At 72.3% G+C, this 57,671-nt stretch carries 51 protein-coding genes (2 of these 51 only partly in view); 37 read left to right on the forward strand and 14 right to left on the reverse strand.

Annotated elements, in window-relative coordinates; all coding sequences use genetic code 11:
- Together AB0N17_RS01335 and AB0N17_RS01340 are read right to left on the reverse strand one after the other, a co-directional pair.
- Window positions 1-1,004: the 5' portion of a hypothetical protein gene (locus tag AB0N17_RS01335; RefSeq protein WP_366008978.1), read on the reverse strand. The gene continues 40 nt to the left of window position 1, outside the view; the window shows 1,004 of its 1,044 coding nt (coding positions 1-1,004); its start codon is at window positions 1,002-1,004; the stop codon falls past the left edge of the window.
- A gap of 72 nt (window positions 1,005-1,076) precedes the next feature.
- Window positions 1,077-2,093, reverse strand: coding sequence for an alcohol dehydrogenase catalytic domain-containing protein (locus AB0N17_RS01340; protein ID WP_366008979.1), 1,017 nt, complete (start codon window positions 2,091-2,093; stop codon window positions 1,077-1,079).
- A gap of 162 nt (window positions 2,094-2,255) precedes the next feature.
- Here AB0N17_RS01340 and AB0N17_RS01345 point away from each other — a divergent pair, with 162 nt between their 5' ends.
- A complete protein-coding gene (locus AB0N17_RS01345; RefSeq protein WP_366008980.1) occupies window positions 2,256-2,828 on the forward strand; it encodes a TetR family transcriptional regulator C-terminal domain-containing protein in 573 nt (190 codons plus the stop codon).
- 62 nt (window positions 2,829-2,890) lie between these two features.
- Here AB0N17_RS01345 and AB0N17_RS01350 read toward each other — a convergent pair whose 3' ends face one another.
- The 4 genes from AB0N17_RS01350 to AB0N17_RS01365 all read right to left on the reverse strand — a co-directional run bounded on the left by AB0N17_RS01350 (window position 2,891) and on the right by AB0N17_RS01365 (window position 8,860).
- Window positions 2,891-5,242 (reverse strand): SpoIIE family protein phosphatase, encoded by a 2,352-nt coding sequence (locus AB0N17_RS01350; protein WP_366008981.1) that lies wholly within the window; start codon window positions 5,240-5,242, stop codon window positions 2,891-2,893.
- A 534-nt stretch (window positions 5,243-5,776) separates the two neighbouring features.
- A complete protein-coding gene (locus AB0N17_RS01355; protein WP_366008982.1) occupies window positions 5,777-6,766 on the reverse strand; it encodes a cytochrome d ubiquinol oxidase subunit II in 990 nt (329 codons plus the stop codon).
- Complete coding sequence (locus tag AB0N17_RS01360) at window positions 6,763-8,178, reverse strand: cytochrome ubiquinol oxidase subunit I (protein WP_366008983.1); 1,416 nt, start codon at window positions 8,176-8,178, stop codon at window positions 6,763-6,765. The genes AB0N17_RS01355 and AB0N17_RS01360 overlap by 4 nt, the downstream gene beginning before the upstream one ends.
- Before the next feature lie 178 nt (window positions 8,179-8,356).
- On the reverse strand, window positions 8,357-8,860 hold the full coding sequence (locus AB0N17_RS01365) for a hypothetical protein (protein ID WP_366008984.1): 504 nt from the start codon (window positions 8,858-8,860) through the stop codon (window positions 8,357-8,359).
- A gap of 268 nt (window positions 8,861-9,128) precedes the next feature.
- On the opposite strand from AB0N17_RS01365, the gene AB0N17_RS01370 reads away from it, so the two are divergent.
- The 8 genes from AB0N17_RS01370 (at window position 9,129) to AB0N17_RS01405 (ending at window position 14,942) form a co-directional block, all read left to right on the forward strand.
- The gene (locus AB0N17_RS01370; protein ID WP_366008985.1) at window positions 9,129-9,650 is read left to right on the forward strand and encodes a sigma-70 family RNA polymerase sigma factor; all 522 of its coding nucleotides are present in this window, start codon (window positions 9,129-9,131) and stop codon (window positions 9,648-9,650) included.
- Between the two features lie 10 nt (window positions 9,651-9,660).
- Window positions 9,661-10,452, forward strand: a complete 792-nt coding sequence (locus AB0N17_RS01375) for a hypothetical protein (protein WP_366008986.1) — start codon at window positions 9,661-9,663, stop codon at window positions 10,450-10,452.
- 184 nt (window positions 10,453-10,636) lie between these two features.
- Window positions 10,637-10,969, forward strand: a complete 333-nt coding sequence (locus tag AB0N17_RS01380; RefSeq protein WP_366009150.1) for a GntR family transcriptional regulator — start codon at window positions 10,637-10,639, stop codon at window positions 10,967-10,969.
- Between the two features lie 34 nt (window positions 10,970-11,003).
- Entirely contained in the window at window positions 11,004-11,927 is a 924-nt protein-coding gene (locus AB0N17_RS01385) for an ABC transporter ATP-binding protein (protein ID WP_366009151.1), read from the forward strand.
- Window positions 11,924-12,964 (forward strand): ABC transporter permease subunit, encoded by a 1,041-nt coding sequence (locus AB0N17_RS01390; protein ID WP_366008987.1) that lies wholly within the window; start codon window positions 11,924-11,926, stop codon window positions 12,962-12,964. The genes AB0N17_RS01385 and AB0N17_RS01390 overlap by 4 nt, the downstream gene beginning before the upstream one ends.
- 123 nt (window positions 12,965-13,087) lie before the next feature.
- Window positions 13,088-13,231: a hypothetical protein gene (locus AB0N17_RS01395; RefSeq protein WP_366008988.1), complete on the forward strand. Its 144-nt coding sequence runs from the start codon at window positions 13,088-13,090 to the stop codon at window positions 13,229-13,231.
- Window positions 13,232-14,118: 887 nt separating this feature from the next.
- On the forward strand, window positions 14,119-14,541 hold the full coding sequence (gene panD, locus AB0N17_RS01400) for an aspartate 1-decarboxylase (protein ID WP_366008989.1): 423 nt from the start codon (window positions 14,119-14,121) through the stop codon (window positions 14,539-14,541).
- A 56-nt stretch (window positions 14,542-14,597) separates the two neighbouring features.
- On the forward strand, window positions 14,598-14,942 hold the full coding sequence (locus AB0N17_RS01405; protein ID WP_366008991.1) for a GNAT family N-acetyltransferase: 345 nt from the start codon (window positions 14,598-14,600) through the stop codon (window positions 14,940-14,942).
- Between the two features lie 541 nt (window positions 14,943-15,483).
- Here the strand turns inward: AB0N17_RS01405 and gndA are convergent.
- On the reverse strand, window positions 15,484-16,923 hold the full coding sequence (gene gndA / locus AB0N17_RS01410) for an NADP-dependent phosphogluconate dehydrogenase (RefSeq protein WP_366008992.1): 1,440 nt from the start codon (window positions 16,921-16,923) through the stop codon (window positions 15,484-15,486).
- A 272-nt stretch (window positions 16,924-17,195) separates the two neighbouring features.
- On the opposite strand from gndA, the gene AB0N17_RS01415 reads away from it, so the two are divergent.
- Window positions 17,196-18,356: a transglycosylase family protein gene (locus AB0N17_RS01415; RefSeq protein ID WP_366008993.1), complete on the forward strand. Its 1,161-nt coding sequence runs from the start codon at window positions 17,196-17,198 to the stop codon at window positions 18,354-18,356.
- On the opposite strand, the gene AB0N17_RS01420 is transcribed toward AB0N17_RS01415, so the two are convergent.
- A complete protein-coding gene (locus AB0N17_RS01420) occupies window positions 18,326-19,741 on the reverse strand; it encodes a DMT family transporter (protein ID WP_366008994.1) in 1,416 nt (471 codons plus the stop codon). The two genes, AB0N17_RS01415 and AB0N17_RS01420, sit on opposite strands and share 31 nt — an antisense overlap.
- 345 nt (window positions 19,742-20,086) lie before the next feature.
- Between AB0N17_RS01420 and AB0N17_RS01425 the strand changes: the two genes are divergently transcribed.
- The 7 genes from AB0N17_RS01425 (at window position 20,087) to AB0N17_RS01455 (ending at window position 30,290) form a co-directional block, all read left to right on the forward strand.
- On the forward strand, window positions 20,087-20,827 hold the full coding sequence (locus tag AB0N17_RS01425; protein ID WP_366009152.1) for a (2Fe-2S)-binding protein: 741 nt from the start codon (window positions 20,087-20,089) through the stop codon (window positions 20,825-20,827).
- 41 nt (window positions 20,828-20,868) lie between these two features.
- On the forward strand, window positions 20,869-22,020 hold the full coding sequence (glgA, locus tag AB0N17_RS01430; protein WP_366008995.1) for a glycogen synthase: 1,152 nt from the start codon (window positions 20,869-20,871) through the stop codon (window positions 22,018-22,020).
- Between the two features lie 51 nt (window positions 22,021-22,071).
- Complete coding sequence (gene glgC, locus AB0N17_RS01435; protein ID WP_366008996.1) at window positions 22,072-23,292, forward strand: glucose-1-phosphate adenylyltransferase; 1,221 nt, start codon at window positions 22,072-22,074, stop codon at window positions 23,290-23,292.
- Window positions 23,293-23,307: 15 nt separating this feature from the next.
- Window positions 23,308-23,622, forward strand: coding sequence for a hypothetical protein (locus AB0N17_RS01440; RefSeq protein WP_366008997.1), 315 nt, complete (start codon window positions 23,308-23,310; stop codon window positions 23,620-23,622).
- A gap of 305 nt (window positions 23,623-23,927) precedes the next feature.
- Window positions 23,928-26,249, forward strand: a complete 2,322-nt coding sequence (locus AB0N17_RS01445; RefSeq protein WP_366008998.1) for a GH92 family glycosyl hydrolase — start codon at window positions 23,928-23,930, stop codon at window positions 26,247-26,249.
- A gap of 147 nt (window positions 26,250-26,396) precedes the next feature.
- Window positions 26,397-27,728, forward strand: coding sequence for a wax ester/triacylglycerol synthase family O-acyltransferase (locus AB0N17_RS01450; protein ID WP_366009153.1), 1,332 nt, complete (start codon window positions 26,397-26,399; stop codon window positions 27,726-27,728).
- 1,050 nt (window positions 27,729-28,778) lie between these two features.
- Window positions 28,779-30,290, forward strand: a complete 1,512-nt coding sequence (locus tag AB0N17_RS01455; protein ID WP_366008999.1) for an SDR family NAD(P)-dependent oxidoreductase — start codon at window positions 28,779-28,781, stop codon at window positions 30,288-30,290.
- A gap of 124 nt (window positions 30,291-30,414) precedes the next feature.
- On the opposite strand, the gene AB0N17_RS01460 is transcribed toward AB0N17_RS01455, so the two are convergent.
- On the reverse strand, window positions 30,415-31,281 hold the full coding sequence (locus AB0N17_RS01460) for an SDR family oxidoreductase (protein ID WP_366009000.1): 867 nt from the start codon (window positions 31,279-31,281) through the stop codon (window positions 30,415-30,417).
- A 60-nt stretch (window positions 31,282-31,341) separates the two neighbouring features.
- The gene (locus AB0N17_RS01465; RefSeq protein WP_366009001.1) at window positions 31,342-31,758 is read right to left on the reverse strand and encodes a hypothetical protein; all 417 of its coding nucleotides are present in this window, start codon (window positions 31,756-31,758) and stop codon (window positions 31,342-31,344) included.
- 497 nt (window positions 31,759-32,255) lie between these two features.
- On the opposite strand from AB0N17_RS01465, the gene AB0N17_RS01470 reads away from it, so the two are divergent.
- Together AB0N17_RS01470 and AB0N17_RS01475 are read left to right on the forward strand one after the other, a co-directional pair.
- The gene (locus AB0N17_RS01470; protein WP_366009002.1) at window positions 32,256-32,429 is read left to right on the forward strand and encodes a hypothetical protein; all 174 of its coding nucleotides are present in this window, start codon (window positions 32,256-32,258) and stop codon (window positions 32,427-32,429) included.
- 63 nt (window positions 32,430-32,492) lie between these two features.
- Entirely contained in the window at window positions 32,493-32,978 is a 486-nt protein-coding gene (locus AB0N17_RS01475; protein ID WP_366009003.1) for a GNAT family N-acetyltransferase, read from the forward strand.
- On the opposite strand, the gene AB0N17_RS01480 is transcribed toward AB0N17_RS01475, so the two are convergent.
- The gene (locus AB0N17_RS01480) at window positions 32,975-34,327 is read right to left on the reverse strand and encodes an amidase family protein (protein WP_366009004.1); all 1,353 of its coding nucleotides are present in this window, start codon (window positions 34,325-34,327) and stop codon (window positions 32,975-32,977) included. The two genes, AB0N17_RS01475 and AB0N17_RS01480, sit on opposite strands and share 4 nt — an antisense overlap.
- A 222-nt stretch (window positions 34,328-34,549) precedes the next feature.
- Here AB0N17_RS01480 and AB0N17_RS01485 point away from each other — a divergent pair, with 222 nt between their 5' ends.
- The 3 genes from AB0N17_RS01485 (at window position 34,550) to tsaA (ending at window position 36,417) form a co-directional block, all read left to right on the forward strand.
- Entirely contained in the window at window positions 34,550-34,984 is a 435-nt protein-coding gene (locus AB0N17_RS01485; protein WP_366009005.1) for an ester cyclase, read from the forward strand.
- 1 nt (window position 34,985) lies between these two features.
- A complete protein-coding gene (locus AB0N17_RS01490) occupies window positions 34,986-35,951 on the forward strand; it encodes a menaquinone biosynthesis protein (protein ID WP_366009006.1) in 966 nt (321 codons plus the stop codon).
- A 61-nt stretch (window positions 35,952-36,012) separates the two neighbouring features.
- Complete coding sequence (gene tsaA, locus AB0N17_RS01495) at window positions 36,013-36,417, forward strand: tRNA (N6-threonylcarbamoyladenosine(37)-N6)-methyltransferase TrmO (protein WP_366009007.1); 405 nt, start codon at window positions 36,013-36,015, stop codon at window positions 36,415-36,417.
- Window positions 36,418-36,466: 49 nt separating this feature from the next.
- Here tsaA and AB0N17_RS01500 read toward each other — a convergent pair whose 3' ends face one another.
- Complete coding sequence (locus AB0N17_RS01500; RefSeq protein ID WP_366009008.1) at window positions 36,467-37,513, reverse strand: LacI family DNA-binding transcriptional regulator; 1,047 nt, start codon at window positions 37,511-37,513, stop codon at window positions 36,467-36,469.
- 219 nt (window positions 37,514-37,732) lie between these two features.
- On the opposite strand from AB0N17_RS01500, the gene AB0N17_RS01505 reads away from it, so the two are divergent.
- Genes AB0N17_RS01505 through AB0N17_RS01530 form a run of 6 tightly spaced genes read left to right on the forward strand, consistent with a single transcriptional unit; the run spans window position 37,733 to window position 47,177 of the window.
- A complete protein-coding gene (locus tag AB0N17_RS01505) occupies window positions 37,733-39,022 on the forward strand; it encodes an extracellular solute-binding protein (RefSeq protein ID WP_366009009.1) in 1,290 nt (429 codons plus the stop codon).
- Between the two features lie 6 nt (window positions 39,023-39,028).
- Window positions 39,029-39,916, forward strand: coding sequence for a sugar ABC transporter permease (locus tag AB0N17_RS01510; protein WP_366009010.1), 888 nt, complete (start codon window positions 39,029-39,031; stop codon window positions 39,914-39,916).
- Window positions 39,913-40,818 carry a carbohydrate ABC transporter permease gene (locus AB0N17_RS01515; RefSeq protein WP_366009011.1) on the forward strand — a complete coding sequence of 302 codons (906 nt, stop codon included), beginning with the start codon at window positions 39,913-39,915 and terminating at the stop codon, window positions 40,816-40,818. The genes AB0N17_RS01510 and AB0N17_RS01515 overlap by 4 nt, the downstream gene beginning before the upstream one ends.
- Window positions 40,819-40,854: 36 nt before the next feature.
- Window positions 40,855-42,111, forward strand: a complete 1,257-nt coding sequence (locus AB0N17_RS01520; protein WP_366009012.1) for a glycosyl hydrolase — start codon at window positions 40,855-40,857, stop codon at window positions 42,109-42,111.
- Entirely contained in the window at window positions 42,108-44,117 is a 2,010-nt protein-coding gene (locus tag AB0N17_RS01525; RefSeq protein WP_366009013.1) for an endo-beta-N-acetylglucosaminidase, read from the forward strand. Before AB0N17_RS01520 ends, AB0N17_RS01525 begins: the two co-directional genes overlap by 4 nt.
- Before the next feature lie 39 nt (window positions 44,118-44,156).
- On the forward strand, window positions 44,157-47,177 hold the full coding sequence (locus AB0N17_RS01530; protein ID WP_366009014.1) for a glycoside hydrolase family 38 C-terminal domain-containing protein: 3,021 nt from the start codon (window positions 44,157-44,159) through the stop codon (window positions 47,175-47,177).
- 117 nt (window positions 47,178-47,294) lie between these two features.
- On the opposite strand, the gene AB0N17_RS01535 is transcribed toward AB0N17_RS01530, so the two are convergent.
- Entirely contained in the window at window positions 47,295-47,999 is a 705-nt protein-coding gene (locus AB0N17_RS01535; protein WP_366009015.1) for a FadR/GntR family transcriptional regulator, read from the reverse strand.
- A 162-nt stretch (window positions 48,000-48,161) separates the two neighbouring features.
- Between AB0N17_RS01535 and AB0N17_RS01540 the strand changes: the two genes are divergently transcribed.
- The 8 genes from AB0N17_RS01540 to AB0N17_RS01575 are packed head-to-tail and all read left to right on the forward strand — an operon-like array spanning window position 48,162 to window position 55,975.
- Window positions 48,162-49,226: a sugar ABC transporter substrate-binding protein gene (locus AB0N17_RS01540; protein ID WP_366009016.1), complete on the forward strand. Its 1,065-nt coding sequence runs from the start codon at window positions 48,162-48,164 to the stop codon at window positions 49,224-49,226.
- Window positions 49,223-50,713, forward strand: coding sequence for a sugar ABC transporter ATP-binding protein (locus tag AB0N17_RS01545; RefSeq protein ID WP_366009017.1), 1,491 nt, complete (start codon window positions 49,223-49,225; stop codon window positions 50,711-50,713). Before AB0N17_RS01540 ends, AB0N17_RS01545 begins: the two co-directional genes overlap by 4 nt.
- Window positions 50,706-51,734: an ABC transporter permease gene (locus AB0N17_RS01550; RefSeq protein ID WP_366009018.1), complete on the forward strand. Its 1,029-nt coding sequence runs from the start codon at window positions 50,706-50,708 to the stop codon at window positions 51,732-51,734. Before AB0N17_RS01545 ends, AB0N17_RS01550 begins: the two co-directional genes overlap by 8 nt.
- Window positions 51,735-51,770: 36 nt before the next feature.
- Window positions 51,771-53,129, forward strand: a complete 1,359-nt coding sequence (locus AB0N17_RS01555; protein WP_366009019.1) for an enolase C-terminal domain-like protein — start codon at window positions 51,771-51,773, stop codon at window positions 53,127-53,129.
- Window positions 53,108-53,863, forward strand: coding sequence for an SDR family oxidoreductase (locus tag AB0N17_RS01560; RefSeq protein WP_366009020.1), 756 nt, complete (start codon window positions 53,108-53,110; stop codon window positions 53,861-53,863). The genes AB0N17_RS01555 and AB0N17_RS01560 overlap by 22 nt, the downstream gene beginning before the upstream one ends.
- The gene (locus AB0N17_RS01565) at window positions 53,860-54,828 is read left to right on the forward strand and encodes an aldo/keto reductase (protein WP_366009021.1); all 969 of its coding nucleotides are present in this window, start codon (window positions 53,860-53,862) and stop codon (window positions 54,826-54,828) included. Before AB0N17_RS01560 ends, AB0N17_RS01565 begins: the two co-directional genes overlap by 4 nt.
- Window positions 54,825-55,139 (forward strand): L-rhamnose mutarotase, encoded by a 315-nt coding sequence (locus tag AB0N17_RS01570; RefSeq protein ID WP_366009022.1) that lies wholly within the window; start codon window positions 54,825-54,827, stop codon window positions 55,137-55,139. The genes AB0N17_RS01565 and AB0N17_RS01570 overlap by 4 nt, the downstream gene beginning before the upstream one ends.
- The gene (locus AB0N17_RS01575) at window positions 55,136-55,975 is read left to right on the forward strand and encodes an amidohydrolase family protein (RefSeq protein ID WP_366009023.1); all 840 of its coding nucleotides are present in this window, start codon (window positions 55,136-55,138) and stop codon (window positions 55,973-55,975) included. Before AB0N17_RS01570 ends, AB0N17_RS01575 begins: the two co-directional genes overlap by 4 nt.
- Here AB0N17_RS01575 and AB0N17_RS01580 read toward each other — a convergent pair.
- Window positions 55,963-57,384 (reverse strand): lipase maturation factor family protein, encoded by a 1,422-nt coding sequence (locus tag AB0N17_RS01580; protein ID WP_366009024.1) that lies wholly within the window; start codon window positions 57,382-57,384, stop codon window positions 55,963-55,965. The two genes, AB0N17_RS01575 and AB0N17_RS01580, sit on opposite strands and share 13 nt — an antisense overlap.
- A 143-nt stretch (window positions 57,385-57,527) precedes the next feature.
- Here AB0N17_RS01580 and AB0N17_RS01585 point away from each other — a divergent pair, with 143 nt between their 5' ends.
- Window positions 57,528-57,671 carry the start of a SpoIIE family protein phosphatase gene (locus tag AB0N17_RS01585; protein WP_366009025.1) on the forward strand. 1,950 nt of this gene lie beyond the right edge of the window, so only the first 144 of its 2,094 coding nucleotides appear in the window; it begins with the start codon at window positions 57,528-57,530; its stop codon lies beyond the right edge, outside the window.

Genomic DNA, 57,671 nt, shown 5'->3' on the forward strand with positions numbered 1-57,671 from the left:
GCCGCGCCCAGCAGGCCCAGCGCGAGGGTCGCACCGGCGAGGAGGATTCCGGTGAGGGCCGGCCCTCCGGGGAGTGCGGACGCGTGTACCCAGCGGATGGCGAAATTGGTGCTTGCCGCTATGGGGAAGCTGAAGATCCACAGGCCCGGATGGAACACGGGCTGGCGTAGCTCGGGGAGGAGGAAAACGACCAGGAGGACGGTGAAGAGCAGGGTGCCGGCGAAGCCGTAGCCGACGGCGTCGAAGACACCCTTGTGGGCGGCGGTCCAGGCGATTCCGCCGGTCGCGGGGGGAATGGTCAGCACGGTGAGGGCCGGGCGGGCCGGTCCGGGCAGGGGGCCACCGGTGACGAGGCTGCCGAGGATGACGGTGCCGAAGGCGAGCCAGTACAGCAGCCCCACGGCGAAGGCCGCGTCGGCGACGCCGGGCAGCCTGAGCGTGGAGGCCATGGCGCTGGCGACGAAGGGTGCGGAGGAGACGGGCAGCAGGTAGCCCGGGTGCAGAGTGGCACTGCTCAGGGCGCCCGTGAGCCAGTGGGCGAGCAGGCGTGCGGCGATCAGGGCGGCCACGGTGAGGAACACCGCGTAGGCCCAGCGTGCCCCGGTGAGCCCGAACCGGGAGAAGTGGCCGGCGATCAGCATGCCGATGATGGGGACGTACCCAAGGGCGAAGCCCTGGCCGGGATGGCGCAGGTCGTGGCGCAGGTTGCGCCATCGGGTCCCGCCATGGCTCAGGTACTGGGCCAGCAGCACCAGCCAGATGAGACCGCTGACGGTGAACAGCGCGTCGCTGACCTGCAGAGCGGGGGGAAAGGTGGTCGCCGCCGCCTGCCAGGCTCCGCCGAGGCCGGCTGTGCCGAGAGAGACGGAGAGCAGACCGATCCTTGCGGCGCGGGTCGCGTGGCGACCGCTGGCGTCGGAGACGGTGTCGGTGGCCGTCCGCGCCCGCCCGCTGTCACGCGGGGCCGTGCCGGTGTGCTCTGTCGTGTCGACCATGTCGGTCATGGGGAACCTCTAGGGGAATGCCGAGGGCGTGGGCCGGGACTCGTCCGCCCTGTGGCGCAAGTCGCGGCGTGGTCAGGCGGCCATGTCCAGGACGACCCGGAAACGGGCCTTGCCCGAGAGCATCCGCTCGTAGGCGTCCATCGCGTGAGTGAAAGGCATGGTCTCGGTGGAGGGGCGGATGCCGTGGGCGAGGCTGAAGGCGAGGTTGTCCTCGTTCTGGATCGACGATCCGGTCAGGCTGCCGACGATGCGACGGGTGCCGAAGATCAGGTCGGCTGTGGCGACCGTCAGAGGGTCGGGGGCTGCGCCGACCACGACCAGGCTGCCGCCCGGGGCCAGTCCGCGGGCCAGGGGGTTCATGGACGTACCGCTGGACGCGGTGGCGACGATGAGCGATGCGCCGCCCAGGTCGGCCAGTGCCGTGCCGGGGTCGGTGCCGGTGCTGTCGATGTACTCGTGGGCGCCGAGCTCCCTGGCGAGTTTCTCCTTCTCCTGGCCGCGGGCGATGGCGGCCACGCGGTATCCGAGGCTTCGTGCGTACTGCAGGGCCAGGTGACCCAGTCCGCCGATCCCCTGCACGGCGACCAGCGCGCCCGCGCGGGCAGGGGCCTGCTGGAGTGCAGTGAGGGTGGTCAGCCCGGCACACAGCAGCGGAGCCGCCTCGACGGCCGGCATGCCGTCGGGGATGCGCACCAGTCCGCTCGCGCGGGCGTACGTCACCTCCGCGTATCCGCCGTCGATGGTGGTGCCGGTCTGTTCCTGGTTCAGGCAGTTGACGAAGTCGCCGCGGCGGCAGGGCTCGCACTCCCAGCAATGTCCGTTCAGGAAGCCGACGCCGACGCGGTCGCCGGGCCTCCAGGCGGTGACACCCGCGCCCACGGCATCGATCACGCCGACGATCTCGTGGCCGGGAACCACTGGATGGGACGGGTCGGGGCGCAGTCCCTCCACGGCCAGCACATCGGAGTGGCAGACACCGCACGCCTCCACCCGGAGGCGGACGTGTCCGGGCCCCGGCTCGACCAGCTCGCGCTCGACGAGCCGGAGCTGGTGGACGCCGGTGGCCTCGAATGCTCGGTACGCGGACATGACGCATCTCCTCGTTGCTGCCTCTGCCGGCACGGGGAGGGCCGAGGACTTGGGACGGGGCTTACTTCAATATGACCGGTCACTTTAAAATTCGTCAAGCGGTGCCTGGGTTTGACCCGAGGCAAGGTGACCGGACATATTGACCTTCGAGGTGGTGGTGAGATGGCACGCGCGTCCAAGCGCGAGGAGATCGCGCAGGCAGCCCTGGAGCAGTTCCGTACACGGGGCTTCAACGCCACGGGCATCAGCGACATCACCGCGGCGGCGGGGGCTCCGAAGGGCTCGTTCTACAACCACTTCGCCAGCAAGGAGGAGAGCGCCCTCGAGGCGCTGAGCCGCTACGCCGCAGGGTTGCGGTTCGACCTGCTCGACACGCCAGGACGCCCAGCGCTGGAGCGGCTTCGGGCGCACTTCGAGTTCCTGGGTGCGGACACCGTCGACAGCGGCTTCGCCGGCGGATGCCTGGTCGGCAACCTCGGCGCCGAGGTGGCGGACCACTCCGAGGAGATCCGCTCCGCCGTCCAGGGCGGCTTCCAGCGGTGGGCCACGCACATCCGGCAGGTGCTCACCGAAGCCAAGGAAGCAGGAGAGCTGAATGCCGCTCTCGATGTCGAAGAGGCCGCGCTGTTCATCCTCAGCGCCTGGGAGGGCACGCTGATCGCTGCCCGTGCGGACAAGTCCTCCGCTCCCTTGGACGCCTTTTTCCGCATGGTCTTCGACGTCCTTCTGCGCTGATCCCCGCTGGGGTCCGCTGAGGACTCGCAGGCGGCGCACCACGATTCCTGGTCGGAGGGGCGCTACGGGTGCTGTGACGGGAGGGCCTGCTCGGTCCAGACCGTCTTCCCGTCGTTGGTGTAGCGGATACCCCAGTTCTGCGCGAGCTGCGCGCAGATGAACAGGCCGCGGCCGCCTTCGTCGACCGTGCGTGCGTGGCGCAGCCGCGGGGCGGAGGTGCCGGCGTCGTGGACCTCGCAGGTGAGCTTCCGGTCGTTGATGAGGCGCAGGTGCACGGGCGGTGCGCCGTACCGCAGGGCGTTGGTGACCAGCTCGCTGACGATTTCCTGCGTGTCGTAGACAGCGTCCTCGTCCACGCCCCAGCCGACAAGTTGGCGCCGGGCGTGGCGCCGCGCGAGGGCGGGGGCGGTGGGTTCTTCGTCCAGCGGCCAGGTGGCGACGCGGTCGGCGGGGAAGGGGTGGGTGCGGGCGAGGAGAAGGATGGCGTCGCCGGGAAGAGCATCGAGCCGGAGCCGGTAGAGGATGTCGTCGCACAGGTCCTGCAGGGGCCGGTCGGTGTCGGCGAGCAAGCGCTGGAGTGGCTGCGTGCCGCTTGTGCCGCCCTCGGGCCGTGCTGCAGACAGGAGCGAGGTCGTGTAGAGGGCGAGGACCTCTCGGTCGGCCAGAGTGACGACGGTGGTGGCGTACGGGGGTCCTCCTCCGCCGCCGAGGGCACCACCGGCGGCCAGCTCGACCACTCGGGTGCTGGAACCGGGGCCGGCGACGACGGGCGGCGGGTGTCCGGCGGAGGCGATGGTGCACGTATGAGTGAACGGGTCGTAGAGCACGCACAGGCACGTCGCGCTGAGGGGCTGGCTGCGCAGGGGGTCGCCGAGTGGCAGCGCTCTCCGCTCGCACGCGAGACGTGTCATGGTGTCGTCCAGCCGGGCGAGGAACTCGTCGGGTTCCAGGTCCAGTGAGGCGAGCGACTGCATGGCGGTCCGCAGCTGACCCATGGTGACGGCGGTGTGGATGCCGTGGCCGGCGACTTCCCCGACGACCAGGGCCGTACGGGCGCCGGGCAGGGCGCAGGCGTTGGACCAGCCACCCGCGCCCCGGTCGTCGGCCACGTACAGGTCGGCGGTCTCGATCGCCGTCTGCGACGGAGGAGCCGGGGGCAGCAGATGGCGCTGCAGTGCCGCTGCGATGGTGTGCTCGCGGGTGTAGCGGCGGGCGTTGTCGATGCTCAGGGCGGTGTGCGTGGCCAGTTCCAGGGTGAGGGCGAGTTCCTTCTCGTCGAACCCGCCGGATCGCCGGGTGCGATAGAGACTCAGCAGCCCGAGCACCTTTCCGCGCAGCGTCAGCGGTGTGACGAGCAGGGCGCGTGCGCCGGATGCGCGAATCGCTTCGGCCCGCGCCGGATCGGCCGCCAGCCAGGGAGTTTCGGGGCCGAGGGCAATCGTGCGCGGCTTGAGGTCGCTCAGCGCCTGCGCGTACGGGGTCGGGAACGGCAGCGCGCGGACGTCTCCCACCGGATGCGCCCGGGCCTGCTGATCTCCGCCACCGTTCGCGAAGGCGGCCCGGCGCAGCGGCACGTCCCGTCCCAGAGGGCTCAGCGGTGGTTCTTCTCCGCGCACCAAGGGCTCGACCACTTCCACCACGGCGATGTCGGCGAACCCGGGGACCAGTGCGTGGACCAACTCCTGGCAGGTGGCCACCACATCCAGGGTTTGTCCCACCCGCTCCCGGACGGCATACAGGGCCTGGACTCCGCGGCGCGCCTTCTCCTGATCTGTCACGTCGTGCGCGATGACCACCGCCCCCGGTGCGTCGCGCAGGGGCAGCACCGAAACGGTGTGCGTGTGCTGGGGATCATTCTTCGGGGCCGTCCGCATGACGTGGTCCGTCGCCGACATACCGTCCGCCATGGCCTGGCGCAGGATGTGCTCCAGTTCGTCGGGGGATGCAAGGGGCCACGCATCGGTGAGGGGGTGTCCTAGCATCTGCCGCGCGCTCGCGCCGGACAGGGCTTGGGCCGCCGCATTGGCCGACACGACGTGCAACTCCTCGTCCACCACGAACAGAGCCCCTGCCATGTGAGCGCACAGCGCCTCGAGCACCGCGCTCTCGATGCCGGGCACCATCCCGTCCGCAGATGGGAGGAAGATCCCCCACGCCACCGAACCGTCGTCCCGCAGCACCGGTCGCACACACAGGCCACCGTCGGTGGCGCCCACTGCAACATCACGCAGACCGTCATGCCTGCAGCGCTCCACGTCACCACCGCCCGGCGCGGGGACAGGGCTGACCAGGTCGGTTGCCGGCCGCCCGACCACCTCGCCCGCCGGACGCCCCCACAACTCCTCCGCCTGGTGGCTCCACTGCACGACCACGCCCCCGCCGTCCACGACCATCAGCGGCGTATCACCGGCCATGGGAACCACCTCCGCCTTCCAGCTTGCCCGGCTGCCAGACGCTGCGCCGCTGCGGATCGGCACCCAGCCGCGGCTCTGCACGAAGCGCGGTACAAGCAAACCCCTACGCCCTCCACCGGCGGACCGCAACGAACCCGCGCACCAGCGCCGACCACGCGGGGTGTACCGGCGGATACTCACTGTCTACGCCGGTTCCGACTGCGCCTGCAGCGTCCCCGGGCCGGCCGGCCAATCGATGGCCCTTCGGCCACCGCCGCCTGGCATGACTGAGCAGGAGACCGACATGAACACGTTGCTCGCACAGGTCCTCGATGCCCATGGTGGCCTCGACCGCTGGAACGGACTCACCACGGTCCGCGCCACCATCGTCAGCGGTGGCGACATGTTCGTCATCAAGGGGATGCCGCAGGACCTCACCCCCCGGGAGATGACCGTCTGGCTGCACGAACAGCACGCCTCCGTGATGCCGTTCGGCGCTCCCGACCAGAAGACCTGGTCAAGCTCCAGACGGGAGCCTGCCGGGCAGGGGCCCTCTCAGCCGAGTTTCCGGCGCAGTTGCAGGACGTACAGCACCAGGAGTGAGGGGGTGATCAGTGCGGCCGCGACGCAGGAGATCACAGTCAGCACCCACAAGGTGGCCGACGGAGCCCCCGCCTGTTGGATGACCAGATGGGTGCCCAGGAGGTAGGGGTACTGCGCCACGCCCCACCCCGCGACGACAGTGGTGATCGCGATCACGGCCATGCCGCGTACGAGGACGGTGCGGGCCCTGCGCAGCAGCAGGAGTGCGGTGAGACCGCAGAGGACGGAGACGGCCAGGAGCGGTGCGCCCACCGTGGCCAGTCGGTGGAACAGGCGCGGCGAGTCCGAGTGCAGTACGAACACTCCCGCCAAGGCCACCAGTCCGGCTGCGACGGCCGCTGCGAAGGCCCGCTCGCGGAACGCCTTCTCCAACGGCTCGTCCCCACGGCGCTGTGCCTGTCCCGTGAGGAAGACGGCCGCGAGATACGCGCAGACCACGACGGCGAGGACACCGCCGAGGACGGATGTCGGGTTGACCCAGCTCGACAGGGGGTCACCGTGGCCGTCCGTGGGTACGCGGCCGGAGGCGATGCCGCCGGCCACGGTGCCGAAGAAGAACGGCGTGAGCACCGAGGAACAGGCAAAAGCGGTACCGGTCAGCTGTTCCGCCCGGCCCTCGGGCAGTGCGTGGCGGAAGGCGAACCCCGCTCCTCTCGTGACGATGCCCAATGCCGCCAGCCCCAACGGAATGTAGAGCGTCGTGGTGATCGCGGCGAAGGCTTGGGGGAAACCCGTCCAGAGCGTGACGAGACAGAAGATGAGCCACGTGTGGTTGGCCTCCCACACCGGGCTCAGCGAGAGATTGATCAGCTCGCGTGTGCGGCGCCCGCGTTCGGGGCCGCCGGCCGTCAGGTCCCAGAAGCCGGCGCCGTAGTCCGCCCCGCCGAAGAGGGCGTAGGCGATGACGCCGATGAACAGGATGGCGGCGATCAGGGTGCTCACCGGCGGTCAGCTCCGTCCGCGTGGTCCGTCGACGCCGGTGCCGGATAGGGGCCGTACGGCACCGTGACGGTCTCGGGGTCGTGCTCGGACCACTTTCTGCGCATGGTGCGCAGGACGAGGAGTGCGCCGATGCCGACGCAGAGGTAGATGGCCAGGACGCTTGCGAACAACGGCCACAGGTTGCCCTGGGTCGCCACCGCGTCCCGGGTCAGCAGGACACCCACGACGGTCCAGGGCTGGCGGCCGACCTCGGTCACCACCCATCCGCTCTCCAAGGAGGCCAGGGAGACCAGCCCGGCCACGCCGGCACCGCGCAGGAACCAGCGGTTCGTGGGCACCTCGTGCCGCCGCCACCAGCACCACGCGAACCACAGGGACAGCAGGAGCAGCAGCGAGGCGGTTCCCACCATGACGTCGAAGGCCAGATGCACGACATTGACCACCGCGTCGTCGGGACGGACCGGCGCGGGGATGGCGTCGAGGCCACGGATCGTGGTGGACGGTCTGAAGCCGGCCAGCAGTGATGCCACGTCGGGAATGGGGAGGCCGTAGCGTACCGCTCCGTTGACGATGACGCCGCCGAGCGTCTCGGGGACGTGGTCGGCGGTGGACGGCACGAGTTCGAGGGCGGCGAACTTGGCCGGTTCCCGGTCGAACACCTGGCGGGCGATCGTGTCACCCACCAGGAACTGGAGCGGCATGGCGATCGACGCCACGGTGAAGGGCACCAGGAAGCCCAGTCGGTGGTAACGGTCCTGACGCCCCTTGAGCAGTCCCCAGGCGTACACCCCGGCGACCATGAAGCCCGCGACGATGTATGCCGCGAGCAGCATGTGCACCATCTCCCACCAGAAGGCGCCGTTGAAGAAGACCTTGGACGGGACCACCTCGGTGACGCGTCCGTTCCTGACGGTGAAGCCTCCTGGCTGGTTCATCCAGCTGTTCGCCGCGATGACGGCCGCCGTCCCGCCGACGCCGGACAGCGTGACCACCACGCCAGTGAGGAAATGCGGCCACGGCGGCAGCCTTGTCCAGCCGTAGATGTAGATGGCCGTGAAGATGGCCTCGAGGAAGAAGAACAGTCCCTCGACGGCGAAGGGAAACCCGAACGCCGCGCCGTACGTGCCCATGAGCCCGGGCCAGAGCAGGCCCAGTTCGAACGTCAGAACAGTGCCCGAGACGGCCCCGACCGCGAACAGTACGGCAGCCACCCGCGACCAGCGTTGCGCCAGGAGCAATGCCTGCTGATCGCCGTACCGCAATGCGCGGAAGTGGCAGATCAGCATCATGAAGGTGAACGCGACTCCGAAGGGCACGATGATGATGTGGAAGCCCAGGGTGAAGGCCATCTGCTCACGCGCGGGAAGGAGCTGCGGCGGGTCGGCGGCCCCGAGCAGAGAGGGCATCAGCATGGGTTCTCTTTTCAGCCCGGACGGTAAGAGCCGGCTCGCGGGTCGTCGGGGTCGGGGTCGGGGTCGGGGTGTCGAGCGTGACGCGTACGGCGAGGTGCGGTCTCTCTACGGCCATGACGATCCGACTCGCCATGTGTTCACGTCGGAACGCTAATCAGCGGGCCGGACACGGTCCGCTTCAACGAGTGACGACCTCGCGCTTTTGCACCGATAGGGCCAACGGTTCGAGCGCCATCCAGCCGAAGCGGTCACGACCATGGGAGCACCGAGGGCAGTCCTCGTTCACGCCTCCGAGACGGGACTGCAGGCGCTCACGCTGCGGCTTCACCACGTAGGCAGGATCCTTCGTGGATCTCACGCCGGCCTCGAAGGTGCCGAAACGCTGCAGCACACTGCCTGCGAGCAGGGCCAGTCCGCCCACCGCGGCGGCCACCCGGCTGCGCCGGGCAAGGTTCATCGCCGTGACCGCTCCGCCCAGGGTGAGGTACTCGGCCGCCCTGCGCAGGCGATGCGGCCGGCCGGTGGTGTACGCCTCGGTAACGACCCCGGGACGCCGGTCGATGAGCCGGGAGGCGACGACCTGGGCAGCCCTCCCACACCCAGGTGATACGGGTGTCTGAGCGGGCTGGTCGGGGCATTCGGCATCGCTGATGGTTGCTGCCCGGTCGTCCCCGGGTGCCATCTACTGGTCTCCCGGAAGCTCGCAGGCGTGGGTCCCCGACCAGCATGGAGCGCGCGCCCGCGGAACACCTTCGTACCGGTCGCAAGCCTTGAGCTGTCACACGCGGCAACCTGCGGTGACCTGCGATGACCTGCGATGACCTCTGTCGTTCGGCACTGCCGCGTACCCTGTGCGAGCTGCTGGGGGCCGGCACAAAAATTCTTCGGACTCTCGCGTTGCACCTTCACCGGTGGTGGACACGTAGGGGCGGAAGCAGCGAGAGGAAGCCATGGCCATCGACAGCGAGGACGAGTTCACCGATGTCTACCGCGCTCATTACGAGGACGTGCTGCGTTTCGTCCGCCGTCGTGCTCACCCGATGAACGTGGACGACATCGTCGGTGAGACGTTCCTCGCCGCGTGGCGTCGTCGTAGCGAGCTGCCGGAGGACCCACGTCCGTGGCTCTTCGGCACCGCGCGCAACGCGATGCTCAACGCCCACCGCGGGCAGCGCCGCCAGACGGCTGTCGCGGTGCGTGTCATGGAGCACGGCGGCGACGACGGATATGACGGTCTGGCCCGGGCCGAGGAGCGGATGGACCTGGTGGCCGCCTGGCGGCAGCTGTCGGCCGCCGACCAGGAAGTACTGGCGCTCCATGTCTGGGAGGGCCTCGCGGACCGGGACGCGGCCACCGTGCTGGGCTGCTCACGCGCGGCCTACACGATGCGCCTGTCCCGCTCCAAACGCCGCCTGGCCAAGCTGTTCGGCCCGACCGGCCGGACCACTCCCGCTCCGGCTCCGGCGCACTGAAGGAAGAGACGTGAACGATCACGAGAAGAACCTCCCCCGGTTGCTGGCCGCTCTGGACGCTGCTCCCGTCCGCGAACTGACCGAAGCCGAAAGCAACCGCAAGGAAGATCTGTTGCGCACCGTGATGAACAGTGCGACGTCCACCTCGCAGCCGGCCTCCCCGCCCCGCCGCCGTCACACGTGGCTCTGGGTGGCGGCCGGAGCCGTCACCGCCGCCGCGGTCGTGGCCGTCGTGGGTCAGCCCGTGCTCAGCCCGCCCGCCTCGGGGGTCCTGCCCGCAGCGGAGCTCGCGAGCTGGACCGGCACCCCGAGCCGTCCGGCGGCCACCTCGCCCGAGTCCGTCGCCGCCGAGAAGTGGTGCGTCAAGGCCCTTGGCAGCGACTACTCCGGCACGTCGGTCTCGTACGCCAACCTCGACGTGCGCGGCTCGGTCACCTCTGTGGTCGTCACCGACGGGAAGACCGTCTCCTACTGCCTCACCGACAAGACCGGCCACGGCATGGCCGAGGTGATCGACCCGGTCAGGACGCTCGCCGGCAACGCCGTCGAGGTGGACTCGGCCGGCGGTCACGGCGAAGGGAGCACCGGCCTGAACTACCTCGTGGGCTCAGTGGGATCGGATGTCAGGGCCGTAACCCTGCACGACGGCGGCCGCACCATCGAGGCCACCATCGAGAACAAGCGGTTCACCGCCTGGTGGCCGTCCGCCGACCCGTCCGGCAGCGCCGGCAAGGTCGACATCACCCTCAAGAACGGCTCCACCCGGACCGTCTCCGGCGACTCCATCTTCCCGAAGGACTGAAGGGCCGACGCGGCCGGCCGCTCCGACCTCACAAAGCGGCCGCCCGGCCGAGCCCCCGAACATCTACTGCTTCGTCACCCGCCTCGCCCGGTCCTCCGCCCTCCGCGCGTCAGCCGGCTGCACGACTGATGGAGATCCTTGGGCGTCGCGGACGCCGGCGCCCGACCGGTCCGCAGGACACGCTCTGCGGCTCGGGCCGCTGATGCCCAGGGACCAGTTGCCGACGGCCCGAGAGGTCGTCTCGGCCAGTGCGGTCAACGCGAACACAGTGCTCAAGGCATACCGGGAATCGGAGCGTGAAGGACTGGTCACGACGCAGCCCGGGCGGAACACATTCGTCCAGCCTTCGGCCCTCACCCGCGCGCGTGTCACCCCGAGCACCGCGCTCGTCCGCGATCCAGACGCATGGATGGACCGGGCGGCCACAGCCAGCCTCGAACGCGAAAGGTCACCGCGCTGGTCGCCACGCCGGTTCACGCATGCCTCTCGCGGGTGGCCACCGACGCACACGCCATGAACCACAAGGAGATCAGTTGAACCAGGTCATCGCCATGCCCGAGGACGCGGGCCCACCCGCGCTCCTCGCCACCGCGCTCGGCCGCAAGTACCGGCGCGGCTGGGCGCTGCGGGACTGCACCTTCCGCATCCCCGCGGGCACCGTGTGCGCCCTGGTGGGACCCAACGGTGCCGGGAAGACGACCTTGATGTCCATGGTCGCGGACCTGCTGTCCCCGACCACTGGCCAGGTGGCTGTCTCCGGGCGGACACCGCGGCAGGCCGCCGCCGAAGGACGCGTCGCTTTCCTCGCCCAGGACAAGCCCCTCTACCCGCGTTTCACGGTCGCGGAGATGCTGCGCATGGGGCGCGAGCTGAATCCGGGCTGGGACCAGGCCGGCGCCGAGCAAATTGTCGCGGCCGGTGACATTCCGCTGCCCGCGCGCGTCAACAGTCTCTCCGGAGGCCAGCGCACCCGGGTCGCGCTCGCCATGGCCTTCGGCAAACGGCCCGATCTGCTGCTCCTGGACGAGCCGATGTCCGATCTCGACCCCCTGGTGCGCCACGAGATGATGCGCATGCTGTCGACCGAGGCGGCCGAGCGCGGCACCACCGTGCTCATGTCCTCGCACATGGTCGCCGAGATGGAAGGCGTCTGCGACTGGGTCCTGACCATCACCGGCGGGCGGGTACGCCTGGCAGGTGACGCGGACCAACTCATCGCCGCCCACGTCTACGTCACCGCCGCTCACGCCGGTGACGCCCTGCCCGGCGAACTCGCCGCGCACATGGTGGTGGAGGCACGCACCGGCGGTCGTCAACTCACCGCGCTCATACGCCCCGCGGGCCCGCTGCCGCCGCATTGGAACGTGCGCCGACCCACCCTGGAAGAGATGATCTTGTCGTATCTACGCTGTCCCGAAGCGCCACCGCTGCTGACCGCGGACGCCTGTGGCGGTCCCGAGGCGGCGGCCTCGTGAGCGCCACCACCACCGTTCCCTCTCCGAAGCGCACCGCGGCCGCCGGCGGAGCACGGCAGCGGGGCGTCCTGCACGGCGTGACGTGGTTGGTGTGGCGCCAGCACCGAGTCCCGATCATCGGCGGCGCCGTGTTCCTCGTGGCGGTCGCAGCCGCCGTGGCCGAGCAGCACTCGGGGATGGTCACCTTCATCCGGACCAACCACCTGGCCGGCTGTACGGCCTCCGCCGGCTCCGCGCACTGTGCCGCGGTGACCGCCAAGATCAGGGAGTTCAGCGGCCTCTACGAGAGCAACTTCAACCACGCCTCGGTCCTCGCCGGGCAGATTCCGCTGGTCATCGGCGTCTTCTTCGGTGCTCCCCTGCTCGCTCGCGAGTTGGAGAGCGGCACCTACCGCCTCGCCTGGACACAGTCGGTCACTCGTACCCGCTGGGTGCTGGCCAAGCTCTGCTTCCCCATGGCCTTGATCGCCCTCGCCACCGCCACCCTCAGCTTTCTGTGGGACTGGTGGTGGCGTGCCGAGGGCTCCTTGTTCAACACGGTCCGCTGGCAGGACGGTGTCCCCTTCGACCTCATCGGAGCGGCACCCGTTGCGCTCTCCGTCCTGGCGCTGACAGTGGGTGCCGCGCTCGGCCTGCTCCTGCGCCGCACCGTGACGGCCATGCTCGGCACGTTCGTCATCACCGGCCTTCTGGAATACGCCACCAGTCAAATCCGGCCCTACCTCGGGCCGACCTCCATGGCCGTATCCCGGAACCCGCTCGTCACGCCCGAAACCAGCGCCAACGCGTGGGTGACCCGGAGCGGCTACGTCACGAGTTCCGGAGCCTCCCTGCCCGACATAACCTGCTCATTCCAGGGCGAAAAGGCACCAACCGGCTGCTATCGGGCACACGACATCACTGGACAGTTCGTCCGCTTCCATCCGGCCGGTCAGATGTGGTCGCTCAACTGGGCCGAAGCCGGAGTGTGCCTCGCGGCGGCCGCCGCGCTGGCGGCCTGGATGGTCTGGCGAGTCTCCCGCCGTCCCCTGGTGTGACCACGACGCTCCGTACAGCCACGGCGCTTGGCGATCCCGGGCTGCCGGCTCTCCCGAACAACCACCCCTGAGACATCAACGACGCAGCCGGCAAGGTCGGCTCCGCGCAGCAAGGAGTCCACCGTGAACACCCTTCCGCCCGCCCCGTTCCTTATCGCCATGGAAGAACAGCGGATCCCGCCCGCGCTGCTCGTCATAGGCGCCCTCGTCATCGTCGCAGCCGCCATCGCCGTCATCCGCGTCGTGAAACGTCAGCGCCAGCGGTAGCGGGCATGCCGGTCGGCGCCGCGGGCCCGGACGTCCCGCCCTCATGACCGTCGCGGTGGCGCCGTTGCCTTCGGTGGGTGGGCGCACGGTGGTGCAGCTGATCAGGACGTCGTCGAGGCAGTCGACCTCTAGGCGGTTGCGGCACGTCATGGGCTGAGTCAGAGCCGGATCGAGCCCCGAGCCCGGTAGTTCTCGAGGGCGTTGATCGTCCGCATGACCTCGTTTCTGCGGCCGTAGATCGCCTTGTCGAAGCCGGCGGGCCGCCGATTCTGGAACAGTCAGCGCAGCGCGCCGCCAGCTCGGCAGCGAGCCGTGACGGCCCCCTTCTCCTGCGCCAGCTCGCGGAGGGAATCCCGCTTATCTGTCGGCGCACCGAGTACGAGAGGATCTGGCTACCACCTCGCTTGGCCGCGGGTGTCTGGTTGTGCTGTCGTGATCCGCCCCGATCTGCTGGAAGCCCTGGCTGAACGGGCGTCCGCAACCGTTGTCATCCGAGACTTTGCCAACGCGCCTTGGGCATGGCGAAGAGGGGAAATGACGTGGGAGCGCTCGGTCGTGCGGTGGAGGAGCGTGCTGGTCGGCCCTGGTCCTCTACTTCACCGCCGCTGCCCCGGTTAGCAACTTGCTCTGGACCCCTCGACTTACCTGATGACTCATCAGGTGAGTCAGCATCCCATCAGCATTGGACCGGGGCAGTCTTCCGTACGTGTTCCTGGTCGATGGCTTCGCGGCAGCTTGATTCGCGCAGAATCGCGCAGGTGAGAAGCCTGCTCGCCGCGGCGCACGATGTTCCGGAAGGTCTTCGAGTCGAAGGCATGCCGATGTACAGTAAAGGACGCCCTTGACCTGCAGAAAGCAGGCAGGGAGCCGTCATCTAGGAGTCCATAGTGCTGCGCACCATGTTCAAGTCCAAGATCCACCGCGCCACCGTCACCCAGGCCGACCTGCACTACGTGGGATCGGTGACCATCGACGCCGATCTCCTCGACGCCGCCGACCTGCTGCCGGGCGAGCTCGTGCACATCGTCGACATCACCAACGGCGCCCGGCTGGAGACGTACGTCATCGAGGGTGAGCGCGGGTCCGGGGTCATCGGGATCAACGGGGCGGCCGCCCATCTCGTGCACCCCGGCGACCTGGTGATCATCATCAGCTACGCTCAGGTCACCGATGCCGAGGCACGTGAGCTGAAGCCCCGGGTCGTGCATGTCGACGGGGACAACCGGATCGTGTCCCTCGGCGCCGACCCGTCCGCGCCGGTGCCCGGCACCGACCAGCGGCGCAGCCCGCAGGCCGTACCCGTGGCCTGACCGGCGGGCCGGCCGGCGGTCGGACGACAGGTACCAGGACCAGGAGCGTGCGAGCCATGAGCGAGATCGAGATCCGCGACGACCGGGCGGCGGGCCGCCTGGAGGCCCTCGGCGAGGGCGAGGTGGCCGGCCGCATCGAGTACTTCGTGCTGGAGGCGCCCGCGCGCGCCCTGGTCCCGGTGCACACCATCGTCGAGCCCGCCCACGAGGGGAAGGGCATCGCCGGTTCGCTCGCCCGCGAGCTGTACGCCCTCGCCGCGCGCGAGGGCGTCCCGGTGGCCCCGCTGTGCCCGTACGTCGTGAAGTGGGCCGAGCGTCATCCCGACGTGGCCCCGGTGGCCGACCCCGTCCTCCTGGAGGCCGCCAAGGACTGGCTGCGGGCGCACCCCGGCCGGTTCTGAGGGGCGGGGTCGCACGGGGCCTCGTTCGGGTGAGTGGCCGGGCGGCCGTCGGGTAGGCGGGGGAGTAGTCAGAGGCGACGTCCCGCGACTGCCCGGAGGACACGATGACGAACCCGCACCCCGATCCCGTACCCCCGGGCCCCGCACCGGAGCCGCCGGCGCCGACCCCGCCGGACCCGTACCCGAGCCCGGTCCCGACGCCGGAACCCGGCCCCCAGCCGACGCCGCCCGCGCCCGGCCCCGATCCGACGCCGCCCCCGGCACCCCCGGCCCCGGGCCCGCCGGAGCCCTCACCGTCCCCGATCCCGCCGGGCCCGGAACCCGTCCCGAACCCTGAGCCGGGTCCTCCGCTCACCTGATGTCCCCGGCCGGGGAGGAGAGTCCCCGGCCGGGAGGAGAGCGGGGGCGCGGCGACCGTCGTGCCCGGCGCCGGTCGCACCCGGGCGTGGCGCCGGTGCGCCCGCCGGTCCGCGCAGCAGGGCAGGCAGGAGGGCGGGAGCCCGTTCCCCCGGCTCCGCCGCGTCCCGGAGGCCCGCCGGAGCTACGCGGAGACCTCGGACCGGTCCCCGCCCCACAGCGTGTGGTACGAACCGTCCCGGTCCGTCCGCCGGTACGTGTGCGCGCCGAAGAAGTCCCGCTGCCCCTGCGTCAGGGCCGCCGGCAGCCGTTCGGCGCGCAGCGCGTCGTAGTACGCCAGCGCCGCCGCGAAGCCCGGCGTCGGCACGCCCTGCCGCGTCGCCGCGATCAGCACCTCGCGCCAGTCGTCCTGCGCCTCGGCGATCTCGCGTGCGAACGTCTCGTCCGACAGCAGGCTCGGCAGATCGGGCCGGGCGTCGTACGCGGCGCGGATGCGGTCCAGGAAGGCCGCGCGGATGATGCAGCCGCCCCGCCAGATCGAGGACACGGCACCGAGGTCGATGTCCCAGCCGTACTCCTCGCTGCCCGCGGCGATCTCGTGGAAGCCCTGCGTGTACGAAACGATCTTGGACGCGTACAGCGCCTGCTCCACCCGGTCCGCGAAGGCCCCCGCCTCCGACTCGCCGAGCGGAGCCGGCTTCGGCCCGGCCAGCCCGCGGGACGCCTCCCGCAGGGCCGCGTGGCCGGACAGGGAGCGGGCGAAGACCGCCTCCGCGATACCGGACACCGGGACGCCGAGGTCGAGCGCGATCTGGACGGTCCAGCGGCCGGTGCCCTTCTGCTCGGCCTGGTCCACCACCACGTCCACGAAGGGCTCGCCGGTCGCCGCGTCCACGTGGGAGAGGACCTCGGCGGTGATCTCGATCAGGTAGGAGTCCAGCCGGCCCGTGTTCCAGGTGCGGAAGATGTCCGCGATCTGCGCCGGGGAGTAGCCGGCCACGTCGCGCAGCAGCTGGTACGCCTCGCCGATCAGCTGCATGTCGGCGTACTCGATGCCGTTGTGGACCATCTTCACGAAGTGCCCGGCACCGTCGGGACCGCAGTGCGTGACACAGGGGGCGCCGTCCGCCGCCTTCGCGGAGATCTTCTCCAGCATCGGGCCGAGGGACGCGTACGACTCCTTCGAACCGCCCGGCATGATGCTCGGTCCGTGCAGCGCGCCCTCCTCGCCGCCGGAGATGCCGGTGCCGACGAAGTGGATGCCCCGCTCGCGCAGCTCGCGCTCCCGGCGCCGGGTGTCCGCGAAGTGCGCGTTGCCACCGTCGATGATCATGTCGCCGGGCTCGAGGAGCGGGGCGAACTCCTCGATCACGGCGTCCGTCGGCTCGCCCGCCTTGACCATGATCACCAGGCGGCGCGGGCGCTCCAGGGCCGCGACGAACTCCTCGGCGGTCTCGGCCCCGACGAAGTCGCCCTCGCTCCCGAACTCCTCCACCAGCGCCTTCATGCGCGACGCCGTACGGTTGTGCACGGCGACGGTGTAGCCGTTGCGCGCGAAGTTCCGGGCGAGATTGCGGCCCATGACCGCCAGGCCCGTGACACCGATCTGCGCTGAAGTGCTCATACCGCCTGCTCCCTGGTTGCCTCGTGTCTACGGCTCCGTCAGTACGGGCCCTCGCCCATCCTGACGTGCCGTTCCGGCGAGCGCACATCCGACCCGCCAGGCATATATACGCGGCAACCGCGCCTTCGGCCTCAGTCTCCGCGGACCCGGACCAAGGAAAGCCCGATCCCGGCCACTTGGCGGCCGTAGGAGGCCGAATTTCCGTCTTGTCATGGCCTGTTCGCGGCGCTTAGCTTTGGCCACTCCTGACGCATGCCGAGGGGACATCGGACATGGCCGTACGCGGCCGGCATCGCCGGTACCAGCCGAACCGGATCAACCGCGCCTCACTCACCGTCACGGCGAGCGGCGCCGGCCTCGCGATCCCGCTGGTCGCCGCCGGCAGCGCCCACGCCGCCGACGCCTCCACCTGGAACAAGGTCGCCGCCTGCGAGTCCAGCGGCGACTGGAGCATCAACACGGGCAATGGCTACTACGGCGGCCTGCAGTTCACCCGGTCCACCTGGGAGGCCTACGGCGGCACCCGGTACGCGCCGCGCGCCGACCTCGCGAGCAGGTCCGAGCAGGTCGCCGTCGCCGAGCAGGTCCTCGACGGGCAGGGGCCGGGCGCCTGGCCGGTCTGCTCGGTGCGGGCCGGGCTCACCCGGGGCGGCGACAGCGACGGCCCGCACACCGAGAGCGCGGCGACGCGGCCCGCGAAGGAGGAGCACAAGAGCTCCGTGCGGGACGTGCGGCCGCAGACCACCCCGCAGTCCCGCGCCGGCCGGGCCGAGATGTACACGGTCGTGCACGGCGACACCCTCTCCGGCATCGCCGGCGACCACGACGTCCGGGGCGGCTGGCGCGCGCTCTACGCGGGCAACCGCTCCACGATCGGCGCCGATCCCGACCTGATCGTGCCCGGCCAGCGGCTCAGCCTGCGCACCACCGCGCCCACGCCCGGCCACCACCAGACCACGACCAAGTCCCCGAAGAAGAGGACGCCTTCGCAGGGGCACACCCCCACGCACCGGACCACGCCGGCCGGCCACTCGCTCGTCGCACCGGTGGACGCGCCCATCGGCACCGGCTACCACGTGGCCGGCTCGCACTGGTCCAAGGGCTACCACACCGGCGTCGACTTCCTCGTGCCGACCGGCACCTCGGTGAAGGCGGCGGCGGCCGGGCACGTGGTGGCCGCCGGATGGGGCGGCTCGTACGGCTACCAGGTGGTGATCCGGCACGCCGACGGCCGCTACACCCAGTACGGCCATCTGTCGGCGATCTCCGTCCGGGTCGGCCAGAGCGTCGGCGCGGGCGGGCGCATCGGCCGCTCGGGGGCCACCGGCAACGTGACGGGCCCGCATCTGCACTTCGAGGTGCGGACGGGGCCCGGGTTCGGCAGCGACGTCGACCCGCTCGCCTACCTGCGGGCCGGCGGCGTCAGGATCTGACGCACGTACCGGTCCAGGTCCGGCAGGAGGACGGGGACCCCGGCCGGCACCGGGGTGTACGACACCGCGAGCACCACGCCGGCCGCCGGCCCACCGGTGGCGGGGTTCTCCCCGGTGCCTGACGGCCGCGCCGCCGGCAGGTTCCGCACGGCTGCCTGCCCGGCCTCGGACTCCGCGGCCGGGCGCTGCTGCGGCAGGCCGGCGACGGGCCCCGCCGCGGACGGCGCAACGGTGACCGGCGCGGGCTCGGCGGTGGAAGCGGGAAGCGCGGTGGGCGCGGGGAGAGGGACGGGCGCGGCCCCCGTGACGCGCGCGGTGCTGACGGGCGCAGGGACCGCGAAGGGCGCCGGAACGACGGCCGGTTCGGGAGCGGCGGGGCGCGCGGGTACGAGGGCCGGTTCGGCGGTGACAACGGGCATCGGAGCGACGGCCGGTTCGGCCGTGGCAGCGGGTGCGGGTGCGGGTGCGGGTGCGGGTTCGGTGGCGGGCGGGGCGAGCGGTCCGGTCTCCGCCGGCGTGGGCACCGGCTCCACCGGCGTGGGCACCGCCTCCGCCGGGTCCCCGATCCGCTCCGTCGTCAGCATGATCAGGCCGCCCGCCGCGATCACTCCGCAGCCGAGGGCGAGCACGGTGCCCGTGCTGCCGTAGCGGAACGTCTCGCCGAACATCAGGATGCCGACCGCTGCCGCCAGCACCGGGTTGACCACGGTCAGGGTGGCCAGCGGGGCGGCGAGACCACCGCCCCGGTAGGACGCCTGGGACAGCAGGACACCGGCGACGGCGAACAGGGCGATCACCGCGAGCGAGGGCAGGTCGTCCAGGTCGATGCCGTGCGTCCAGTCGACGGCGACGGTCTTGGTGAACACCGACGACATGCCGAACGCGATGCCGGAGGCAGTGGCGAGCAGCACGCTGCGCACCGCGGGGTGCCGGTGCACGGCCCGGCCCGCCCCCGTCAGCGCGGCGACCGCCCCGCCGGTGACCAGCGCGACCACCACCCGGTGGGCGGCGTCGAGGGCGTGCGTGTCGGAGGAGCCGACCAGGGACAGCAGGACGGCGAGACCCAGGGTGGCCATGACGGCCCCGCGCCAGGCGGCCGCCCCGGCCCTGCGGCCGACGAACAGCGCCGCCATGGGCAGCGCGAAGACGATGGTGAGCGCGCCGAGCGGCTGGACGAGGCTGAGCGGGCCGTAGGCCAGTGCCACCACGTGCAGCACCCCGCCGAGGCCGTTGAGCGCCAGCGCCCCCCACCAGCCCGGCCGCCGCAGCGGCAGGTAGGACCGGTCCGGGCAGGACACCGCGACCTGCTCCTGCACGATCGCGCCGCCGGCGTAGGCGAGGGCGGACACGAACGACAGCAGCACGGACAACGCGAGGGCGCTCATCAGCGTCTCCTCTGCGTGAGGCGGGGGCCCTGAGCCCGGCGCGACGTACGGTCGGCTTCCATGGTCAACACTCTGCCCGTCCGCACTCTTCCCGTCGTCGTCCCTGAGCACGCAATGCGTCCTACTGCCGATGGAGTACACCGGCCGGGCGATCATCCCCTGGGCGGGTGACGCGGGAGGAACACCCGGGCGACCGGCCCCCGAACGGGCCTGATACCACTGCTGGTCGTGGAACCCGACTCCGATCCCCACCCCGATCCCCACCCCGATCCCCACGCCGATTCCCACCCCGATCCCCACCCGGTTTCCGAACCCGGGCTCGCCCCCGGCCTCGACCCCGGTCTCGTGCTGCTGCGCCCGCTCGGCGGCTTCTTCGTGCTGCGGACGGTCCCGCCCGCGGCCCCGGCCGCCGGCGCACCGGACACCGGGCGGCCGCCCACGCTCGCGCAGGCCTACGCACCGGTACCGGCCCGCGGCCGGCCGGATCCTCTGACGGCGCGTGTCACCACGGTCGCCGCCCGGCTGCGCACCGCCGAGCCGCGGGTCGCCGCGTCCGTCGCCCAGCTGGGACTGGCCGCCCGGCTGTGGTCGGTGGCCCTCGGCTGCGCCGTCCTGTACGGCCGGCTGCCCGACCTCGACCCGCGCCGCCTGCGCTGGGACACCCACGCGTCCGCCCCCGACGACCTGTTGCTCACCGAGCTGCGCCCCCGCCCCGCCGACGCGGCCGGCCTCGCCGACGCCGTGCTGCACGCCCACCTGGAGCCCCTGGCGCACGCGCTGAGCGCCCGCTACGGCCTCGCCGCCGGGCTGTCGTGGGGCAACGCCGGCTCCGCACTCGCCGGCGCGGCCCGCGAACTGGACCGCTGGGCCCGCGCCCACGGCCGCACCGACGCGGCCGCCCGCACCCGCGCCCTGACGGACGGACTCTTCGCACACCCCCTCCTGCGCACCACCGGCACCCGCGCCGGCACCGCCTTCCGCCGCCGCAGCTGCTGCCTGTACTACCGGGTGCCCGGCGGCGGGGTCTGCGGCGACTGCTGCTTCACCCGGCCGCCGCGCTCTTCCCCAGGGGCCGCATCTGGGTGACCATGAAAGGGATCTGCCGCCGAGACCCAGGGGGTTGCCGGGTGCGAGTGGGACTGCTGACCCGGGAGTACCCCCCGGACGTGTACGGCGGCGCCGGTGTCCATGTGGAGTTCCTCGCCCGCGAGTTGAGCTCCCTGGTGGACCTGGAGGTGCACTGCTGGGGCGAGGGCCGCGGCGTCGGCGTCGTACGCCACCGTCCCTGGCCCGTGCTCGACGGCTCCAACGACGCGCTGCGCACCTTCTCCGTGGACCTGTCCATCGCCGCCGCCCTCGAAGGCCGTGAACTCGTCCACTCCCACACCTGGTACGCGGGGCTCGCCGGCCACGTCGCCAAGCTGCTGTACGGCGTCCCGCACGTGGTGACCGCCCACTCCCTGGAGCCGCTGCGGCCCTGGAAGGCCGAGCAACTCGGCGGCGGATACGCCCTGTCGGGCTGGGCCGAGCGCACCGCGATCGAGGCCGCCGACGCGGTGATAGCGGTGTCCGGGGCCATGCGCGAGGACATCCTCCGCTGCTACCCGGCGCTCGACGCGGCCCGCGTCCACGTCGTGCACAACGGCATCGACACCCGCCTGTACCGCCCCGCCCAGGGCACGGACGCCCTCGTCCGGCAGGGCATCGACCCCGGCCGCCCGTACGTCCTCTTCGTCGGCCGGATCACAAGGCAGAAGGGCGTCCCCCATCTGCTGCGCGCGGTCCGGGACATCGACCCGGCGGCGCAGGTCGTGCTGTGCGCGGGCGCGCCCGACACCCCCGAGATCGACCGGGAGTTCCGGGAGCTGTTCGCGGAGCTGAGCCGGGTCCGCGCGGGCGTGTTCTGGATCCCGCAGATGCTGCCGCGCCCGGAGGTCGTCCAACTCCTCACGCACGCGGCGGTGTTCGTGTGCCCGTCGGTGTACGAGCCGCTCGGCATCGTCAACCTGGAGGCGATGGCCTGCGGCACGCCCGTCGTGGCCTCACGGGTCGGCGGGATCCCGGAGGTCGTGGACGACGGACGCACCGGCCTCCTCGTGGACCCGGGCGACGGATTCGAGGCGGGGCTCGCCCGGGCCCTGGACAGGGTCCTCGGCGATCCGCGGGCGGCCCGGGGGATGGGTGAGGCCGGACGGGAGCGTGCCGTCTCGGAGTTCGGCTGGGACACGGTGGCCCGGCGGACGGCCACCCTCTACGAGGAGGTCCGCAAGCAGGCGTAAGCCGTACCGGGCAGGGGCAGCCATGGTTCAACCAGGGTGAGGGGAGCGGCCATGCGTCGTGGAGGGCCTTCGGTACTCGGGATCGTACTGGCGGGCGGCGAGGGCAAGCGCCTGATGCCGCTCACCGCGGACCGCGCCAAACCCGCGGTCACCTTCGGCGGCACGTACCGCCTCGTCGACTTCGTCCTGTCCAACCTCGTCAACGCCGACGTGCTGCGCATCTGCGTGCTGACCCAGTACAAGTCGCACTCGCTGGACCGGCACATCACCACCACCTGGCGGATGTCCAGCCTGCTCGGCAACTACGTCACCCCCGTCCCGGCCCAGCAGCGGCTCGGCCCGCGCTGGTACCTGGGCAGCGCCGACGCGATCCTGCAGTCCCTGAACCTGATCCACGACGAACAGCCCGAGTACGTGGCGGTGTTCGGCGCCGACCACGTCTACCGCATGGACCCGCGGCAGATGCTCCGGCAGCACATCGAGGGCGGCGCGGGCGTGACGGTGGCCGGCATCCGGGTGCCCCGTGCCGAGTCCTCGTCCTTCGGGGTGATCACGCCGGGCTCGGACGGCCGCAGCGTCCAGCGCTTCCTGGAGAAGCCCGCCGATCCGCCGGGCCTGCCCGACGACCCCCAGTGCGTGTTCGCCTCCATGGGCAACTACATGTTCACCACCAAGGCCCTCGTCGAGGCGCTGCACCGGGACGCCGAGGACAGCCGGTCGGTGCACGACATGGGCGGCTCGATCCTGCCGCAGCTCACCGCGCGCGGGGAGGCCCAGCTGTACGACTTCAGCGACAACCACGTGCCCGGCGAGACCACCCGCGACCAGGGCTACTGGCGGGACGTGGGCACGCTGGACGCCTACTACGAGGCGCACATGGACCTCATCGCCGAGCGGCCCGCGTTCAACCTCTACAACCGGCAGTGGCCGGTCTACACGCACTCGTACCAGCTCTCCCCGGCCCGCTTCAACGCGGGCGGCATCGCGAGCGAGTCCATCATCAGCGCGGGCTGCCTGATCCGCGGTCAGGTCAGCCGGTCGGTCCTCTCCCCGGGGGTCCGGGTCGACCCCGGCGCGGTGGTGCAGGGCTCGGTGCTGCACGACAACGTGCGCATCGGTCGGGGCGCCGTGGTCCGCGGCGCGGTGCTGGACAAGAACGTGGAGGTCCCGCCCGGCGCGACGATCGGCGTCAACCCGGAACGGGACGCCGAGCTGTACACCGTCTCCAAGGGCGGGGTCATCGCCCTGGGCAAGGGCCGGCGGGTGCCCTAGGGATAGGGTGCCGGGATGCGGTGCTGGATATGCGGCTCCGGCCGGCTGAGCCCGGTCGGGCAGCTCACCTCGGGGGAGCGCTCGTTCGAGCGGTTGCGGCTGAAGTTCCGCCGGCCGGGCTTCCTCAAGCCCCAGCCGACGTTCGAGGCCGACTTCGCGCGGGCCTGCCGGGACTGCGGGGCCCTGATCCCGTTCCTGGGCGAGCGCGACCGGCGGGAACTGGACGCGACCGCCGACGACCTGACGGACGTCGAGGGCGCCCCGTCGCGCGCCGACGGGGCCCCCGGCCGGCCGGAACACGCCGGCCAGGGGGCACCTCCCCAGCCCTGACGGCACATGCCCCGGGCCCGGCGGCCGCCTCCCCGCCCTTGACGTCCCCCTCTCGGCCTCGGCCTCGGCGTCCCCGTTGCCGGCCTCGGCGAAGCCGGCCTGCGTCCGGGCGCGCACCCGGTCGCGCGCCCATCGCCCGCCCTCTGCCACGAGGGTTTTCCCGGCACGCTCCGGTGACCTTTGCCCCGCGGCTTCCGTTGCCTTGACGCGACGCGTTTCGCGTAATCCCTGAGGGATGCCCGGATTTGCGTCGTACGCCCTTCACGATGCAGGCAACGATGTCGAACCTTCGGAGGTCATCCGACATGAGAGGGACCCGGCGCACACGGCTGTGCCTGGCCGGGGTGATGGCAGCGTCCACGCTGTTCGCCCACCCCGCCGCACGGGCCGCCGAGCGGACCGACGGCCACCTCACCGACCTGGTCAACCCCTTCATCGGGAGCCAGGACGAGGGCAACACCTTCCCCGGCGCGACCGTGCCCTTCGGCATGGTGCAGCTCTCCCCGGACACCGGGCACATGACCGGTTACGACTACACGCAGAACCGTATCCGCGGTTTCTCCCTCGTCCACCTCTCGGGCGTCGGCTGCCGCATCGGCGGCGACCTGCCGGTGCTGCCCACCACGGGCGAGGTCACACAGACGGACGACGCCCAGTACGCGGCCGGCTTCTCGCACCAGGACGAGGAGGCGAGCCCCGGCTACTACCGCGTCGGCCTCTCCTCCGGCATCCGCGCCGAGCTGACCGCGACCGAACGCACCGGCGTGCAGCGCTACACCTTCCCCGCCACCGACAAGGCCAACGTCCTGCTGAACGCGGCCCAGTCGCTGCACAAGGGGGTCTCCAGCACGGTGGAGATCCTCGACGACCACACGGTGCGCACGGAGATCACCGGCCACGGCTTCTGCCGGGACACGGCCCCCTACACCGTCTACACGATCACCCGGTTCAGCCGGCCCTTCACCGCCTACGGCACCTGGGACGGCCCGGCCCTCGCGCCGGGCGCCCGCACCGGGCACGGCGGCGCCTACGTCCGCTTCGACACCACCTCACACCGCACCGTCGAGGCGACCACCGCGCTGAGTTACGTCGACTCGGGCGGCGCCGCCACGAACCTGCGCGCCGAGGGCGGGCGCTCCTTCGACGCCGTGCGCGAGCGGGCCCGCGCGGCCTGGGAGGCCCGGCTCGCCGGGGTGCGCGTCCAGGGCGGTACGCCCACGCTCCGCCGGACCTTCTACTCCTCGCTGTACCGGTCGTTCCTCGCCCCCAACCTCGGCGACGACGCCGACGGCCGCTACTTCGGCTGGGACCGCCGTACCCACCGCGCCAGGGGCTTCAGGTACTACCAGAACTGGTCGCTGTGGGACACCTACCGCACCCAGGTGCAGCTCCTCGCCCTGCTGGCGCCGCGCGAGGCACGGGACATGGCCCGGTCGGTGGTCGCGATCGACGAGGACGGCGGCTGGCTGCCCAAGTGGGGCTACGGCCCGGTCGAGACGAACGTCATGAGCGGCGACCCGGTCACCCCCTTCCTGACCACCGCTTACCAGATGGGCCTGCTCAGGGGATTCGAGGAGCGGACCTACCGGGCGCTGCGGAAGAACGCCGACGCCGTGCCGCCCGCCGAGTACATGGGCATCGGCCGGGAGGCCGACGCCGAGTACCTGGCGCACGGCTTCGCCCCGTACGACAAGGACCGCCCGCTGGCCAAGATGGGCGACTCCGACTACCACCACGGCGGCTCCGTCACCCTGGAGTACGCGCTCGCCGACGCCGTGCTCGCCCAGATGGCCCGCGGTCTCGGCCACACGGACGACGCCGCCCGCTACGCCGCCAGGTCGCGCAACTACCGGAACATCTTCGACCCGTCGACCGGCTTCTTCCGCTCCCGCGACGCCTCCGGCGCCTTCACCGGCCCGGCCGACCCCGCCCGCGGCACCGGCTTCCACGAGGGCTCCCCGTGGCAGTACCAGTGGCTGGTCCCGCAGGACCTGCCCGGCATGGTCGCGCTGATCGGCGGCAAGCGCGCGGCCAACGACCGGCTGGACACCTTCTTCGCCTACGACAAGCTGCTCGCCGACCCCGCGCGGACCGCCCGTGAGGTGTGGGTGCACGGCGACCCGTACGCCTACTACAACGCGGCGGTGTACAACCCGATGAACGAGCCCGACCTCATCGCGCCGTACACCTACCTCGCCACCGGCCAGCCCTGGAAGACCACCGACGTGGTGCACGCGGCGCTGACCCTGTTCACCGACGGTCCCACCGGCATGACCGGCAACGACGACCTCGGCACGATGTCCGCCTGGAACGTGCTGTCGTCCATCGGGCTGTTCCCGATCCAGCCCGGCTACGACACCTGGGGCCTGTCCACCCCCGTCTTCGACCGCGTCGACCTCACCCTGGACCGCCGCTACTGGCCGAGCGGCGGTCTGACGGTCACCGCGCCCGGCACCTCCGCCGCCGACCGCTACATCCAGGGCGTCCGCGCCGACGGCACGCCGCACGGGCGGACCTATCTGACGACGGGTGCGCTGCGCTCCCTGCGCTCGCTCGCGTTCACGGTCGGCCCGCGCCCGTCAGAGTGGGGTACGTCACCCGAGGCGGCGCAGCCCGTCCTGAGGTGACCTCACCTTTCACCTGGGTCCCGCCCCTTGTGTGAGGGGCGGGACTTAATCTGCTGTTAACTGAGCGTAGCCTGATCGTACTTGACCGTAATCAGCTCCCAGGGATTGACTGCAGATCCACCCTTCGTCGACGTGCGAGGCAAGCCCTTGACTTCCGACCTGCTCGCTCCCCTCGACCTCGCCTTCTGGAACATGGAGTCCGAGAGGCACCCCATGCACCTCGGGGCGCTCGGTGTCTTCGGCGCGCACTCGCCCACCGCCGGTGCCCACGCCGCCGACCTGCTCGCCGCCCGTGCCGCCGCGGTTCCCGGGCTGCGGCTGCGCATCCGCGACGTCTGGCAGCCGCTCGCCTTCGGCGGGGCCACCCGCGAGCCCGACCCCGACTTCGACCCGCTGAACCACGTACGGCTGCACGCCCCGACCGCCGACTTCCACGCGATCGCCGGGCGGCTGATGGAACGTCCGCTGGAGCGCGGCCGGCCGCCGTGGGAGGCGCATGTGCTGCCCGGCGAGGACGGGGTGTCCTTCGCGGTGCTGTTCAAGTTCCACCACGCACTCGCCGACGGGCTGCGCGCGCTGAAGCTCGCCGCGGGCGTCCTCGACCCGGTGGACCTGCCCGAGCGGGCGCCCCGGGCCCTGGAGCCGCCGAAGGCCCTGCTGCCCGACGTGCGCAGGCTCCCCGGGCTGATCCCCGGGCTGGTCAAGGGCGCGCTGTCCGACGTGGGCCGGGCCCTGGACATCGGTGCCTCGCTCGCCCGGTCCACCCTCGGCATGCGGCCGTCCTCGGCGCTGACCTCCGCCCCCAGCGGCACCCGCCGCACCGCCGGCGTCGTCCTCGACATCGACGACGTGCACCGCGTGCGCAAGAGTGTCGGCGGCACCGTGAACGACGTGCTCATCGCCGTCGTCGCCGGTGCGCTGCGCCGCTGGCTGGACGAACGCGGCGACGGCAGCAAGGGGGTCGCGCCCCGGGCCCTGATCCCCGTCTCGCGGCGCCGGCCGCGCACCGCCCACCCACAGGGCAACCGGCTCTCCGGGTACCTGATACGGCTCCCGGTGGACGAACCCGATCCGCTCCACCGCCTCGCCGGCGTGCGCACCGCGATGATCCGGAACAAGGACGCGGGGCCCAACCGGGGGGCCGGCGCGGTCGCGCTGCTCGCCGACCACGTCCCGGCCCTCGGCCACCGGCTCGGCGGGCCGCTCGTCGGCCAGGCGGCGCGGCTGTGGTTCGACATCCTCGTCACCAGCGTGCCGCTGCCGGGTCTGGGGCTGCGGCTCGGCGGACACGAGCTGAACGAGGTCTACCCGCTGGCGCCGCTCGCACCGGGCCAGGCGCTGGCGGTGGCGATCTCCACGTACCGCGGGCGCGTGCACTACGGGCTGGTCGCCGACGCGCAGGCGGTGCCGGACCTGGACGTGTTCGCGCGGGCGGTGACGGACGAGGTGGAGATGCTGCTGGAGATCTGCGACGCCTGAGGCCGGTCCTACGGCCGCCGGGGTCCCACCCGCACCCTTCACCGCCGGCTGCGGGTGGCCCCTCGCGGGCGCACGCCCACCGCTGGGGGCCTCCGGGCGGTACGGCTCGGGTGGGCTTCGCTTGCCGGGGTGGTGGGTGTCCGGCGGGGGGCTCCCTGTGCGCGCCGGTGGGTCATGAGCGGCAGGGAGCGGGCGGGTTTCGCTCGCCGGGGTGGTCGGTGTCCGGCGGGGGTGTGCTCCTTGTACGGGCGGACAGGTCCGGGGGCGGTGCGGCTCGGGTGGGCTTTGCTTGCGGGGGCGGCGGGTGTCCGGCGGAGGTGTGCTTCTTGTACGGGCCGACGGGTCCGGGGGGCGGTGGGTGTCCGGCGGGGCAGCGCGCCCCCTGCACGGGGCCCGCGGATCCGCGGGCCGGTGGTGAGTCGGAACGCGCGCCGGTGGTTCTTGTCGCCGGCGGCGGGGGTCTCCGAGGGGAGGCTTGCCGTCTGGGGCAGCCACTCTGTGGGTTGCCCAGCACCTGCAGCAGCCGGTCGGTGGGGAGGACCGCTGTCTGGGACAGCCGCTCCGCGTGACGGACCGCCGTCTGCGGCAGTCGGGCTGTGACGGGATTCACCGTCGGCGCGGGTGGCCGTGGCCGTCGGTGGAGTGGTGGGCCCGTGGGCCGCGCCGACGGCGGGTGGGAGCGGGGTGTGCCGTCGGGGGCCCGTCCGCAGGGAGCTGGGCGGCGTCGGTGGCTGGTGGGCCCGGGGGTGTGGCAGGGGAGCGGTGTGAGGGGATTCGTCGTTGGGTGCAGGTGGCCGCCGTGGGAGCCCGCCGCACCCGGCGGCAGCCTGTCCTGACGCCGCTTCCGTCGTCGGGGGGCGGGTGCCGCCGGGGCGACGCCCGGCTTCGGCGACGGTCGGGCCGGGGCGGGTTTCCTCGTCGGCGCGCGCGGGCCGGGGGTGTGGAGATGGGACGGGTTTGGCGGGGGGTCTGTGGGCTCCGTAGAATTCCGCGTTCGAAAGCGGGCGCGAGTCGGAGCGCTGCGCGGGTGATCAGGGAAGCGGCAGCGCGATGACGGTGACAGAGGACGGCTCCATGGCCCCCATGGCCTCCATGACCACGGACGAGGTGGTCTACGGGCCGGGCATCGACCCCGAGCGCCTGGCCGTCTGCCTGAGCGTGCTCGAGGAGCTGGACGGCCTGGAGGTCGACCACCCGGACGCGATCACGGTCCGCCGGGCCACCTCGGCCATCTACCGCACGGTCAAGCAGCGCCGCCGCCAGGAGCGCCGGGCCGCCAAGACCGCGCACGACAAGGCGGTCACCGAGGCCACCGCCACCGGCTCCGCCGAGCGCATCGACGACGAGACCGAGGGCATCCTGCCCTCCTCCAAGGTCGAGGAGGGCCGGATCGCGGGCATACTCCAGCGCCCCCGCTCCTGCTACACCTGCAAGCAGCGCTACGTCGAGGTCGACTACTTCTACCACCAGCTCTGCCAGAAGTGCGCCGCCGAGAACCGCACCAAGCGGGACGCCCGCGCCGACCTCACCGGCAAGCGCGCCCTGCTCACCGGCGGCCGCGCCAAGATCGGCATGTACATCGCGCTGCGCCTGCTCCGCGACGGCGCCCACACGACCATCACCACCCGCTTCCCCAAGGACGCCATCCGCCGGTTCAAGGCGATGGAGGACTCCGCGGACTGGATCCACCGCCTGGAGGTCGTCGGCATCGACCTGCGCGACCCGGCGCAGGCCGTGGCGCTGGCCGAGCAGGTCACCGCGGCGGGTCCGCTCGACATCCTGATCAACAACGCGACGCAGACCGTGCGCCGCCTGCCCTCCGCCTACGCGGCACTCGTGGAGGGCGAGAGCGCCCCGCTGCCCGCCGGTGAGCTCCCCCCGCACCACGTCATCGGCGCCTTCAACTCCGGCGCCGTCGACGGCATCGCCGCCCTGCCCGTCGGCACCAGCGGACTGGACGCGCAGAAGGTCGCCGACCTCGCCCTCGTCGCGGGCAACGCCAGCATCGCCCGCCACATCGACGGCACCGCCATCGACGCCGGCGGTCTCGTCCCCGACGTCGTCGACACCAACACCTGGGTGCAGACCATCGACCAGATCTCCCCGGTCGAGCTGCTCGAGACCCAGCTGTGCAACTACACGTCCCCGTTCATCCTGATCAGCGCCCTGCGCCCGGCGATGGCGGACGCCGCGAAGAAGGCCGCCAGCGGCCGTGCCTACGTCGTCAACGTCTCCGCGATGGAGGGCGTCTTCAGCCGCGGCTACAAGGGCGCCGGGCACCCGAACACCAATGCCGCGAAGGCGGCCATGAACATGGTCACCCGGACCAGCGCCGACGAGATGTTCGAGTCGGACGGCATCCTCATGACCTCCGTCGACACCGGCTGGATCACCGACGAGCGTCCGCACTACGACAAGCTGCGCCTCGCAGAAGCCGGCTTCCACGCCCCCCTCGACCTGGTCGACGGCGCCGCCCGCGTCTACGACCCGATCGTGCGCGGCGAGGCCGGCGAGGACCTGTACGGCGTCTTCATGAAGGACTACGCGCCCGGCAAGTGGTGACCGCCGCGAACGCCGTGGCCGGTGCGGCCGGCCCTGTCCCAGGGCGAAACGGTCGTGCCGGGTGCCGGGTGCCGGGTCCCGGTGCGCGGGCGACTCGTTCTCCACAGCTGTGATCCATCGGGCTTCATGGCTGTGATCCATCAGCGGACCCCGTGGGACCGCCGGCCCTCCGGGGCCGACGCGTCGCCGCGGGGACCCCGGGCGCCCGGCGCAGCCGTTCGTGCACGGCGTACGCCCCCGCTCCGGAGGCGGCCCGCACCCGGGTCCCCCCGTCCACCAGCAGGTCCGCCCCGGTGATCCACTCGGCCTGGTCCGACACCAGCCACACCACGGCCCGCGCCACGTCCCGCGGCTCCCCGATCCGCCCGAGCGGCAGCCCCGCGGCCACCTCCTCCTCGCCCGCCTCCCACACGAACCGCGCCATCTCGGTGCGGACGAGCCCGGGCGAGACGGAGTTCACCCGCACCCGGGGCGCCAGTTCCCCCGCCAGCTGCCGGGTGAGGTGGAGCAGAGCCGCCTTGGTGGTGCCGTAGGCGCCCACGTGCGGCCCGACGTGCCCGGCGCCCTCGGTGCACACGTTGACGACGGCCCCGCCGTGCTCGCGCATCCAGCTCCGCCACGCGCACTGCACCAGCCGCAGCGGTGCCTCCACGTTCACGGCGAACGCCTCCCGCCACGCCTGCGGATCGGCCTCCGTCAGCGGCCCGTACGGCCGGTTGGTCGCCGCGTTGTTGACGAGCACGTCCAGCCGCCCGAACGTGCGCAGCACCAGCTCCGTCACCGCCTCGGGATGCCCCGGGTCGGCCACGCTCCCGGCCAGCCCGATGCCGCCCAGCTCGGCGGCCGTCCGCCGTACTTGGACCGGGTCCCGCGCGGTCACGCAGACCCGCGCCCCGGCCGCCGCCAGCGCACCGGCGACCGCGCGCCCGATCCCGCGCGTCCCGCCGGTGACGACGGCCACCCTGCCGCTCAGCCCGTCCGACGACGTCATCGCCGTACCGTCTCATGACGGCCCGTCAGTCACCAGGGGTGTGAGGAGACGGCGCGGGGATCAATCGACCGCGCCGAGACGGGAGTTGCGGGCGGCCACCAGCTCCAGCACCGTGCGCCAGTCCTCCAGCACGCCCGCGTCGAAGGCCGCCGTACGGCTCTCGTCGTCGGCCTGGCGCAGCCGCAGGACATCGTCGTCGGCGGGCGAGCCGGAGGAGGCGGGGTCGCGGTCCCCGCGCACCAGCCGGAACACCCGCTCGCCGAGCAGGGCGCGCACCGCCTCGGCCGCGCAGCGTGCCCGGCCCGCCTCGTCGTCACCCGGGCACAGCACCGGTCCGATGCCGTGGACCAGCCCCGCGACCTGGAGCTCCTTGTCGGCGGGACGTCCGCGGCGCAGCAGCGCGGCGGTCCGCAGCGCGCGCTGGTGCCGGCCGGCGTACAGCAGATCCATCAGCTCCTCGACGCTGCGCAGCTCCATGCGTCAGTCCTTCCGCGGGACAGCCGTTGCCGCACGCCAGCAGATCATGGCGAGCTTGCGCCCCGGCCAACGGCACCTGAACTGCACCACGCCGGGCCACCGGACCCGTATCACATTCGAAGAAACGTTCGCAGATATAGGCCGAGTGGGTGATTCCACCTCTCGCGCGAGTGATGCGCCTTGGGTTAAATAGCTGCATATTGAGGTGTATTGGGGGGCTGCGCGTAGCGCGGAAGTTACACCTTGTTTGCACTCCCTATCGAGCGGACGCCCGCTCATTTGGTTAATCTGGAGGGGACGGACAGCAGTACGGGGTCCCACCCACACCCACGGTCCGTCCCGGGGCGAGCCGGCGGACATCGGCCTGCTCTGACACGAGAGAACCGGCGCCACCGCGCCCGAACTGGCCTTCCACCCAGACCCGAGCGGGCGTCGAGCAGCCGAGCGCAGGCTGTCCGGTATGCCCCGAGGGTGACCCGACACATAAGGAGTGCGCGGTGACACCGGAGAAGACGAATCGAGACAAGCGCCCCGAGGAACACACGGAGCGCGCGGGCCGCCGGCCCGGAGAACTGGGCAGCCTGGACGTGTGGGCCCGGTCCGCCCCGATCCGCCTCGCGGGGTACGAGGAAGACCTCGCCGAGCCGCACATCCTGCCGAGCGTGGACTGACCCCGCGGCCGGACCCGACAACGATCGCCGCACGCGTGGGCGTGACATGACAGACTCGCGCCCATGCTGATCAGAGAAGCCGTGGCCGAGGACTGGCCGCGGATCTGGCCTTTCTGGCACCGGATCGTCGCCGCCGCCGAGACCTACGCGTGGGACCCGGACACCTCTCAGGAGGCGGCCCGCGAGCTGTGGATGAGCCCGGCCAAGCGCGTCTACGTCGCCGAGGACCCCACCGGAACGGTCGTGGGCTCCGCCTACCTCACCCCGAACTACGGCGGCCCCGCCTCCGGCGTGGCCAACGCGGGCTTCATGGTCGACCCGGACCACGCCGGCCGCGGTGCGGGCCGCGCCCTCGCCACGCACCTGCTCGCCGAGGCGAAGGACCAGGGCTACCGCGCGATGGTCTTCAACGCCGTGGTGGAGACCAACCCGGCGGTCGGCCTGTGGACCTCCCTCGGCTTCACGATCCTGGGCACGGTCCCGGAGGCGTACGAGCACCCGCGGCACGGCCGGGTGGGGCTGCACATCATGTACAAGGCGCTGGACTAGGCGGCCGGCGACCCCGTGGCCGTCCGCCGCCACGGGCGCAGGTCCTGAAGTTCCTCGGCCAGGTCCAGCAGGACCGCCTCCGTGCCCGGGCGGCCCACGAGCTGCACCGCGCAGGGGGCGCCCGAGGGCAGGGCACCGAAGGGGACCGACATCGCCGGCCAGCCCGTCAGGTTCCAGGGCGGGGTGAAGGGCGAGTAGGCGGTGTTGGCCAGGATGTTCCGCAGCCAGCCGCGCCGGTGCCACGGGGCCGCCGTGGGGGAGCGGCGGGCGAGGGCCGGGGTCAGCAGGACGTCGTGCTCGGTGAAGAAGGGGGTCAGACGGGCGCGCAGCCGCTCGCGCCCGTCGCCGGTGCGGACCGTGTGCACGAAACGGCGGCCCAGGGCCGCGTGCACCCGGGTGCGCCGGGCCAGCAGGGCCGGGTCGAGGCCCTCGGCGTCCACCGCCGTACCGGCCGTCCAGTGCCGGAGCGCGGTCACCCCCAGGGAGAGCGGATAGGGCGGCTCGGCCCGCCGGACCCGGTGCCCGGACCCGGCGAGCAGTCCGGCCGCCTCCCGGACCGCGGTCGTATACGACTTGCTCACGGCGACCCCGGCGAGCGGGCTGCGCAGGGCGACGGCGATCCGCCGGCGCTCCGGCTCCCGCGTCCGGGAGAAGCCGGTGCCGGCGAGGACGCCGAGCGTCAGCCGCAGGTCCTCGACCGTCGTGGCCAGCGTGCCGTTCTCCGCCATGCCGAACCAGTCGCCGTTGCCGATCCCGGCCGGCACCACCCCGTACCCCGGCTTCAGGGTGACCAGCCCGCAGTTCGCGGCCGGGATGCGCAGCGAGCCCATCCCGTCGTTGCCGAGCGCGACCGGCACCAGCCCCGCGGCGACCGCGGCCGCGCTGCCGCCGGACGAACCGCCCGCCGTGCGCGTGGTGTCCCACGGGTTGCGGGCGGTGCCGTACACGCCCTCCGTGGTGCCGAAGACGCACAGCTCGGGCACGTTCGTCAGGCCGACGACCACCGCACCGGCCGCCCGCATCCGGGCCACCGTGACATGGTCCTCGGCGGCCGGGGTGTCGGGGGTGGCGGCGGAGCCGTCCCGGTGTGCCTCGCCGCGCACCGCCAGATTGTCCTTCACGGCCAACGGGACGCCCGCGAGCGGAAGTTCGGCCAGATCGGAACGGGCGGCCAGCTCGTCCGCCTCGGCGAGCGCCGCCTGCGCCCGCACCGTGCGGAACGCCCCGATCCGCCCGTCGAGCCGCTCGATCCGCGCGAGGTGCCCGGCGACCACCTCTCGCGGTGTCACCCGCTTCTCCCGTACGGCGGCGGCGATCTCGGCGGCACTCCGCCCGGCCCAGTCGGCCACGGGCCCTCCTCAGGTCAGTCGTCGGCTACTCGCTGGTACGCATCACGGCGCAGGGAGAACTGTGCCCGGTCGCGGGCGGTACGTCGAGGGGGCGGCGCCGAGGCGCTCACAGCGGCTCCACGCCGGCCGGCCAGGGCCCGTCCGCGCGAGGTCACGTCACATTCCCGGTGCCTGTGCCGTCCTACTGCTGAGACATCGTGCAGCACGCAGAGGAGAGACCGCATGCCGGCCGCCGGATCCATCAGCAGCACAGCGACGCTCGAGCGCTTCCACTCCGCCGTGAACAGCGGCGACCCGGACACCATCGCGAAGGCCATCGACGAATGCGTCGTACCGGACGTGCTCTTCCACGCGCCGGTACCGATGGGCGCGACGGGGGCGGAGGCTCTGAAGCGGGTCTGGGAGGTGCTCCTGCGCGCGTTCCCCGACATCCACGTCACCGTCGAGGAGACGATCACGGAGGGCGACAGGATCGTCTCCAGGAACACGGTGACAGGGACCCACCGGGGCGACTACCAGGGCCTGCCGCCCACCGGGAGGACCGTCACCTACGACGAGATCTTCGTCTTCCGCTTCGCCGACGGACGGATCGCCGAGATCCGGGGCGTCGTCGACGTCCTCACGCAGCTGCGTCAGCTCGGCGCCCTGCCCTCCTGACGTGGAGCGCGGACACGACACCGGCCGTGAGCGGCGCCGCCCGCGGCTGGGGCACACCGGGTCCCTCGACTGCGTGCCGCTGTACTGGGGACTCGCCCGCACCACGGCCCTCCTGGACGTCGACCTGGTGGCCGACACCCCGGACGGTCTCGCCAGGCGGCTGCTCGCGGGCGATCTCGACATCGCGGCGGTGCCCGCCGTCACCTATCTGCGGCACAGCGAGGAACTGCTCGCGCTGCCCGGCATCGCCTCCGGAAGCGACGGGCCGATGATGTCGGCCGTGCTGGTCAGCAACGTCGGCATGGACGAACTGCACGGCGCCGACGTCGCGTTGGCTCCCGCCGGGCCCACCTCCCGGCGGCTGGCGCGACTGCTGCTGGAGGAACGGTACGGCGTGGCCTCCCGGTACGTGCCCGGCTCCCGGGACCCGGTCGCCGTCCTGCGCGGCGCGGACGCCGCCGTGCTGTTCGGGGACGCGGCGCTGGACGCCACGGTGTCCCTGGCCCGGACGCCCCGCGGGCCGCGGGTGCACGACCTGGCCGGGCTGTGGCGCGAGTGGACCGGTCTGCCGTTCGTCTTCGCGGTCTGGGCGGTGCGCCGCGAGCCGGCCAGGCGCCGGCCGGACGCCGTCGCCGCGGTGCACCGCGGTCTGCTGGCCGCCCGCGACCTCGCCCGCGCCGAGAACGCCGAACTCGCCGCGCGCACCGCCCGCTGGGAGCCGTTCGACGCGCCCACGCTGGAACGCTACTTCGGCCGCGCCCTGGACTACTCGTTCGGGCCGCGCCAAGTCGCCGGACTCGCGGAATTCGCCCGCCGCACGGGCCACGGTGCCCCGGCTGTGGTGTCGGGGGAGTGGTTCCGCGGGGTGGGCGAAGCGGTACCTGCGGCTTCGTGCGGGACGACGGCGCGAAGCGGAGGTGAGCCGGACGCTGCGTGCCCGGGATGTGGAGGGCTGCGACGGCTATGATCCGGCGTCCTGGAGGAGGAACGCTCCGGGACCCCGCCGGCCCGGAAAGGACCGATCGCTCGTGAACGCGTACACGCTGCACCCCATCGGGCGCGTCGAGTCGCCCCTGACCGACCGGGCGGCGGCACCCCGGCAGCCCGACGAGGGAGCCCCCGACGCCTGGCTCGTCTTCGACGACCGGTACGCCCCGGCCCTGGAGGGCCTGGTCCCCGGCACGGACGTACTCCTGCTCACCTGGCTCGACCGCGCCGACCGCGACACGCTCACCGTCCACCCGCGCGGCGACGCCACCCGGCCGCGCGCAGGCGTGTTCGCCACCCGTGCTCCCGGCCGTCCCAACCCGATCGGCCTGCACACCGTCCACATCCTCGCGATCACGGGTACGCGCGTGCACGTCCGTAACCTCGAAGCCCTCGACGGGACCCCGGTCCTGGACGTCAAACCGCTGCTCCACGAGCGTGGTTGACGCCCCTTGAGCACCCCGGTGAGCGCTCTCCACCGCGCCGGACCGGCTCTCAGGCGCCGGCCGCCGGCCCCGTGCTGCCCCGGCCCGTCAGCCGTGGCACCGGCACCCCCACCGAGCGGGCCGCGTCGCCGTCCAGCAGGGCCAGCAGCTCCCGCGCCGCCGTCCGGCCGAACTCCACGCTGTCCCGGGACAGCGCCGACAGCCGGGGCGTGACCATGCGGCACAGGGCCGAGTCCTCCCAGGACACCACCGACACGTCCCGCGGGACCCGGAAGCCGCGTTCGACGGCGGCGGCGACACCGGCCACGGCCATCACGTCGTTGTCGTAGATGAGCGCCGTCGGGGCGGGACGGTCGCCGAGGACACGGCGGGTGACCGCGGCGCCCTGGGCGTCGGAGTAGTCGGTGGTGACCGAGCGGACCTCGCCGAGACCGCGCCGGTCCGCCTCCGCGCGCAGGGTGGCGACACGGCGCTGGGTGTGGGCCAGGTCGGGCAGGCCGGCGATGTGCACGATCCGGCGATGGCCGAGCGCCGTCAGCTCGTCCACCACGGAGGCCATCGCGCCCGCATCGTCCGCCCAGACCGTCGACAGGCCGGGATGGCGGACGTCGGGAGCGCCGCCGATCACGACCGCCGGCAGGCCCAGCTCGTCCAGCAGGCCGGGCCGCGGGTCTGCGGAGCGCGGGTCGGCCACCAGCACACCGTCCACCCGGTGCTCCGCCCACCAGCGCCGGTACACCGCGCACTCCTCGGTCACGTCCTGCGCCACCTGGAACAGCAGGCCCAGATGGCGCTCGGCGAGCACCTCCTGGATGCCGGAGACCAGCTGGAGGAAGAACGAGTCGACGCCCAGGGTGTGCGCGGGCCGGGCGAGGACGAAGCCGACGGTGGCCGCGCCCTCGCCCGACAGCTGCCGCGCGGCCGTGCTGGGACGCCAGCCGAGCTGCTCGGCCACCCGGCGGACCCGGGCACGGGTGGTCTCGGAGACACCAGGGCGGCCGTTGAGCGCGAAGGACACGGCGCTCTCGGACACCCCGGCCCGCCGGGCGATGTCCTTCATGGTGGGCCGACGTGCGGGCGACCGTCTGTCCGGCACGATTCCCTCTCTTCCCGACGTTTTCGCTAATGCGCTTGAGTGTCAAGACCCTAAAGCGCATTAGTGATTGATGGCAAGATCTCGATCGGACTCCACTGACCTGCACTAATGAGGGACTGATTTCTTTAGCTCCGACGAACTCATTGACTTCTCCGGAAAACCCCGTGCAGGGTCGTCGGCGCCACCAACCGCCAGACGCCGCAAAGGAGTCGTGTCACCGTGCCCATGTCCCGCAGAGCCCTGGCCGCCATTGCCGTCGCCCTCGTCCTGCCACTGAGCGCCTGCGGGTCGGGCGGTGACGACGGCCCCGGCTCGACCGACGCCTCCGGCAAGGTCGAGGGCGACATCACGTTCCAGACCTGGAACCTGCGCGCCAACTTCAAGCCGTACTTCGAGGGCCTGATCGCCGACTTCGAGAAGAAGTACCCCGGCACCCACGTGAAGTGGGTCGACCAGCCCGCCGAGGGCTACCCCGACAAGCTCAGCGCCGACGCGGGCGGCGGCACCCTGCCCGACGTCGTCAACGTCTCCCCGGACCTGGTCGCCCCGCTCGCCAAGGCCGGCCTGGCCATGGACCTGGACAAGGCCGCCGCGAAGTACCGGTCCGAGTACCTGCCCGGCGCCTGGGCCGGCCACCAAGTGCCGGGCATGAAGGGCACGTACGCCTTCCCCTGGTACCTCAACACCGGCCCGCTCTTCTACAACAAGGTCCTCTTCCAGAAGGCCGGACTCGACCCGGACAACCCGCCGAAGACCTACGCGGACCTCTTCGCCGACGCCCTGCAGATGGCGCGGAAGAGCGACGGCAAGGTCGCCACCCTCGCCAACGTGCCCACCATCGAGGACTTCGGCCGCTACGGCGTCCCGCTGATGAACCGGCAGGGCACCGCGTTCGCCTTCAACAACGCCAAGGGAGTAGAACTCCTCACCGAGTACAAGAAGCTGTACGACGCGAAGGCGCTCGACCCGCAGGCGCTGACCGCGACCCCGGAGTCCTCCGGCAAGAAGTTCCTCACCGGCGCCGTCGCCATGAACCCCGGCAGCGCCCTCGACCTCGGCAACTTCAAGAAGAACGCGCCCGGCCTCTACAAGAACATCGGCATCACCGACCAGATCACCAGCACCGGGCACGTCAACATGTACGTGATGGGCGTGATGGTCAACTCCCGCACCCGGCACACCCCGGCGGCGGTCGCCTTCGCCCACTTCGTCACCGACGCGCGGAACCAGATGTCCTTCGCCAAGAAGGTCGCCATCTTCCCGAGCACCGCCGGCTCCCTGGACGACCCGTACTTCGCCAAGGAGGACGGCACCGACGAGACCCGGGTGCGCATCGCCGCCGCCAAGTCCCTGAAGACGGCCGTCAACTACACGCCCGTGCTGTTCAGCGACCAGATGAAGACGGCCCTGCGCAACGAGGTGGCCAAGGCGCTCCAGGGCAAGGAGAGCCCCGAGCAGGCCCTCGACAACGCTGTCGACGCCGCCGACCGCCTCCTGCGGCAGGGCTGACGGGCCATGGCCACGCCCGTCCGCATCAGGCGCCAGCTCCCCTTCAGCCCCTGGCTGTTCGCCGCGCCCGGGCTGCTCGTCACCGGCGTCTTCGTGCTCTACCCGTTCGTCTCCACCCTGGTGAACTCCTTCACCGACCGCCGCACCCTGGTCCCGGGCCGTTTCGTCGGGCTCGCCAACTTCCGCGAGCTGCTCCACGACGACATGTTCTGGACCGGCCTGCGCAACAGCACGCTGTACATCCTCGGTGTCGTACCCGCCCTGGTGGTGCTGCCGCTGCTGCTCGCGCTGCTGGTGCAGAAGAACATCCCCGGCATCACCTTCTTCCGGTCCGCCTTCTACACCCCGGTCGTCGCCTCGATCGTCGTGGTCGGGCTGATCTGGGTGTGGCTGCTGGACGAGCGGGGCCTGGTCAACTCGCTGCTGGAGGCGGTCGGGATCGGCCGGGCCGGATTCCTCAGCGACCAGTGGCTGCTCCTGCTGAGCGCGATGGCCGTCACGGTGTGGAAGGGCCTCGGCTACTACATGATCATCTATCTGGCCGCGCTGGCGAACGTGCCCCGCGAACTGCACGAGGCCGCCGCCGTGGACGGCGCGGGACCGGTGCGCCGCTTCCTCTCGGTCACCGTGCCCGCCGTGCGCTCCACCATGGTGCTGGTCGCCGCGCTCTCCTCGGTCGCCGCCTTCAAGGTGTTCTCCGAGGTGTACCTGATGGCCGGCCCGAGCGGCGGCCCGGCCGGCGAGGACACCACCCTCGTGATGCTCGTCCAGCGCACCGGCACCGGCCTGACCGGCCGCGTCGGCTACGCCTCCGCGCTGTCCGTCGTGGTGTTCGCCGTCACCGTCGTGCTGATGCTGCTCGTCCTGCGCGCCGACCGCAGGGAGGAGTCATGAGCGTCCTGGAGAAGGTACGGCCCGAGCCGGCCGCCACGGCGCGGCGGGAACCGCGCGTCACGGACGAACACGGCCGCCGGATCCGCGTCGGCGAGCTGCTCTGGCGCTACCTGCTGCTCCTCGGTGTCCTCGCGCTGACCGTCGGCCCGTTCCTGTGGCAGCTGTCCACCTCCCTGAAGGGGCCGACGGAGGACATCTACAGCTCACCGCCGAGCTTCCTGCCCGCCCACCCCACCCTGCACAACTACAGCCGGGTCGCCGACACCATCCCCGTCTGGGACTACGCCCTGAACTCGCTGAAGGTCGCCGCCGCCAACGTCGTCACCAACTGCGTCGGCTCGGCCCTGGCCGGCTACGCCCTGGCCCGGCTGCGCTACCGCGGCCGGCGCGTGACCACGCTGGTGTTCGTGCTGGCGATGCTCGTGCCCGTGGAGGGCATCGTCATCGCCCAGTTCACCACCATGCGCGAACTCGGCCTGAACAACACGCTCATCGGGGTCGTCCTGCCCGGCGCGATCGGCGCGATGAACGTGCTGCTCATGCGCAACGCCTTCCGCAACCTGCCGTACGAGATCGAGGAGGCCGCCTACGTCGACGGCGCCGATGTCTGGCAGCGGTTCCTGCGCATCGCCCTGCCGTCGGTGAGGGGGACGGTGGCCGTCGTCGCGATCTTCGCGTTCATGGGCGCGTGGGACGACTTCCTGTGGCCGCTCATCGTGCTCAGCGACCCGTCCAAGTTCACCCTGACCATCGGCCTGAACTACCTGCACGGCACCTTCGCAGGCGACGAACGGCTCGTCGCCGCCGGCACCGTGATCGCCGTGGCCCCGCTCATCGCCTTGTTCGCCTGCCTCCAGCGGTACTTCTTCCGCGGGGTCGGCGAAGGCGCCGTCAAGGGCTGATCCCGTACCCCCGTCCGCAAGGAGCAAGGATCCCGCATGCCCCCTGCCGTGCGCTTCGGCGTCAACTACACCCCGAGCCAGGGGTGGTTCCACCACTGGCTCGACTTCGACCTCGACTCCGTGCGCGCCGACCTCGACGCGATCGCCGCCCTCGGCCTCGACCACGTCCGCGTCTTCCCGCTGTGGCCCTACTTCCAGCCCAACCGCACCCTGATCCGGCCGCGCGCCGTCGAGCAGCTCGTCGCCCTCGCCGACGCGGCCGGGGAGCGCGGCCTCGACGTCAACGTGGACGGACTCCAGGGCCACCTGAGCAGCTTCGACTTCCTGCCCGCGTGGACCCGCACCTGGCACCGGCGCAACCTGTTCACCGACCCGGAGACGGTCGACGGCCAGGCCGCCTACCTGCGCACCCTCGCCGCCGCCCTCGCCGGCCACCCCCACTTCATCGGCATGACCGTCGGCAATGAGATCAACCAGTTCGCCGCCGGCCCCCACCCCGACCCCGACCGGATCACCGAGGGGGAGGCCGAACGCTGGCTGCGCCGGATGCTCACCGCCTGTGCCGAGGGCGCCCCCGGCCGACTCCATCTGCACGCCTCCTACGACGCCGCCTGGTACCAGGACGACCAGCCCTTCACCCCCGCCCACTCCGCCCGGCTCGGTGACCTCACCGCCGTGCACTCCTGGGTGTTCAACGGCACCGGACAGCGGCACGGCCGTACCTCCGTGCCCGCCGAGCACCACGCGGCCTGGCTGGTCGAGCTGAGCAAGGCCTGGGCCCTCGAACCCCACCGGCCGGTGTGGCTGCAGGAGGTCGGCGCCCCCGCGCCCCTGGTGCCCGCCGAGCACGCCGCCGCCTTCGCCGACGCCACCGTCACGGCCGTACGGGACTGCCCGGACCTGTGGGGCGTCACCTGGTGGTGCTCCTACGACGTCTCCCGCGACCTCGCCGACTTCCCCGAACTCGAATACGGGCTCGGCCTGTTCACCCACGACCGCAAGCCCAAGGACATCGCGCGCGTGCTGGCCGAGGCGGCCCGCACCCGGCACGATCCGCCCGCCGTGCGCGAGACCGCCCTCGTCGTCCCCGCGGACCCGGGCAGCCGCTCCCGGTGCGCACCCGGCGGGCCGGTGTTCGACGCGTTCTTCCGGCTCGTCGCCGACGGCGCCCGCCCCACCACCGTGCTGGACACGCGCGCCGAGGACAAGGACCACCTCGCCGCACGCGGCATCACCGAAGTCGTCGCTCCCGACCAGGTACTCCCCACCCCACCCGGAGGCACCCGCTCGTGAACCCCACCAGACGCACCGTCCTGATCGCCGCCGGCGCGGCCGGCCTGGCCCCCGCCCTCCCCGAAGCCGCCGTCGCGGCACCGCGCGCGGGAGCGGCGACGGCGCCGTACGCCTCGTACTGGTACCCGGACTCGCGGCCCGCCGGCAGCCCCGGCCCCGGCATCGCCTGGCGCAGCCTGAGGACCTGGCGCGCCGCCGACGACCCCGACCTCGCCTTCAACGCCGCGTCCGTGCCGCTCGCCGCCCGCTTCACCCCGACCCCGGCGAACCCCACGGCCCGCTCCGGGCAGGCCCGCGTTCAGGCCCTGGTCTCCTTCGGCCCCACCTCCTCCAACCCGTCCCAGGGATCGGCCACCGCCGACTTCTACGCCCTGACGCACTGGGCGTACCTCGACGAGCTGGTCTTCTGGGGCGGCTCGGCCGGCGAGGGCCTGATCCTCGCGCCGAACGCGCCCGTCGTGGACGCGGCCCACCGGCACGGGGTCCCGGTCCTCGGGAACGTCTTCCTGCCGCCGGTCGCGTACGGCGGACAGCTGCGGTGGACGCGGGACCTGGTGCAGCGGGACGCCACCGGGCACCACCCCCTCGCCGCGCAGCTCGTCGCGGTCGCGGCGGCGTACGGCTTCGACGGCTGGTTCGTGAACGCCGAGACGGGCGGCGGGAACACCGCGCTCGGACAGGCGATGCTCGGCTTCGTCAAGGAGCTGAAGACGCTCGCCGCCGCCCGGGGACAGCGGGTGACCTGGTACGACGCGATGACCGTGAACGGCACGGTCAGCTGGCAGGGCGCCCTGGACAGCCAGAACCAGGCGTTCTTCCAGGCCGCCGACGACATGTTCGTGGACTTCCGGTGGAGCGCGGGCACCCTCGCCTCCTCCGGCACCGAGGCGCAGCAACTCGGGCGCAGCAGATACGAGCTGTGGGCCGGAGTGGACGTCGAGTCGAACGGCTCCGGCACCGCGGTGGACTGGGACGCCCTCGTGCCGACGGCCAAGCCGCACATCGCCTCGATCGGCTTCTACCGGCCCGAGTGGACCCGCAACCACCTGCCCGACGGCCGGCGGGCCCCGGAGGACTTCCACGCGGCCGACGACCGGTTCTGGACGGGGCGGTCGCTGGACCCGTCCCGGCCGGACGGCACCGATCCGTGGCGGGCGCCGGCGGTGTCGGTGGCCGACCGGTCGACGGTGGCGGCGACGCCGTTCGCGAGCGTGTTCAACACCGGGCACGGGCTGCGGTGGTACGACGAAGGGGTCGTCACCTCGGAGGAGCCCTGGAACCATCTCGGCCTGCAGGACCGGCTGCCGTCCCGGCGGTGGGCGGTGCACACGGCGGGGCAGCGGCCGGCCGTCTCCTTCGACTTCGCGGACGCCTGGCGGGGCGGGAGCAGCGTGCTGGTCGAGGGCGCACTCGACGAACCGGCGATCCTGGACCTGTACGCGACACGCCTGCGGATCGGTGCCGGCACGGTTGTCGAGCTGACGCACCGGGCGGAGGCTGGGAGCGTGAACGTCGAGCTCGCCGTCGCCACCGCCGAGCCGGGCAGCGCCGGGTCGACACCGCCGTACACGTATCTGCCCGTGAACACGATCAACACCTGGCGGACGTCGACCGTGCGGCTCACCGGGCTGTCCGGCACCGTCCACGCCCTCGGCGTCCGGCTCACCGCGCCCGACGGCGGCCCGGTGCGCTGGCGGCTGGGCGGCCTCGCCGTCCACGACGCCACCACGGGCCCCGCGGCCCCCTCGGGCCTGCGGATCACCGCCGCCTCCGGAGGCGATCTGCGCTTCGCCTGGAACGCCGCTCCCGGCCCCGTCCGCCACTACGCACTGCACCGTCTCCTGCCCGACGGCACCCGCCGCTTCCTCGGCGGCACCTGCCAGCACGCCTGGTTCGCCGCCGGCCTGCAGCCCGCCCCGGGGGAGACGGCCGCACGGTTCGAACTGCGCACCGTGGGGGAGCTGTACAACACCTCGCCCCCCGTCTCCGTCACCCACCCCTGGTGATCACCGCGATCGCCCGGAACCCAGCAGGGAGCACCCCGCATGCATGACGACCGCACTCTGGTGGAAGCCCGCCTCAGGCGCGTCCTCGACGAACGCGTCCGTCCCGCCGTGTACCCCGCGTCCGTGCCGCTCCAGGTCGCGGTGTGGCACGCGCCCGGCGAGCCGGTACCGGTCGCCGAGGGGCTCGCCGCCGAGCCCGAGCCGATCGAGGTGGGCGCCCGCTGGGGTGCTCCGTGGGGCACCAGCTGGTTCCGGGTGACCGGGACCGTGCCCGAGGCCTGGGCCGGGAAGACCGTCGAGGCCCTGCTCGACCTGGGCTTCGACGAGAACATGCCCGGCTTCCAGTGCGAAGGCCTGGTCTACCGGCCCGACGGCACCCCGGTGAAGGGCCTGAACCCGCGCAACCAGTGGGTCCGCATCGGCGCGCCCGCCGCGGGCGGCGAGCAGGTCCGCCTGCACATCGAGGCGGCCTCCAACCCGGTCATCCTCGACTACCACCCCTTCCGGCCCACCCCGCTCGGCGACAAGGACACCGCCGGGCACGAACCCCAGTACACGCTCACCCGCATGGACCTCGCCGTCTTCGACGAGACCGTGTGGCAGCTGGTGCTCGACCTGGAGGTGCTCGGCGAGCTGATGGCCGAGCTGCCGGTGGACTCCACCCGCCGGCACGACATCCTGCGCGCCCTCGAACGGGCCCTGGACGCCGTCGACCTGCAGGACGTGAACGGCACCGCGGACCGGGCGCGCGCCCGGCTGACGGAGGTGCTCGCCGCGCCCGCCGTGCCGTCCGCCCACCGCATCAGCGCCGTCGGCCACGCGCACATCGACTCGGCGTGGCTGTGGCCGCTGCGCGAGACGGTCCGCAAAGTGGCCCGTACGACCTCCAACATGACCGCGCTCATCGAGGACGAGCCCGACTTCGTGTTCGCCATGTCCCAGGCGCAGCAGTGGGCGTGGGTGAAGGACCACCGGCCCGAGGTGTGGGCACGGGTGAAGAAGGCGGTGGCGGAGGGGCGGTTCGTGCCGGCCGGCGGGATGTGGGTGGAGTCGGACACCAACATGCCCGGCTCGGAGGCGATGGCCCGCCAGTTCGTGCACGGCAAGCGGTTCTTCCTCGACGAGTTCGGCGTCGACAACGAGGAGGCCTGGCTGCCCGACACCTTCGGCTTCGCCGCGGGACTCCCGCAGATCATCCGGGCGGCCGGCTCGAAGTGGCTGCTGACGCAGAAGATCTCCTGGTCGCAGACGAACAAGTTCCCGCACCACACCTTCTGGTGGGAGGGCATCGACGGCACCCGGATCTTCACCCACTTCCCGCCCGTCGACACCTACAACTGCTCCATGAAGGGCGCCGAGATCGCCCACGCGGTACGCAACTTCCGGGACAAGGGCCGCGCCCGGCACTCCCTCGCGCCCACCGGCTGGGGCGACGGGGGCGGCGGCACGACCCGTGAGATGGTCGCCAAGGCGGCCCGGCTGCGCGACCTTGAGGGCTCGGCCACCGTCACCTGGGACACCCCGCGCGCGTTCTTCGAGAAGGCCGAGGCCGAGTACCCCGAGCCGCCCGTCTGGGTCGGCGAGCTGTACCTCGAACTGCACCGCGCCACCCTCACCAGCCAGGCGAGGACCAAGCAGGGCAACCGGCGCAGCGAGCACCTCCTGCGCGAGGCGGAACTGTGGGCGGCCACCGCGGCGGTGCGCACCGGCTTCCGCTACCCCTACGAGGAGCTGGACCGCATCTGGAAGACGGTCCTGCTGCACCAGTTCCACGACATCCTGCCGGGTTCGTCGATCGCCTGGGTGCACCGCGAGGCACGGGCGACGTACGAGCGGGTCGCCGGGGAGCTGACCGGCATCATCGACGCCGCACAGCGCGCGCTGGCCGGTGAGGGCGGCACCGAGCTGGTGTTCAACGCGGCGCCGCACGAGCGGGCCCGGGTCGCCGCGGGCGGTGCCGGCAGCCCGGGCGCGGCGGGCGGCACCTCGCTCACCCCGCGCGGGGGCGGCGGGTTCACGCTGGACAACGGCCTGCTCCGGATCGAGGTCGACGACCGGGGCCTCGTCGTGTCCGCGTACGACCTCGCCGCCGGCCGCGAGACCGTCGCCCCCGGCGCGGCGGCGAACCTCCTCCAGCTCCACCCCGACTTCCCGAACATGTGGGACGCCTGGGACGTCGACTCCTTCTACCGCAACACGGTCACCGACCTCACGGACGCGGAGTCGGTGCGGGCCGGCGAGGACGGCGCCTCGGTGCGGATCGTGCGTGCCTTCGGCGCCTCCCGGGTCACCCAGGTGCTGTCGCTGCCGCCGGGGGAGCGGCGGCTGGAGATCGACACCGAGGTCGACTGGCACGAGACGGAGAAGTTCCTGAAGCTGGCGTTCCCGCTCGACCTGCACGCCGAACGGTACGCGTCCGAGACGCAGTTCGGGCATGTCCACCGCCCCACGCACACCAACACCTCATGGGAGGCGGCCAAGTTCGAGGCGTGCAACCACCGCTTCGTCCACCTGGAGGAGCCCGGCTGGGGCGTCGCCGTCGTCAACGACTCGACGTACGGCCACGACGTCACACGCACGGTCCGCGGCGCCGGTGACCGGGGTACGACCACCACGGTCCGGGTCTCCCTGCTGCGCGCCCCGCGCTTCCCCGACCCCGAGACCGACCAGGGTGTCCACCGCTTCCGGCACGCCCTCGTCCCCGGCGCCTCGATCGGTGACGCCGTCCGCGAGGGCTGGCGGATCAACCTGCCCGAGCGGCGGCTGACCGGCGCCCACGAGGTCGCCCCGCTGCTCGCCGTGGACGACGACGCGGTGGTGGTCACCGCGGTGAAGCTCGCCGACGACGGCAGCGGCGACGTGGTGGTCCGCTTCCACGAGGCCCACGGCGGCCGGGCCCGGGCCACCCTCGCGGCCGGCTTCGCGGTCGCGGACGTCACCGTGACGGACCTGCTGGAGCGCCCGGCCGGCGACGGGGAGCCGCCGGTGCGCGACGGCGACCGGATCACCGTACGGCTGCGGCCGTTCGAGCTGATGACGCTGCGGCTGCGGCGCGGCTGACATCCGCCTGCTAGGACGCCGTCCTCGGCGGTGGGACCGGGCACCGGTCCCACCGCGCTCCGGACGGGCAGCCGGCGGAGCCGGTGTCCGGCCGCACCGCCGTGGAGTCCGCGCGCCTCACGCCTCCAGCTGGGTCCGCAGCCACTCCTCCACCTCTCCCACGTGGGCCGCCGCCGCAGCCCGGGCCGCCTCCGGGTCGTGGGCGGCGAGGGCCCGGTGGATGGCCGCGTGTTCGCGGCGGGTGCGGGCGAAGGCGCCCTCCTCCTGGTAGCCGCGCCAGACCCGGGCGCGGAAGGTGCGCGAGGACAGGCCCTCCAGGATGGCGGCCATCGTCTCGTTGCCCGCGGCGGCGGCGATCTCCCGATGGAAGGCGAGGTCGTGGGCGAGGATCTCCTCGGGGTCGTCGGTGGCGTTCATCGCCGCCAGATGCCCTTCCACGGCGGCCAGTCGATCCTCGGTGATGCGGGCGGCGGCCAGCGCGGTCGCCGTCGACTCCAGGATCCGGCGCACCTGAAGCAGCTCCACCAGCCGCGGCCCCCGGGACAGGTCCGCGACCACCCCGAAGGACTCCAGCAGGTCGCCGGCCTCCAGCGCGGTGACGTAGATGCCCGAGCCGTGCCGGGCCTCCAGGACCCCCATCACGGTCAGCGCCCGGATCGCCTCCCGCATGGAGCTGCGGGAGATGCCCAGCCGCGCGGCGAGATCCCGCTCGGTGGGCAGCCGCTGGCCCGGCTCCAGCCGGCCCCCGGCGATCATCGCCTTGATCTCCTCGACGGCGCGCTGGGTCACCGTGCCCTTCTGCGGCACTTCCTCCTCGCCCACGCCACTCCTCCCTCCCCTGGTGCGCCGCAGTCTAGCCAGCCGATTGGTCCGACCACTACCGCTCAACTCCTGGAATTTTCCCCGCACGAGGGTGTCGGTTCCGTTTATTGGTCTGATAAGTATGCGGCGTCCGCTCGAACACCCTCGACGAGGAGCCGCGAGATGCCCGCCAGCACAGTCAGGAAGCGCAAGCGGTCACGGATCACCGGCACGGCGGCCCTGGCCGTCGGTGCCTCGCTCATGCTCGCCGCCTGCGGCAGCACCAAGGACACCGCGAGCGCGGGCAGTGGCGGCACCGGCCGGGTCGGCGTGATCCTGCCCCTGCTGACCTCGCCGTTCTGGCAGTCGTACAACGACTACGTGCCCAGGATGGCGAAGTCCGAGGGCGTGGAGGTGCTGAAGACGGTCAACTCCAACAGCGACCCCTCGCAGCAGATCACCGACATCGACAACGAACTCAACCAGGGCGTCAAGGGGTTGGTCGTCGCCCCGCTGGACAGCGCCGCCGTCCAGGCCGGACTCGACCAGGCCGAGCGCAAGGGCGTCCCCGTCGTCGCCGTGGACGTCGCGCCCGACAAGGGCAAGGTCGCGATGGTGGTGCGCGCCGACAACGTGGCCTACGGCGAGAAGGCCTGCGACTACCTCGGACAGCACGTGAGCAGCGGCAAGGTCGTGCAGATCATGGGCGACCTCGCCTCGGTCAACGGCCGGGACCGCTCCGAGGCGTTCCGCTCCTGCGTGCGGAAGAAGTACCCGAAGCTCAAGGTGCTGGAGATCCCCGCCAAATGGGAGTCCGACACCGCCGCCGCCAAGCTGGACACGCTCCTGAACGCCAACCCCGACATCAAGGGCGTCTACCTGCAGGCGGGCGGTGTCTACCTCGCGCCGACCCTGCAGACCCTGAAGTCCAAGCACCTGCTGAAGCCGGCCGGCCGGCAGGGCCACATCGTCATCGTCTCCAACGACGGCATCCCGCAGGAGTACGACGCCATCCGCAAGGGCCGGATCGACGCCACCGTCTCCCAGCCGGCCGACGCCTACGCCAAGTACGGCCTGTCCTACATCAAGGCGGCGATGGCCGGGAAGACGTTCAAGCCCGGCCCCACCGACCACGGCTCCGTGATCGTCAGGCTGCCCAGCGGCATCCTGGAGGACCAGCTGCCCGCCCCCCTGGTCACCAAGGCCAACGTCGACGACCCCCAGCTGTGGGGCAACACGGTCGGATGAGCACCCCACTCGTTGAAGCCGACGGCATCGTCAAGCGGTACGGCCCCACGGTCGCCCTCGCCGACGGCCGGCTCACGGTGCTGCCCGGCGAGTCCCACGCCCTGGTCGGCCGCAACGGCGCCGGCAAGTCCACCCTGGTCCACGTCCTCACCGGCCTCCAGGCCCCGGACGAAGGCACGGTCCGCTTCGACGGCGAGCCCGCCCCACCCATCGCCGACCGGGACGCCTGGCGCCGCAAGGTCGCCTGCGTGTACCAGAAGCCCACGGTCGTCCCGGAGCTGACCGTCGCCGAGAACCTCTTCCTCAACCGCCAGCCGCGCCGCCGCGGCTTCGTCAGCTGGCGCCGGCTGCGCACCGAGGCAGCCGAACTCCTCGCCACCTGGGACGTCCGTGTCGACCCCGGGGCCCGCACCGCCGACCTCAAGGTCGAGGACCGCCAGATGGTGGAGATCGCCCGGGCGCTGAGCCTCGGCGCCCGGTTCATCGTCCTGGACGAACCCACCGCCCAGCTCGACAACCGGGAGATCGAGCGGCTGTTCACCCGGATGCGCGCGCTGCAGGAGTCCGGCGTCACCTTCCTGTTCATCTCCCACCACCTCCAGGAGGTCTACGAGGTCTGCCGGACCGTCACCGTGCTGCGCGACGCCCGCTGGATCACCACCGCCCCGGTCGCCGACCTGCCCAGGGCGGCCCTGGTGGAGGCCATGGCCGGCGCGTCCGTCGCGGACCGGACCGCCGGCCGCGGGGGAGCCGACGCCGGTGCTCCCGTCCTGCTGGAGGCGGACGGGCTGACCTCCCCGGCGTACCGGGACGTCGGCCTCACCGTGCGCCGCGGCGAGGTCGTCGGGCTCGCCGGCTCCAGCGGCAGCGGCAAGACCGAACTGGCCGAGTCCTTCGCCGGACTGCACACGCCGACCGGCGGCACCGCACATCTGGACGGCGAGCCACTGCCCTTCGGCGACGTGCGGGCCGCCCTGGAGGCCGGCGTCGGCTGCGTCCCGCGCGACCGGCACGAGCAGGGCCTGGTCCCCGGCATGAGCATCGGCGACAACGCCACGCTGAGCGTCCTCGGCCGGCTCGGCCGGTTCGGCTTCGTCACCGCCGGCCGCAGAAGGGGGACGGCGGCCGAGCTGATCGACCGCCTCGACATCCACGCCGAGGGACCCGACCAGCCCGTGGCCGACCTGTCCGGCGGCAACGCCCAGAAGGTCGTCATGGCCCGCGCCCTCGCCTCCGACCCCCGCCTGCTGGTCCTGATCAACCCCACCGCGGGCGTCGACGTGAAGTCCAAGGAGTCCCTGCTCGCCCGCATGGACAGCGCCCGCGACGACGGCACCGCCGTCCTGGTCGTCTCCGACGAACTCGACGACCTGCGCCGCTGCGACCGCGTCCTCGTCCTCTTCCACGGCCGTGTCGTCGCCGAGCACCCGGCCGGCTGGCGCGACCACGAGCTGATCGCCTCCATCGAAGGAGTTGACCATGGCTGACACCCGGGCCGCCCCGCCGCTCGCGCCCCCGAAGACCACGGACGCCCGCTCGGCCCGCGCCGTCCTGCTCCGCCGCGCCCGCGAACTCGCCCTGGTCCCCGCCCTGGTGCTGCTGATGGTGCTCGGCACGGTGGTCAACGACTCGTTCCTGACCGAGCGCAACCTGATCTCGGTCCTCGGTGCCTCCGCCGCCCTCGCGATGGTCGTGCTCGCCGAGTCCCTCGTGCTCATCACCGGCAAGTTCGACCTGTCGCTGGAGTCGGTGGTCGGCATCGCCCCGGCCGTCGGCGCCCTGCTGGTGCTGCCCGCCGGCCAGTCCGGCTGGGGCACCGGCCTTCCGACGGGGCTCGCCCTGCTCGCGATTCCCCTGGCCGGCGCGGTCGTCGGCGCCTTCAACGGCGTCCTCGTCGTGAAGTTCCGGCTCAACGCGTTCATCGTGACCCTCGCGATGCTCATCGTGCTGCGCGGCCTGCTGGTCGGCGCCACCAAGGGCAAGACGCTGTTCGGCATGCCCGACAGCTTCTCCTCCCTGGCCACCACCACCTTCCTGAACGTCCCGCTGTCCGTGTGGCTGGCCGCCGGCGCCTTCGCGGTCACCGGGTTCCTGCTGAAGTACCACCGCACCGGCCGCGCCCTGTACGCCATCGGCGGCAACGCGGACGCGGCCCGCGCCGCCGGCATCCGCGTCGACCGGGTCACGCTCGGCGTGTACGTCATCGCGGGCGTGCTCGCCTCGGTCGGCGGACTGCTGCAGACCGGGTACGTCGGCGCGATCAGCGCCAACCAGGGCCAGAACATGATCTTCACCGTGTTCGCGGCGGCGGTGATCGGCGGCATCGGCCTGGACGGCGGCAAGGGCACCATGTCCGGTGCCCTCACCGGCGTGCTCCTCCTGGGCGTCGTACAGAACCTGCTCACCCTCGCCCAGGTGCCGTCGTTCTGGATCCAGGCCATCTACGGCGGGATCATCCTCGTCGCCCTCATGATCGCCCGCGTGACGACCGGCCGTGCTCAGGACTGACGCGACGTCAGCAAGCCGACGAACGAGAGGACTTCCGTGTCCCAGGCTCCCGCCCGCGTCATCGCGGTCGACACCCACGACATCCGTTTCCCCACCTCGCGCGAGCTGGACGGCTCCGACGCGATGAACCCGGACCCCGACTACTCGGCGGCCTACGTCGTCCTGCGCACCGACGCGGGCGACGGGCACGAGGGACACGGGTTCGTCTTCACCATCGGGCGGGGCAACGACGTCCAGGTCGCCGCGATCGACGCGCTGCGGGCCCATGTGCTCGGCCGGCCCGTCCGGGAGCTGTGCGCCGACCCCGGCTCGCTCCTCCGTGACCTCGTCGCCGACAGTCAGCTGCGCTGGCTCGGCCCCGAGAAGGGCGTGATGCACATGGCGATCGGAGCCGTCGTCAACGCCGTCTGGGACCTGGCGGCACGCCGGGCGGGCAAGCCGCTGTGGCAGCTGCTCGCCGACGCCGAACCGGAGTGGCTGGTGCGGCAGATCGACTTCCGGTACCTCACCGACGCACTCACCCCCGAGGAGGCCCTGGACCTGCTCGTCCGGGGCAGACAGGGGGCGGCGCGGCGCCGGTCCCGGCTGCTGGAGCGCGGCTACCCGGCGTACACCACCACCCCGGGCTGGCTCGGCTACGACGACGACAAGCTCGCCCGGCTCGCCGCGCAGGCCGTCACCGACGGCTTCCGGCAGATCAAGCTGAAGGTCGGTGCCGACCTCGACGACGACATCCGGCGCTGCCGGGTCGCCCGCGCGGTCGTCGGTCCGGAGATCCGCCTGGCCGTCGACGCCAACCAACGCTGGGACGTGGCCGAGGCGATCCGCTGGACGAACGCCCTGGCCGCCTTCGACCCGTACTGGATCGAGGAGCCCACCAGCCCCGACGACGTCCTCGGCCACGCCGCGATCCGGCGCGCGGTGGCCCCGGTGAAGGTCGCCACCGGCGAACACGTGCAGAACCGGATCGTGTTCAAGCAGCTGCTCCAGGCCGGCGCCCTCGACATCGTCCAGATCGACGCGGCCCGCGTCGCCGGCGTCAACGAGAACCTCGCCATCCTGCTGCTCGCCGCCAAGTTCGGTGTCCCCGTCTGCCCGCACGCCGGCGGGGTCGGTCTGTGCGAACTGGTCCAGCACCTGTCGATGTTCGACTACCTGGCCGTCTCCGGGACCACCGAGAACCGGGTCATCGAGTACGTCGACCACCTCCACGAGCACTTCCTCACCCCGGTCGTCGTCCACGACGGCCACTACACCGCGCCCACCGCGCCCGGCTTCTCCGCCGCCCTGCGCCCGGAGTCCCTCGCGCGGTACGCCTTCCCCGGCGGCGCCTACTGGGCCGCCGACCCCGACACGCAGAAGGGACAGGCCGCATGGACGACTTCACGGGTCTGAAGGCCCTGGTCACCGGGGGCGCCTCCGGTATCGGCCGGGCCACCGCCGACCTCCTCGCCGCCCGCGGCGCCCGGGTGGCCGTGCTCGACCTGGACCCGGCGCCGGTGCGAAAGCCGCTCCTCGCCCTCCGTGCCGACGTCACCGACGACGCCTCGGTCCGCACCGCCGTACAGGAGGCCGCCGAAGCCCTCGGCGGCCTCGACATCCTGGTCAACAACGCGGGAATCGGCGCCCAGGGAACGGTCGAGGACAACGACGACGACGAGTGGCGGCACGTCTTCGACGTCAACGTCCTCGGCATGGTCCGCACCGCCCGCGCCGCCCTCCCGCACCTGCGCCGCTCGGACCGTGCCGCGATCGTCAACACCTGTTCCGTCGCCGCCACCGCGGGCCTGCCGCAGCGCGCCCTGTACGGCGCCACCAAGGGCGCCGTGTACTCCCTGACCCTCGCCATGGCCGCCGACCACGTCCGCGAGGGCATCCGCGTCAACTGCGTCAACCCGGGCACGGCCGACACCCCGTGGATCGGCCGCCTGCTGGCCGCGGCTCCCGACCCGGCCGCCGAGCGCGCCGCCCTGGAGGCCCGCCAGCCCACCGGGCGGCTCGTGTCGGCCGCCGAGGTCGCGGGTGCCATCGCCTACCTGGCCGGCCCCCTGTCCGGCGCCACCACCGGCACCGCCCTCGCCGTCGACGGCGGCATGCAGGGCCTCAGGCTGCGCCCGGCGGGCCGGTGAACCGCCTGGGCCGCAGCGGGGTCGAGGTCAGCCCGCTGGGCTTCGGCGCCGCCGGGATCGGCAACCTGTTCACCCCGGTGGACGACGAGCAGGCGCACGAGGCCGTCCACGCCGCCTGGGAGCGGGGCATCCGGTACTTCGACACCGCGCCCCACTACGGCCTCGGCCGGTCCGAACGGCGCCTGGGCGCGGCCCTGCGGGCGTACGACCGCGGCGCGTACACGGTCTCCACCAAGGTCGGCCGCCGCCTGGAACCCGCCGACGGCACCGGAGACGACCTGGCGAGCGGCTTCGCCGTCCCCGCCGGCCACCGCCGCGTCTGGGACTTCAGCGCCGACGGCATCCGCCGCACCCTGGAGGCGAGCCTGGACCGGCTCGGCCTCGACCGGGTGGACGTCGTCTACCTCCACGACCCCGACGACCACGCCGAGCAGGCCTTCCGCGAGGGCTATCCCGCCCTGGAGAAGCTCCGTTCGGAGGGCGTCGTCGGCGCGATCGGCGCGGGCATGAACCAGGCGCAGATGCTCACCCGGTTCGTCCGCGACACGGACGTGGACGTGGTGCTCTGCGCGGGCCGGTACACCCTGCTCGACCAGAGCGCGGCGGCCGGACTGCTGCCCGAGGCCGTGTCGCGGGGGGTGTCGGTCGTCATCGGCGGCGCCTTCAACTCGGGCCTGCTGGCGGATCCGGCGCCCGGGGCGACGTACGACTACACCCGTGCCCCGGAGCGGTTGCTGGACCGCGCCCTGCGCCTGAAGGAGGTCGCCGGCCGGCACGGCATCACCCTGCGCGCCGCCGCCCTGGCCTTCTGCGCCGCGCACCCGGCCGTCGCGAGCGTGCTGGCCGGCGCCCGCTCCGCGGCCGAAGCGCACGACTGTGCCGAGCAGTTCGCCACCCCGGTCCCGCCCGCCTTCTGGCGGGAACTGCGCGCCACCGCTCTGCTGCCACCCGAGGAGCCGTCATGAGAGTCGCCCTGCACACCAAGGTCCGCGCCCACCGCCTCGCCGACTACGAGGCGGCCCACCGCGAGGTCCCGAAGGAACTCACCGACGCCGTCCGGGCCGCCGGAGCCACCTCGTGGACCATCTGGCGCAGTGGCACGGACCTCTTCCACCTCCTGGAGTGCGAGGACTACGGCCGCCTCCTCGCCGCACTGGAACGGCTGCCGGTCAACGTCGCCTGGCAGGCCCGGATGGCCGAGCTGCTCGACGTCGCGCACGACTACTCGCAGCGCGGTGCGGACGCCGGGCTGCCCGTCGTCTGGGAGCTGCCGTGACCGTGGACGCCCACCACCACGTCTGGGACCTGTCGGTCCGGGACCAGGACTGGATCCGGGGCCCCGAACTCGAACCGCTGAGAAGGAACTTCACCCTCGCCGACCTGGAACCCGGCGCGCGGGCGGCCGGAGTGGACCGCACCGTCCTCGTCCAGACGGTCACCGTCGCCGAGGAGACCCCCGAGTTCCTGGCCCTGGCGGCGGGACACGACCTCGTCGCGGGCGTGGTCGGCTGGACCGACCTCACGCGCCCCGACGTGGCCGACGAACTGACCCGGCTGCGCGAGCTGCCCGGCGGGGCCTTCCTGAAGGGCATCCGCCACCAGGTGCAGGGCGAGCCCGACCCGCGGTGGCTGCTGCGGGCCGACGTGCGTCGCGGCCTGGCCGCCGTGGCCGAGGCGGGCCTGGTCTACGACCTGGTGGTCCTGCCCCGCCACCTCCCGGCCTGCGTCGACGCGGCGTCGAGCCTGCCTCAGCTGACCTTCGTCCTCGACCATCTGGGCAAGCCGCCCGTCGCCTCGGGATCACGCGCACCCTGGGCCACGGACCTGCGCGCCCTGGCGGCCCTGCCCAACACCGTCGCCAAGCTCTCCGGCCTGGTCACCGAGGCCGACCCCGCCTCCTGGACACCCGAGGACCTGCGCCCGTACGTGGACACCGCCCTGGACGCCTTCGGCCCCGACCGCCTGATGTTCGGCTCCGACTGGCCGGTGTGCACCCTGGCGGCCGGCTACGGACACGTCCTGGACACCGCACGGGAGCTGACGGCCCACCTCGGCCCCGAGGAGCAGGCGGCCGTGTACGAGCGGACCGCGCGGCGCGTCTACGACCTCTGAACCTCGCCCGCCAGCCGGGTGGGCGGCAGATACTCGCGCACATAGGTGCGCTCCCAGCAGGCGCCCGTCTCCCGCAGCTCCCGCCAGCTGGAGTAGCGGTAGCGGAACAGGCGTGCCCGGACGTGGCGGGGCGGGGTGTCCGGCGGGAACGGGGAGCGGCGCAGCAGGCGCAGCGTGTCCCGGTCGTTCTCCAGCAGGCGCTCCACCAGACCGCCGAACCAGTCGCCCGCGTAGGCCGGGGACAGGGCGGCGAACCACATCAGCCAGTCGAGCCGCAGATGGTAGGGCGCGAACTGGCGCGGCCAGTGCCGGGGGTCCCCGGGTTTGCCCTTGAACTCGTACTCCCGCCAGTCGGAGTCCTCCCGCGGCACCTCGTCCAGGGTGCCCTCGACCACCACCTCGTAGCGGAGCCGGCTGACACTGCCGAAGGCGCCGTAGGTGTTCACCAGGTGCAGGGGGTCGAAGGAGCGGTTCATGACCTGGCGGCGGGAGACCATGTTCACCACCGGGTGGTAGCTGAGGAAGACCAGCAGCGCGGCGACCGCGAGCACCAGGGCCTCGTACCACAGCGGTGCCGGCGGCCCCTTCGGCGCCGTCGTCGGCAGCCGCAGCGCGGACAGGGCCAGCACGATGGTGATCCAGTTCAGCCAGGAGAAGTTCCCGGAGAGCACCAGCCACAGCTGGGTGACGATCATCAGGGCGGCGGCGGCCGACGCGATCGGCTGCGGGGTGAAGAGCAGCACCGGCACGACCAGCTGGGTGACGTGGTTGGCGGCCACCTCCACGCGGTGCAGCGGCTTCGGCAGATGGTGGAAGAACCAGCTCAGCGGGCCGGGCATCGGCTGGGTCTCGTGGTGGTAGTCCAGGCAGGTCAGCTTCCGCCAGCACGCGTCGCCACGCATCTTGATCAGCCCGGCGCCGAACTCCACCCGGAACAGGATCCAGCGCAGCAGGAACAGCACGACGACCGGCGGCGCGACCTCGTCGTTGCCGAGGAACGCGGCCAGGAAACCCGTCTCCAGCAGCAGCGACTCCCAGCCGAACGCGTACCAGGTCTGGCCGACGTTGACGATCGACAGGTACAGCGCCCAGGGCACCAGCCAGAGCAGGATCCCGGCCCACAGCGGAACGCGGGAGTCCGCCCCGGCGAGCAGGGCCGCCGAGACCGCGCAGCCCGCCCAGGCGCAGCCCGCGAAGAAGCGGTCCGAGTAGCGCAGCTGGAACAGGCTCGGGGACCGCCGGAACGGCACCCGCGCCACGAAGCGGGGGATCGGCAGCATGCCGCGCTCGCCCAGCAGGGCCCGGAACTGCAGGGCCGCCGTCAGGAACGCCACCAGGTACACGGCGGCCAGGGCCCGCTGGAGGACCAGCCGGCTCAGCCAGTAGTCGGATGCGGTGAACCAGTCCACGGTCTCGCGCTCCTGCCTTCGTCGTGACCACCGTGACGAGCGTGCCCCCAGCGCTGCGAAGGGCCCGTGACTCCGTGTACCGCACCCCTCCGCGTGCGTAACCCGAGGTCGAAGAATCGGGCCGTTCCTGGCAAGGTGGCCCCATGGCTGATCGGGGAGCGAGTGCCCTGTCACTCCCTGAGGACTGGCCCGCCCAGCCGGAACCGATCCTCGCGCTCAATCGCATGGGGAGTTTCGACTGGGATCTGGACGCCGGTCTGTTCCACATGGACGCGCAGGCGTACACG

The organism is Streptomyces sp. NPDC051133 (assembly GCF_040682635.1).
Taxonomy (GTDB): domain Bacteria; phylum Actinomycetota; class Actinomycetes; order Streptomycetales; family Streptomycetaceae; genus Streptomyces.

Bases quoted from the DNA above. Each gene is read 5' to 3' on its own strand.
- AB0N17_RS01540 (WP_366009016.1), top strand. From the start codon at position 48,162: ATGCCCGCCAGCACAGTCAGGAAGCGCAAGCGGTCACGGATCACCGGC.
- AB0N17_RS01570 (WP_366009022.1), top strand. From the start codon at position 54,825: ATGAGAGTCGCCCTGCACACCAAGGTCCGCGCCCACCGCCTCGCCGAC.
- AB0N17_RS01360 (WP_366008983.1), bottom strand. From the start codon at position 8,178: ATGCTGATGCCCTCTCTGCTCGGGGCCGCCGACCCGCCGCAGCTCCTT.
- AB0N17_RS01550 (WP_366009018.1), top strand. From the start codon at position 50,706: ATGGCTGACACCCGGGCCGCCCCGCCGCTCGCGCCCCCGAAGACCACG.
- AB0N17_RS01365 (WP_366008984.1), bottom strand. From the start codon at position 8,860: ATGGCACCCGGGGACGACCGGGCAGCAACCATCAGCGATGCCGAATGC.
- AB0N17_RS01530 (WP_366009014.1), top strand. From the start codon at position 44,157: ATGCATGACGACCGCACTCTGGTGGAAGCCCGCCTCAGGCGCGTCCTC.
- AB0N17_RS01485 (WP_366009005.1), top strand. From the start codon at position 34,550: ATGCCGGCCGCCGGATCCATCAGCAGCACAGCGACGCTCGAGCGCTTC.
- AB0N17_RS01440 (WP_366008997.1), top strand. From the start codon at position 23,308: ATGCGGTGCTGGATATGCGGCTCCGGCCGGCTGAGCCCGGTCGGGCAG.
- AB0N17_RS01405 (WP_366008991.1), top strand. From the start codon at position 14,598: ATGAGCGAGATCGAGATCCGCGACGACCGGGCGGCGGGCCGCCTGGAG.
- AB0N17_RS01455 (WP_366008999.1), top strand. From the start codon at position 28,779: ATGACGGTGACAGAGGACGGCTCCATGGCCCCCATGGCCTCCATGACC.
- AB0N17_RS01415 (WP_366008993.1), top strand. From the start codon at position 17,196: ATGGCCGTACGCGGCCGGCATCGCCGGTACCAGCCGAACCGGATCAAC.
- AB0N17_RS01475 (WP_366009003.1), top strand. From the start codon at position 32,493: ATGCTGATCAGAGAAGCCGTGGCCGAGGACTGGCCGCGGATCTGGCCT.
- AB0N17_RS01545 (WP_366009017.1), top strand. From the start codon at position 49,223: ATGAGCACCCCACTCGTTGAAGCCGACGGCATCGTCAAGCGGTACGGC.
- glgC (WP_366008996.1), top strand. From the start codon at position 22,072: ATGCGTCGTGGAGGGCCTTCGGTACTCGGGATCGTACTGGCGGGCGGC.
- AB0N17_RS01560 (WP_366009020.1), top strand. From the start codon at position 53,108: ATGGACGACTTCACGGGTCTGAAGGCCCTGGTCACCGGGGGCGCCTCC.
- AB0N17_RS01345 (WP_366008980.1), top strand. From the start codon at position 2,256: ATGGCACGCGCGTCCAAGCGCGAGGAGATCGCGCAGGCAGCCCTGGAG.
- AB0N17_RS01465 (WP_366009001.1), bottom strand. From the start codon at position 31,758: ATGGAGCTGCGCAGCGTCGAGGAGCTGATGGATCTGCTGTACGCCGGC.
- AB0N17_RS01520 (WP_366009012.1), top strand. From the start codon at position 40,855: ATGCCCCCTGCCGTGCGCTTCGGCGTCAACTACACCCCGAGCCAGGGG.
- AB0N17_RS01420 (WP_366008994.1), bottom strand. From the start codon at position 19,741: ATGAGCGCCCTCGCGTTGTCCGTGCTGCTGTCGTTCGTGTCCGCCCTC.
- AB0N17_RS01350 (WP_366008981.1), bottom strand. From the start codon at position 5,242: ATGGCCGGTGATACGCCGCTGATGGTCGTGGACGGCGGGGGCGTGGTC.
- AB0N17_RS01370 (WP_366008985.1), top strand. From the start codon at position 9,129: ATGGCCATCGACAGCGAGGACGAGTTCACCGATGTCTACCGCGCTCAT.
- AB0N17_RS01385 (WP_366009151.1), top strand. From the start codon at position 11,004: ATGCCCGAGGACGCGGGCCCACCCGCGCTCCTCGCCACCGCGCTCGGC.
- gndA (WP_366008992.1), bottom strand. From the start codon at position 16,923: ATGAGCACTTCAGCGCAGATCGGTGTCACGGGCCTGGCGGTCATGGGC.
- AB0N17_RS01445 (WP_366008998.1), top strand. From the start codon at position 23,928: ATGAGAGGGACCCGGCGCACACGGCTGTGCCTGGCCGGGGTGATGGCA.
- AB0N17_RS01460 (WP_366009000.1), bottom strand. From the start codon at position 31,281: ATGACGTCGTCGGACGGGCTGAGCGGCAGGGTGGCCGTCGTCACCGGC.
- AB0N17_RS01515 (WP_366009011.1), top strand. From the start codon at position 39,913: ATGAGCGTCCTGGAGAAGGTACGGCCCGAGCCGGCCGCCACGGCGCGG.
- AB0N17_RS01510 (WP_366009010.1), top strand. From the start codon at position 39,029: ATGGCCACGCCCGTCCGCATCAGGCGCCAGCTCCCCTTCAGCCCCTGG.
- AB0N17_RS01340 (WP_366008979.1), bottom strand. From the start codon at position 2,093: ATGTCCGCGTACCGAGCATTCGAGGCCACCGGCGTCCACCAGCTCCGG.